The organism is Polaromonas sp. P1_F6 (assembly GCF_056405695.1).
In genome coordinates, this window is record NZ_JBFUBQ010000005.1 from 225,195 (window position 1) to 282,865 (window position 57,671).

43 protein-coding genes and 1 other RNA gene (1 of these 44 only partly in view) are annotated in these 57,671 nt (G+C 63.6%); 17 read left to right on the forward strand and 27 right to left on the reverse strand.

Going from position 1 to position 57,671, the window contains the following annotated elements:
• Window positions 1–128: 128 nt before the first annotated feature.
• From AC1DY9_RS16495 to AC1DY9_RS16505, 3 genes are all read right to left on the reverse strand, one after another.
• Window positions 129–1,298: an MFS transporter gene (locus tag AC1DY9_RS16495; protein WP_457281929.1), complete on the reverse strand. Its 1,170-nt coding sequence runs from the start codon at window positions 1,296–1,298 to the stop codon at window positions 129–131.
• Window positions 1,295–2,059, reverse strand: a complete 765-nt coding sequence (locus tag AC1DY9_RS16500) for a 16S rRNA (uracil(1498)-N(3))-methyltransferase (RefSeq protein WP_457281930.1) — start codon at window positions 2,057–2,059, stop codon at window positions 1,295–1,297. Before AC1DY9_RS16500 ends, AC1DY9_RS16495 begins: the two co-directional genes overlap by 4 nt.
• A 102-nt stretch (window positions 2,060–2,161) precedes the next feature.
• Window positions 2,162–3,343: an aminoglycoside phosphotransferase family protein gene (locus AC1DY9_RS16505; RefSeq protein WP_477667063.1), complete on the reverse strand. Its 1,182-nt coding sequence runs from the start codon at window positions 3,341–3,343 to the stop codon at window positions 2,162–2,164.
• Between the two features lie 117 nt (window positions 3,344–3,460).
• Between AC1DY9_RS16505 and AC1DY9_RS16510 the strand changes: the two genes are divergently transcribed.
• The 4 genes from AC1DY9_RS16510 to AC1DY9_RS16525 all read left to right on the forward strand — a co-directional run bounded on the left by AC1DY9_RS16510 (window position 3,461) and on the right by AC1DY9_RS16525 (window position 8,955).
• The gene (locus tag AC1DY9_RS16510) at window positions 3,461–5,917 is read left to right on the forward strand and encodes an LPS-assembly protein LptD (RefSeq protein ID WP_457281932.1); all 2,457 of its coding nucleotides are present in this window, start codon (window positions 3,461–3,463) and stop codon (window positions 5,915–5,917) included.
• Window positions 5,910–7,328 (forward strand): peptidylprolyl isomerase, encoded by a 1,419-nt coding sequence (locus AC1DY9_RS16515; RefSeq protein ID WP_457282088.1) that lies wholly within the window; start codon window positions 5,910–5,912, stop codon window positions 7,326–7,328. Before AC1DY9_RS16510 ends, AC1DY9_RS16515 begins: the two co-directional genes overlap by 8 nt.
• Before the next feature lie 127 nt (window positions 7,329–7,455).
• Window positions 7,456–8,235, forward strand: coding sequence for a 16S rRNA (adenine(1518)-N(6)/adenine(1519)-N(6))-dimethyltransferase RsmA (gene rsmA / locus AC1DY9_RS16520; protein ID WP_477667064.1), 780 nt, complete (start codon window positions 7,456–7,458; stop codon window positions 8,233–8,235).
• Between the two features lie 18 nt (window positions 8,236–8,253).
• Complete coding sequence (locus AC1DY9_RS16525; RefSeq protein WP_477667065.1) at window positions 8,254–8,955, forward strand: glycosyltransferase family 25 protein; 702 nt, start codon at window positions 8,254–8,256, stop codon at window positions 8,953–8,955.
• A 270-nt stretch (window positions 8,956–9,225) separates the two neighbouring features.
• Here the strand turns inward: AC1DY9_RS16525 and AC1DY9_RS16530 are convergent, their stop codons facing one another.
• The 11 genes from AC1DY9_RS16530 to AC1DY9_RS16580 form a co-directional block, all read right to left on the reverse strand.
• Window positions 9,226–9,675 carry a barstar family protein gene (locus tag AC1DY9_RS16530; RefSeq protein WP_348050784.1) on the reverse strand — a complete coding sequence of 150 codons (450 nt, stop codon included), beginning with the start codon at window positions 9,673–9,675 and terminating at the stop codon, window positions 9,226–9,228.
• A 54-nt stretch (window positions 9,676–9,729) separates the two neighbouring features.
• The gene (locus AC1DY9_RS16535; RefSeq protein ID WP_457282089.1) at window positions 9,730–10,125 is read right to left on the reverse strand and encodes a guanyl-specific ribonuclease; all 396 of its coding nucleotides are present in this window, start codon (window positions 10,123–10,125) and stop codon (window positions 9,730–9,732) included.
• Between the two features lie 178 nt (window positions 10,126–10,303).
• Window positions 10,304–12,634, reverse strand: coding sequence for an NADP-dependent malic enzyme (locus tag AC1DY9_RS16540; RefSeq protein ID WP_457281935.1), 2,331 nt, complete (start codon window positions 12,632–12,634; stop codon window positions 10,304–10,306).
• Window positions 12,635–12,875: 241 nt separating this feature from the next.
• Window positions 12,876–13,592, reverse strand: coding sequence for an ABC transporter ATP-binding protein (locus AC1DY9_RS16545; RefSeq protein WP_477667066.1), 717 nt, complete (start codon window positions 13,590–13,592; stop codon window positions 12,876–12,878).
• A complete protein-coding gene (locus AC1DY9_RS16550) occupies window positions 13,585–14,364 on the reverse strand; it encodes an ABC transporter ATP-binding protein (RefSeq protein ID WP_457281937.1) in 780 nt (259 codons plus the stop codon). The genes AC1DY9_RS16545 and AC1DY9_RS16550 overlap by 8 nt, the downstream gene beginning before the upstream one ends.
• Window positions 14,361–15,329, reverse strand: coding sequence for a branched-chain amino acid ABC transporter permease (locus AC1DY9_RS16555; RefSeq protein ID WP_477667067.1), 969 nt, complete (start codon window positions 15,327–15,329; stop codon window positions 14,361–14,363). The genes AC1DY9_RS16550 and AC1DY9_RS16555 overlap by 4 nt, the downstream gene beginning before the upstream one ends.
• Window positions 15,330–16,202: a branched-chain amino acid ABC transporter permease gene (locus tag AC1DY9_RS16560; protein WP_477667068.1), complete on the reverse strand. Its 873-nt coding sequence runs from the start codon at window positions 16,200–16,202 to the stop codon at window positions 15,330–15,332.
• A gap of 128 nt (window positions 16,203–16,330) precedes the next feature.
• The gene (locus tag AC1DY9_RS16565; RefSeq protein ID WP_477667069.1) at window positions 16,331–17,503 is read right to left on the reverse strand and encodes an ABC transporter substrate-binding protein; all 1,173 of its coding nucleotides are present in this window, start codon (window positions 17,501–17,503) and stop codon (window positions 16,331–16,333) included.
• A 256-nt stretch (window positions 17,504–17,759) separates the two neighbouring features.
• Window positions 17,760–18,746, reverse strand: coding sequence for a PDR/VanB family oxidoreductase (locus AC1DY9_RS16570; protein WP_477667070.1), 987 nt, complete (start codon window positions 18,744–18,746; stop codon window positions 17,760–17,762).
• A gap of 109 nt (window positions 18,747–18,855) precedes the next feature.
• Window positions 18,856–19,650 carry a GntR family transcriptional regulator gene (locus AC1DY9_RS16575; protein ID WP_477667071.1) on the reverse strand — a complete coding sequence of 265 codons (795 nt, stop codon included), beginning with the start codon at window positions 19,648–19,650 and terminating at the stop codon, window positions 18,856–18,858.
• 17 nt (window positions 19,651–19,667) lie between these two features.
• Window positions 19,668–20,762: an aromatic ring-hydroxylating dioxygenase subunit alpha gene (locus AC1DY9_RS16580; protein WP_477667072.1), complete on the reverse strand. Its 1,095-nt coding sequence runs from the start codon at window positions 20,760–20,762 to the stop codon at window positions 19,668–19,670.
• A 144-nt stretch (window positions 20,763–20,906) separates the two neighbouring features.
• Between AC1DY9_RS16580 and AC1DY9_RS16585 the strand changes: the two genes are divergently transcribed.
• The 9 genes from AC1DY9_RS16585 (at window position 20,907) to AC1DY9_RS16625 (ending at window position 42,898) form a co-directional block, all read left to right on the forward strand.
• Window positions 20,907–22,022, forward strand: a complete 1,116-nt coding sequence (locus AC1DY9_RS16585; RefSeq protein ID WP_457281944.1) for a 5-methyltetrahydropteroyltriglutamate--homocysteine S-methyltransferase — start codon at window positions 20,907–20,909, stop codon at window positions 22,020–22,022.
• Between the two features lie 650 nt (window positions 22,023–22,672).
• A complete protein-coding gene (locus AC1DY9_RS16590; protein WP_477667073.1) occupies window positions 22,673–24,412 on the forward strand; it encodes a ShlB/FhaC/HecB family hemolysin secretion/activation protein in 1,740 nt (579 codons plus the stop codon).
• 32 nt (window positions 24,413–24,444) lie between these two features.
• The gene (locus tag AC1DY9_RS16595) at window positions 24,445–36,528 is read left to right on the forward strand and encodes a YDG domain-containing protein (RefSeq protein WP_477667074.1); all 12,084 of its coding nucleotides are present in this window, start codon (window positions 24,445–24,447) and stop codon (window positions 36,526–36,528) included.
• A 64-nt stretch (window positions 36,529–36,592) separates the two neighbouring features.
• On the forward strand, window positions 36,593–37,630 hold the full coding sequence (locus tag AC1DY9_RS16600; RefSeq protein ID WP_457281947.1) for an SPFH domain-containing protein: 1,038 nt from the start codon (window positions 36,593–36,595) through the stop codon (window positions 37,628–37,630).
• A 119-nt stretch (window positions 37,631–37,749) separates the two neighbouring features.
• Window positions 37,750–39,267, forward strand: coding sequence for a DUF4178 domain-containing protein (locus AC1DY9_RS16605; RefSeq protein ID WP_477667075.1), 1,518 nt, complete (start codon window positions 37,750–37,752; stop codon window positions 39,265–39,267).
• Between the two features lie 48 nt (window positions 39,268–39,315).
• On the forward strand, window positions 39,316–39,537 hold the full coding sequence (locus AC1DY9_RS16610; RefSeq protein WP_007871890.1) for a DUF350 domain-containing protein: 222 nt from the start codon (window positions 39,316–39,318) through the stop codon (window positions 39,535–39,537).
• Window positions 39,538–39,590: 53 nt separating this feature from the next.
• Window positions 39,591–39,666: non-coding RNA, sX9 sRNA (locus AC1DY9_RS16615), on the forward strand.
• A gap of 62 nt (window positions 39,667–39,728) precedes the next feature.
• A complete protein-coding gene (locus AC1DY9_RS16620; RefSeq protein ID WP_477667076.1) occupies window positions 39,729–41,279 on the forward strand; it encodes a polyamine aminopropyltransferase in 1,551 nt (516 codons plus the stop codon).
• Window positions 41,258–42,898, forward strand: a complete 1,641-nt coding sequence (locus AC1DY9_RS16625) for an FAD-dependent oxidoreductase (RefSeq protein ID WP_477667077.1) — start codon at window positions 41,258–41,260, stop codon at window positions 42,896–42,898. The genes AC1DY9_RS16620 and AC1DY9_RS16625 overlap by 22 nt, the downstream gene beginning before the upstream one ends.
• A gap of 948 nt (window positions 42,899–43,846) precedes the next feature.
• On the opposite strand, the gene AC1DY9_RS16630 is transcribed toward AC1DY9_RS16625, so the two are convergent.
• From AC1DY9_RS16630 to speD, 3 genes are read right to left on the reverse strand one after another with little or no spacing between them, the layout of a single operon-like run.
• Window positions 43,847–45,250 (reverse strand): aminopeptidase P N-terminal domain-containing protein, encoded by a 1,404-nt coding sequence (locus AC1DY9_RS16630; RefSeq protein ID WP_477667078.1) that lies wholly within the window; start codon window positions 45,248–45,250, stop codon window positions 43,847–43,849.
• 10 nt (window positions 45,251–45,260) lie between these two features.
• A complete protein-coding gene (locus AC1DY9_RS16635; protein WP_477667079.1) occupies window positions 45,261–46,025 on the reverse strand; it encodes a nucleotidyltransferase family protein in 765 nt (254 codons plus the stop codon).
• On the reverse strand, window positions 46,022–46,399 hold the full coding sequence (gene speD, locus AC1DY9_RS16640) for an adenosylmethionine decarboxylase (RefSeq protein WP_477651193.1): 378 nt from the start codon (window positions 46,397–46,399) through the stop codon (window positions 46,022–46,024). Before speD ends, AC1DY9_RS16635 begins: the two co-directional genes overlap by 4 nt.
• A gap of 132 nt (window positions 46,400–46,531) precedes the next feature.
• Here speD and tkt point away from each other — a divergent pair, with 132 nt between their 5' ends.
• The 3 genes from tkt (at window position 46,532) to AC1DY9_RS16655 (ending at window position 49,963) form a co-directional block, all read left to right on the forward strand.
• Window positions 46,532–48,574, forward strand: coding sequence for a transketolase (gene tkt, locus AC1DY9_RS16645; protein ID WP_477667080.1), 2,043 nt, complete (start codon window positions 46,532–46,534; stop codon window positions 48,572–48,574).
• A gap of 64 nt (window positions 48,575–48,638) precedes the next feature.
• Window positions 48,639–49,637, forward strand: a complete 999-nt coding sequence (gap, locus tag AC1DY9_RS16650; protein ID WP_457281959.1) for a type I glyceraldehyde-3-phosphate dehydrogenase — start codon at window positions 48,639–48,641, stop codon at window positions 49,635–49,637.
• Window positions 49,638–49,726: 89 nt separating this feature from the next.
• Window positions 49,727–49,963 carry a hypothetical protein gene (locus AC1DY9_RS16655; RefSeq protein ID WP_477667081.1) on the forward strand — a complete coding sequence of 79 codons (237 nt, stop codon included), beginning with the start codon at window positions 49,727–49,729 and terminating at the stop codon, window positions 49,961–49,963.
• Window positions 49,964–49,971: 8 nt separating this feature from the next.
• Here AC1DY9_RS16655 and AC1DY9_RS16660 read toward each other — a convergent pair whose 3' ends face one another.
• From AC1DY9_RS16660 to AC1DY9_RS16680, 5 genes are all read right to left on the reverse strand, one after another.
• Window positions 49,972–50,418, reverse strand: coding sequence for a hypothetical protein (locus tag AC1DY9_RS16660; protein ID WP_477667082.1), 447 nt, complete (start codon window positions 50,416–50,418; stop codon window positions 49,972–49,974).
• Between the two features lie 198 nt (window positions 50,419–50,616).
• Window positions 50,617–51,687: a pirin family protein gene (locus AC1DY9_RS16665; protein WP_477667083.1), complete on the reverse strand. Its 1,071-nt coding sequence runs from the start codon at window positions 51,685–51,687 to the stop codon at window positions 50,617–50,619.
• Window positions 51,688–51,890: 203 nt separating this feature from the next.
• A complete protein-coding gene (locus AC1DY9_RS16670; RefSeq protein WP_457281963.1) occupies window positions 51,891–52,652 on the reverse strand; it encodes an ABC transporter permease in 762 nt (253 codons plus the stop codon).
• Window positions 52,649–53,599, reverse strand: a complete 951-nt coding sequence (locus tag AC1DY9_RS16675; protein WP_477667084.1) for an ABC transporter ATP-binding protein — start codon at window positions 53,597–53,599, stop codon at window positions 52,649–52,651. Before AC1DY9_RS16675 ends, AC1DY9_RS16670 begins: the two co-directional genes overlap by 4 nt.
• Before the next feature lie 110 nt (window positions 53,600–53,709).
• Entirely contained in the window at window positions 53,710–54,501 is a 792-nt protein-coding gene (locus AC1DY9_RS16680) for an SDR family NAD(P)-dependent oxidoreductase (protein WP_477667085.1), read from the reverse strand.
• A 404-nt stretch (window positions 54,502–54,905) separates the two neighbouring features.
• Here AC1DY9_RS16680 and AC1DY9_RS16685 point away from each other — a divergent pair, with 404 nt between their 5' ends.
• Window positions 54,906–55,247, forward strand: coding sequence for a collagen-like protein (locus tag AC1DY9_RS16685; protein WP_457281966.1), 342 nt, complete (start codon window positions 54,906–54,908; stop codon window positions 55,245–55,247).
• A gap of 76 nt (window positions 55,248–55,323) precedes the next feature.
• Here the strand turns inward: AC1DY9_RS16685 and AC1DY9_RS16690 are convergent, their stop codons facing one another.
• The 5 genes in view from AC1DY9_RS16690 to AC1DY9_RS16710 are tightly spaced (at most 51 nt apart) and all read right to left on the reverse strand, a layout consistent with a single transcriptional unit that may run on beyond the window.
• On the reverse strand, window positions 55,324–55,944 hold the full coding sequence (locus tag AC1DY9_RS16690) for a glutathione S-transferase family protein (RefSeq protein WP_477667086.1): 621 nt from the start codon (window positions 55,942–55,944) through the stop codon (window positions 55,324–55,326).
• Window positions 55,945–55,950: 6 nt separating this feature from the next.
• Window positions 55,951–56,316, reverse strand: coding sequence for a YciI family protein (locus tag AC1DY9_RS16695; protein ID WP_477667087.1), 366 nt, complete (start codon window positions 56,314–56,316; stop codon window positions 55,951–55,953).
• Between the two features lie 12 nt (window positions 56,317–56,328).
• Entirely contained in the window at window positions 56,329–56,760 is a 432-nt protein-coding gene (locus AC1DY9_RS16700) for a VOC family protein (RefSeq protein WP_457281969.1), read from the reverse strand.
• 39 nt (window positions 56,761–56,799) lie between these two features.
• Window positions 56,800–57,204, reverse strand: coding sequence for a VOC family protein (locus tag AC1DY9_RS16705; RefSeq protein ID WP_457282090.1), 405 nt, complete (start codon window positions 57,202–57,204; stop codon window positions 56,800–56,802).
• Between the two features lie 51 nt (window positions 57,205–57,255).
• Window positions 57,256–57,671: the 3' portion of a VOC family protein gene (locus AC1DY9_RS16710; RefSeq protein ID WP_457281970.1), read on the reverse strand. 58 nt of this gene lie beyond the right edge of the window; the window shows 416 of its 474 coding nt (coding positions 59–474); its start codon lies off the right edge, out of view; it ends in the stop codon at window positions 57,256–57,258.

Below are 57,671 nucleotides of genomic sequence, written 5' to 3' on the forward strand. Positions count from 1 at the left end.
TTCGGCTTCGGCCCAATAAGAACGGGCGCAAACAGCTATAAAAACAATAGCAGTAACTGGCGACATCACCGGGTTCCATGCCCAGCCTGACCGCAATGTCGGACACGGTGCGAGGCGTAACCAGGTTCTCAGGCCTTCTGTCCCTTGCGTTGGCCGAGTGCAAGCCAGGCCAGCGCGGCGGCGGTGAGCCCCAGCGGCAGCAGTGACCCCAGGTTCAACAGCGCCCAGCCTTGGGTGGTCACCAGCACGCCGGAGGCCAGCGAGGAAACCGCCAGCACGGCAAAAATACAGAAATTGAGCGCGCCCTGCGCCTTGTCTTTTTCTTCCGGCCGATAGGTCTCAAGCGCCAGGGTGGTGCTGCCGGTGAAAAGAAAATTCCAGCCCAGACCCAGCAAAAAGAGCGCCGCCAGAAATTCCTTGAGCTCCACGCCCGAGAGCGCGATCAGCACGCACACCACGTTGAGCGCCAGACCCACCGCCATGATGGGCAAAGTGCCGAAGCGCCGGATCAGGTGACCGGTGAAAAAACCGGGTGCGAACATGCCGATCACGTGCCACTCCAGCACCAGCGCGACGCTGGAAAACGGCAGGCCGCAAACCTGCATGGCAATTGGCGTGGCCGCCATCAGCAGGTTCATCACGCCAAAGCCCAGGGCACCGGCTGCGGCGGCCACGATGAAGATCGGCTGCCGCATGATTTCGCGAAGTGGCCGGCCACCGCGGCTGGCATGCGCCTCGGGCGGCGGCGGAAACCGGATGAATGCCAGCAGCGCCATCGACAGCAGCGCCACGCCGGCCAGCGCCAGGTAGGCGCCTGCAAAGGGCACGTCGGTCAGCCCCCGCGTAGAGGCCGCCAGGTTGGGCCCGGCGACGGCGCCCAGCAGGCCGCCTGCCATGACCAGGGAAATGGCCTTCTCGCGAAAGGCCGGCAGGGCGAGCTCGGCCGCGGCAAAGCGGTAGAGCTGGGCATTGGCGCTGTAGTAGCCCGCCACCACTGTGGCGGCCACCAGAAGCCAGAAATTTTTGCTGTAAGCCGCATAGCAGCACAGCAGGGCCGAGGCGGCGGCCACCAGCAGGCCCAGCTGGAAGGAAATCTTGCGCCCGAAGCGCATTTGCGTGCGCGCCACCACGGACGTGGACAGCGCGCCACCCACCACATAGCCCATGACGGGCAGTGTCGCCATCCAGCCCAGCGGCGCCAGGTTCAGGCCGACCAGGCCGTTGATGGCGATGAAGGTGACGTTGTTGGTGAGAAAGAGGCCCTGGCAGACGGCCAGCAGCCAGAGATTGCGGTTCATGGCGTGCCGCTTGTCACTGCGAGAAACGACAGGCAGGCGAGCGGTGCGGTTTCGGCCCGAAGCACGCGCGGGCCGAGGGTGACGGCCGCAAAGCCGCAAGCCATGGCCGCAGCCTCTTCAGCCGCGCTGAGGCCGCCCTCGGGACCGCTCAGGAAGGTCAGTGCGCCGGCACCAGCTGCGGCCACCGCTTCGGCCAGCGGCCGGCTGCCGTCTTGTAATGAGAGTAGCAGCCGGGTGCCGCCAGCTGCGCCCTGCCCCGCGCCTTTGAGCCAGTCAGACAGGTTAGCGACGTCGTGAACGGGTGGTATGCGGCTGCGGCCGCATTGCTCGCAGGCCGCGACGGCGACGCCCCGCCAGTGCGCGATTTTTTTGTCGGCTCGCTCACCCTTGATGCGCAGCACGCTGCGCTCGCTCATCAAGGGCTGGATGCTGGCCACGCCCAATTCGGCGGCTTTTTCAATCAGCCAGTCCATGCGGTCATTGGCGGGCATGCCGACGGCCAGGTGAATGGAACGGCTGGCTTCGCGTGCCGTGGCGGTGTAGCCGCCGATAAGGACCTCCACATCGCTGCGGCCCATGCGCTCGACGGTGGCTGCAAATTCCCCTTCGCTGCCGGGCTGGCCGTTGCCTTGGCCGTTGAATATTGTCAGGGCGTCGCCGGGCTGCATCCGCAAGACCTGGACGTGGCGCGCAGTGGATGGCGGCAGGCTGACGATGCTGCCAGACGCCAGCGCGATGTCAGCGAAAAACCGGGCGGTCATGGTGCTGGTGCAGGAAGATGCATTGTTAGGTGCTTGCTGTGAATGCTATAAAAATAATAGCTGCTTGCGCAGAGCCAGTGGGCGCTATGGCCTGATTGTGCATCAGAAGGTGTAGCCCACACGGGTTTCATTGCCCTCAATCTCGTCGAGCAGCACCATCAGCGGCCCGAGCTGCCGGTAGCGCGCAGCGGTGTTGCGGGCGTATTTGATGAAGCGGGGTGTGTCGGCCAGGTATTTGGGCTTGCCGTCACGCAGCGTGAGGCGCGCAAAGATGCCCAGAATCTTGAGGTGGCGCTGCAGGCCCATCCATTCCACGGCCCGGTAAAACTCGCCAAAATCGTCACCGACCGGCAGGCCGGCCTTGCGGGCTTTTTGCCAATAGCGCACGGTGATGTCCAGTACGAAATCTTCTTCCCAGCTCAGGAAGGCGTCGCGCATCAGGCTGGCGATGTCGTAGGTGATGGGGCCGTAGACCGCGTCCTGAAAGTCCAGCACGCCCAAAGGTGGAGCCCCCACGCTTGTCGCTTCGCGTACTGCGCTGCCCCCCGAGGGGGTTAATTTTCCTAGGGGCGGCCCGTCGGAAAATTGCATGCCCCCTGCGTTGCTGGGCCGGGTGATCATCAGGTTGCGGGGCATGAAGTCGCGGTGCACAAACACCCGTGCGCCATTGAGCGAATTCAGGTTGCTGGCCTTGATCTGTTCGAAGATGACGTTCAGCTTGTCCTGAAGGCCGGTGTCCAGCGCCAGCCCGCGATGTCTGGCGACATACCAGTCCGGAAAGAGCGACAGCTCGCGCGACAGGAGTGCATCGTCGTAGGGCGGAAGCACGCCGGGCGTGGAGGCGAGTTGCCAGCGCACCAAGGCCTCCACCGCATCTACATACAGGTCGTAGTGCGCCGGAGTGGGGCTGGCGATAGCATCAACCTCGGCGGGCGGTCTAATCGCTTCCATCATGGTCTGCGCACCCAGGTCGCTTAGCAGCATGAAGCCCATTGGCTCATCCCAGGCCAGTACGCGCGGGGCAATCAAGCCGGCGCCGCTCATCAGGCCGGCGACTTTGACGAAAGGTCTGCAATCTTCCTGCGCAGGTGGTGCGTCCATGACGATGTAACTGCCATCGCCTGTTGCTGCGTCCACCCGGAAGTAGCGGCGAAAACTTGCGTCAGCTGATGCCGGCCTGATGGTGTCGACCCGCAGATTGTGCTGGCGGGCAGCGGCAGTCAGCCAGGCTTCGAAGGTCATGGCACGTGCCGGGTCGGCCCAGGCAATGGAAGGGGTGGTCATGTTTCTGGAGTCCCTGCCAGCCCTGCAATTGGGCGCTGGTTCGACATTGTGGGGACGGGGTGGAGGGTCATGGATAATCAGGCCTGATTTTACAAACGGGTTTATCTCACATAAACGATGCGCCGCGCATCCCCTTCGCCCTTTATTCTTTCCCCGATAGCTCAAGCTGTCTCCACGCTGGTGGTTTGCGCAGCACTGGGGATGACGGGTGCCGGGACGGCGCACGCCCAAACTCCGGCTGCGTCACCTGCTCCTTTTCAGGCCCCTTCCGCTGTTCCCCCCGCGGACCGGCCCGCAGGCGACACCCCGAAACTCAAGTCTTCGCCCCAGCTGGCCGAGCAGGTTTCCAGCGATCCCCAGGACAAGGGCCCCACATTTGTTTTTGGCGACCGGATTTCCGGCCGCCCCGATCTTGAAACCGTGATTGACGGCAATGCGGAATTGCGCCGCGGGTCTACCGCCATCCGCGCGGACCGCATTGAGTACTACCAGCCCGAAGACCAACTCAAAAGCCGCGGCAATGTTCGCATCAACCGGGCGGGCAACAGGTTTGAGGGTCCCGAGCTGGAGATCAAGCTGGACCGGTTTGAAGGCTTTTTCACGACGCCGGCCTACCGCTTCCTCAGCAACAGCGGCAACGGCCAGGCGGAGCGGATCGATTTCATCGATGAAGGCCATTTGACGGCCCAGCGCGCCAGCTACACCACCTGCGAGCGCAATGACGAGGCCAGCTGGGAGCCCTCATGGGTATTGCGCGCCAGAAGCTTCGAGTTTGACCTGGACCGCGAAGTTGGTGTTGCCAATGGAGCCGTTGTGCGTTTCAAGGATGTGCCTATCCTGGCTTTTCCCCGGGTGAGTTTTCCGTTGAGCGACAAGCGCAAGTCGGGTCTTCTGCCGCCCTCCATCGGCATGGGCTCAATCAACGGGTTTGAGTATCGGCAACCTTATTACTTTGATATTGCGCCCAATCGGGACGCGACATTTTCACCGGCGATCATGACCAAACGCGGGGTGGACCTCGCCGGCGAATTCCGCTACCTGGAGCCGAAGTACACAGGCGAACTGCAGGGAAACTTCCTGCCCGGCGACAAGTTGCGCAACCGTGACCGCTGGTCCTACAGTTATCAGCACGTTGGTGCCATCAGCAGCGGCCTGTCATCCGTCGGCGACCTGGGCATCAACCTCAACCTGAACCGGGTGAGTGACAACGATTATTGGCGTGACTTTCCAGCTCTCAAGGGGGCGACCACCCAGCGCCTTCTGCCCCAGGACGCGAGTTTGTCGTGGACCCGCGGGTTCTTTTCTTCGTCCATGCGAACGCTCAAATGGCAGACATTGCAGGATGTCACTTCGCCCATCGTTCCGCCTTACGACCGCCTGCCCCAGTTTGCAGCGGCGTACACCCGTGTGGATGCGCCGGTGGTGGGATTGGGCAATGGCTTTGACTGGTCGGTGGAGGGCGACTTCACCCGTTTTTCCGCAGATCGCCAGCTCACCAACCAGCCCAATAGTGACCGGGCATTCACGCGGCTGCAACTGAGCCGCCCCTGGCTGCTGCCTGCGGGGTACATCACCCCCAAAGTGCAGCTGCATGCCACGAGTTACAAATTTGATTCAGCGTTGCCCAATGGTGCGACAACGGCGTCGCGTGTTGTGCCTACCTTCAGCCTGGACAGCGGCGTGCAGTTTGAACGTAATGCCGGGTTCCTGGGCCGGAACTTTACCCAGACACTGGAGCCCCGGGCGTTTTATGTGCGTACTCCCTATCGCGACCAGAGTCTGCTGCCCAACTACGACTCCGGGTCCAACGACTTCAACTTCGCCACGGTCTTTACCGAAAACGCATTTGTCGGTAATGACCGTATTTCAGACGCTAACCTGCTGACCCTGGGCGTTACCTCGCGTCTGCTGGATCCTGCGACCGGTGCTGAAGCTGTGCGTGTCGGCATTGCGCAGCGCTTTCGTTTTGAGGATCAGAAGGTGACCCTGCCGGGTGTATTGCCGGTCACCGACCGCATCAGCGACTTGCTGGTCGGGGCTTCCGTCAATTGGGTGCCGCAGTGGTCTTTCGACAGTACGGTTCAGTACAACCCGAAGACCAAGCAATCTGAGCGTGCGTCGATTGGCGTGCGCTACAACCCCAGCAATTACCGCGTCATCAGTGCCGCATTCCGGCGCCAGCGCAATGTCAGCGAGCAAATTGACGTGGGCTGGCAGTGGCCCATCAATGATTTGTGGGGCGACAAGGGAAAAGATCTGGGCGCTGGGCAGGGCCAGGGAGGCGGCCGCTACTATGCCGTTGGGCGCCTGAATTACAGCGTGCTGGACAAAAAACTGGTCGACTCGATCATCGGTGTTGAATACGATGGTTGCTGCTGGATAGGGCGCGTGGTTCTGCAGCGCTCTCAAACCGGGACCGGAAGCTCGGATACGAAAATCCTGTTTCAGCTTGAACTTGTGGGGTTTTCGCGCCTCGGTTCCAACCCCCTGGAAACCCTGAAGTCGAATGTTCCACGTTACCAATATCTGCGTGAGAATACCAGCACGCCAAGCCGCTTTACTACTTATGACTAATAACCGCGCCGTCCCAAGATTTTTTTTGAACTCCACTCAAGCCGCCACAACGGCCATGGCATTGTCGATTGTGCTGATGGTGGGTGCTCAGGCGCAGGGGTTGCGGCCATCGGGTACATTGCGCCTGCCCGACGCGGCCACGGGCTCCCGGACTGCGTCGGCGCAAGGAAGCGCGCAGCGGCAGGCTGACTTCATTGTTGCCGTGGTCAACTCCGAACCCATTACCAACAACGAGGTTCGAAGCAAGTTGATTCGGACCGAGCAACAAATGCTTCAGATGGGCGCGACAGTGCCGCCGCGCAGTGAAATGGTCGGACAAATTCTGGAACGCCTGATCAGCGACAAGGCGCAGCTGCAAATGGCGCGCAATTCGGGTCTGCGGGTCGATGACAATGCCGTCGAAGCTGCGGTCCAGACCGTCGCCAGCCAAAACCAGATCACGGTCGACGAGCTGCGCAATCGCCTGAAAGCGGACAGGATTGACTATGCCCAATTCCGCTCGGAATTGAGGGACGAGCTTTTGGTCAGCCGTTTGCGCCAACGCGAGCTGGAGACTCGTGCAACGGTCACGGAGCAGGAAGTCGACCAATTTCTGCGTGACCAGGATGGCGGCACCCCATCGTCTTCGCTGGCGCTCAACCTCGCGGAAATTCTGGTGGCCGTGCCGGAAAATGCCACGCCCGATCAAGTCGCAGCGCTGCAGGCCAAGGCCCAGCAGGTGATGGACCGTGCCCGCAACGGTGCAGACTTCACGGCACTGGCCGCCGAAGTTTCGGCGTCTCCCACGCGCGCTTCAGGGGGCCTGATGGGGTTGCGGACTGCAGACCGCTATCCGGATCTCTTTGTTGAGGCGACAAGCAAATTGCAGGCGGGGGGCCTGGCGGGGCCGGTTCGGAGCGGGGCGGGATTTCACATCCTCAAAGTCATCGAAAAACGGCAAGGCGGCATGCCCAGCATGATGGTGGCACAAACCCATGCCAGGCATATCCTGCTCCGGTTGACGCCACAGCTCAGTGAAGCCGCCGCAGTGGAGAAGCTGGCGGGTTTTAAAAGACGCATCCAGGCCGGGCAGGCTGATTTCGCAGCACTCGCACGTGAGAACAGCGACGATGCCTCCGCAAAGGAAGGCGGTGACCTCGGCTGGGCAAGTACCGGCATGTTTGTGCCTGAGTTCGAGAAAGTCATGAACGGCCTGGCGCCCAATCAGGTCTCGGATCCCTTGGTATCCCGTTTTGGCGTCCATCTTATTCAGGTGCTTGAACGCCGCGAGACCCAGCTATCGCAACGTGAACAGCGGGAGATGGCGCGCGGTGTGCTGCGCGAGAAAAAGCAAAACGAAGCCTATGCACTGTGGATCCAGGAGATTCGGGGCCGCGCCTATGTGGAGTACCGTGACGCACCGCAGCTGTGAAGATCGCCTCAGGCCTTCCTTAAGGTTCCATTCGCGCTGCGTGGGCGGGTCAACTTTCCGGCTGACTTCTCCAAAAAACGGCAGTCTTGTTTGTATGCCAGTCTGGCGGCTTTAGGTCGCCCCCAATGTGAAACATATTCCGCGCAAGCGTTTTGGCCAGCATTTCCTGACGGACCAAGGCGTCATTGAGGGGATTGTGCAGGCGATTGCTCCACGTCCAGGACAGGCCATGGTGGAGATCGGGCCTGGATTGGCTGCGCTGACCCAACCCTTGGTTGAACGGGTGGGGCACTTGACGGTCATTGAGCTGGACCGCGATCTTGCCCGCCAGTTGCGATTGCACCCCCAGCTTGCCGTGGTTGAGTCCGACGTGTTGAAAGTGGATGTCCGCCAGCTGGCGCGAACGGCCTGTGCCGAAGGGCAAAAACTTCGGGTGGTCGGCAATCTCCCCTACAACATTTCCACACCCATCCTGTTTCATTTGCTGGATGCCGTGGAGGTCATAGAAGACCAGCACTTCATGTTGCAAAAAGAAGTGATAGACCGGATGGTGGCGGTGCCAGCTACCAGCGATTACAGCCGGCTCAGCGTGATGCTGCAGTGGCGCTACGCGATGGAAAACGTGCTGTTCGTGCCGCCGCACAGTTTTGATCCGCCGCCGCGGGTCGATAGCGCCGTGGTGCGCATGGTGCCGCATGCAGCGCCTGTGGCGCTGGACGTCAAGCTCCTGAGTGAGCTGGTGCAGGTCGCCTTTAGCCAGCGCCGCAAGTTGCTGCGCCACACCTTGGGAAAGTGGCTGGACAGCCACGGTTTTGGCGGGCAGTTTGATGTCCAGCGGCGCGCTGAAGAAGTCGGGGTGACCGAGTATGTGGCCCTGGCGCGGAGCGTAGCGCAACTGCGCAATTAGCTGTTCGGTACACCTGATATGAAGATATTTGTCATCTCACTTCCCGAGGCGACCACCAGGCGAGCGACTATTGACCGGCAAATGATGGCGCTGGGGCTGCGCTATAGCCTGATTGATGGTGTGCGAGTCGACCCAGAACGGCTGGCCGAGGTAGGCTACAGCGAAAGTGCGCGTCGGATTCGTTATGGTTACAGCATGTCGCCCGGGGAGGTCGGCTGTTTTCTGGCGCATCAGGATGCCTGGAGAGCAGTGCTGGCCGAGGGCGAAAAATGCCTGGTGCTGGAAGATGACGTATTAATTCCAACGCTAAGTACGGCGTTGCTCGCCCAGCTTGAATTGGCACCGTATCCCATGGTCAGGCTCGCAGGCGTCTTTGAGAAACGGCACAAATTCATCGGCGACACACCCTACGCAAAGTACTGGGGTGACCCTTCCGGCGCGGCGGCTTATGTGCTGGGACCGCGAGAGGCCGCGGAGCTGATACGGCGATCAACGCGGTTTTACATGGCCRTTGACGACTTTATGGAGGCGAGGCATTTACACGGTATCAACACCTATGCCTTGTTGCCCTATCCGGTCCGCCAGGCGGGAACCGACACGCAAATCGGCCATCGGGTTCGACCGCGATTGTCCGGCATCGCGCGTCTTCAGCTGATGCTGGTGCGCATCCCGATTGATATCAGCAAATATTTTCACCGCATTCTTTACTACATGTTTTAAGTCGCGGCGCGGTGCTGTCGGATGCGGCCGTTGCCTTAACTTCCGGCCTGGCGAAAAAAAGCCCGCAACAAGCGGGCCTTTTGTGAACCGGACAGCGCGCCTTTTTTCAGGCAGCTGCCAGCCAGTAACCCGCATTAAACGGGCTGCTCATGCGCAACGCCAGTGGCGACACGTCTACCAATTTGTCGGTCGGCATGATTTCTTCGCCTTCCGCGGTTGCTTGCTGGGCCTCATTCGCCCGATCCCCTTGGCCAATGTCTGGGGAGCGGGCTACAGAAAAGAATAGAAACATCTGAACGGTATCTTGCGATCCGCCCAGTAATCAGAGGCATCCCGGAAGATGTCGAGCAACTGCTCGCGCGCTTCCTTGTCAAATTTGGCGTTGGCCGGAATTTGCTCGAGCACGACAATAAAGCCGGGTTGCGGGCCTGACTTGTGGACCAGGTCCGTCATGCAGTCGTACAGTGCGTCGAAGTTTTTGCCGAAATGCGCCGGAAAGGTGTACTGCGCCGCAATCATGTCCAGCACGTCCTGCTTGCTCTGGGCGTTGCCCAGGTTGGCGTACAGGAAATGCTGGTTTAAATGTGTCGCGGCATCCTGCAGGTCTTGCACCCGGAAGGCCCGTATGGATTGAACGATATTGGGACGTACGCCGCGCAAGGGCGTTTCACCGTCCTTGCGCAAAGGCGTTTCGTTGTCCCGACGAAGTGGTGTATCCATCTCCGCTACTCTTTCTCTTAAGTCAAAAACTCAAAATAACGATCACAGTTCAATTTATTGAACGATTTTGCGAAAACTCGCATAGTGATCGTCGGTGTAATAACAGGCATCAGGTGCGACAGGTTTCAAGCCACCACAAACGATGCGCCGGGCTCCCCGGCTGCGCTCACCGGGCGTTCTGACGGTGTATTCGCGGTAGTAACCGCGACTTTGAGCCGGTAGAAGTCGTTCCCGGTTCCCAAACACCACGCCGTCCTTTTCATGCTTGAAAGGCCCGCCCTGGTAGATCAGCACCATCATGTCGCGTCCCTGGGGGGGCAATTGGACGGTCGCTATGGTCCCGATCGGAACCGGGCCCTTTGCCTGCACCATGCTGGGGATTGACCCGGCCAGACCGGTTGCCAAAACCAGCAACATGGCCGTTTTGGCCGCCCACCCATTGCGCAACATGAAAAAAACCTTTTTCTCGAATTCAGAGTTACCCACCGATTTTTCGGGTTAACCCTTAAATTTCAAGAGAGGTAGTTTGCCGCATGTGGCTAAAAAACGCAAGTGGATGCTGAAAATTTAGGCAGTAAAGAGAGAGGTCATTGATGCACTAAGTTAGTGCTAGCTATCTAATTTTGGCTCATCGACTCGCATTGGCATCCGCTACCGTCAGTGCGGTCATGTTGACAATACGGCGCACCGTTGCCGTAGCGGTCAGGATGTGCATGGGCTTGTTTGCCCCCAGCAAAACCGGGCCGATGGCGATATTGCCACCCGCCGCTGTTTTCAGCAGGTTGTAGGAAATGTTCGCTGCATCAATATTGGGCAGTACCAGGAGGTTGGCCTCACCCGTCAGGGTGCTGTTCGGCATGATGAGGGCGCGTGCATCGGCGTCCAGTGCCATGTCGCCATGCATCTCCCCGTCAACCTCAAGCCATGGCGCTTTCTCGCGCAGCAACTCCAGCGTGCGGCGCATTTTCAGGGCGCTGGGCAGGTTGGAAGAGCCAAAATTCGAATGCGACAGCAGAGCCGCCTTGGGCTTGATGCCAAAGCGCATCATTTCCTCGGCCGCCATGGTGGTGATCTCCGCGAGCTGTTCCGCAGTCGGATCGCAGTTGACGTGCGTATCGAGCAGGAACACCTGGCGCCCCGGAAGCAACAAGCCGTTCATGCAGGCATAGGTGTTGACGCCTTCGCGCTTGCCGATGACCTGATCCAGATAGTCCAGATGATGGGCCGTCGTGCCCCAGGTGCCGCAAATCAGCCCGTCCACGTCGCCTTTGTGCAGCAACATGCCGGCGATCAATGTGAGGCGGCGGCGCATTTCGATTTTGGCGATCTGCACCGTCACACCACGGCGTTCCATGAGGCGGTGATAGGTTTGCCAGAAGTCGCGGTAGCGATGATCCTGCTCGACATTGACGACGTCGTAGTCGAGCTCCTCCTTAAGGCGCAGGCCGAATTTTTCGATGCGTTGGGCAATGATGGCGGGCCGGCCGATCAGTGTCGGGCGTGCGAGTCCTTCATCCACCACGATCTGGCAGGCACGCAGCACGCGTTCTTCCTCACCCTCGGCATAGGCCACACGCTTGCGGCTGGCGGCCTTGGCGGCCGCGAAAATCGGTTTCATCACCGTGCCCGAGGCGTAGACAAAGCTTTGCAGCCGCTCGCGGTAAGCGTTCATGTCCTGAATGGGCCGCAGGGCCACCCCGCTGTCGGCCGCCGCCTGCGCGACGGCGGGCGCGATCTTCATCATGAGGCGCGGATCGAAAGGCTTGGGAATCAGGTATTCGGGCCCGAACGCCAGCTTTTCACCCACGTAGGCGGCTGCCACGACTTCACTTTGCTCGGCCTGCGCCAGCTCGGCTATGGCGTGTACAGCCGCGATTTCCATCTCGATGGTGATGGTGGAGGCCCCGGCATCCAGTGCGCCGCGGAAGATGTAGGGAAAGCACAGGACGTTGTTGACCTGATTCGGGTAGTCGGTGCGGCCGGTCGCCATGATGGCGTCGTCGCGCACGGTCCGGACGTCCTCCGGCGTGATCTCGGGATTGGGATTGGCCAGCGCCAGGATGATGGGCTTGGCGGCCATTTTGGCGACCATGTCTTTCTTGAGCACGCCACCGGCGGAAAGGCCCAGGAAGATGTCCGCGCCAGCGATGACGTCGGCAAGCGTGCGTGCATCGGTCTTCTGCGCGAACTGGATCTTGTCTTCGTCCATCAGCTCGGTGCGGCCTTCATAGACCACGCCGGCCAGATCGGTCACGAACACGTTTTCGCGCTGGATGCCCAGCTTGAGCAACAGGTTCAGGCAAGCCAGGGCGGCCGCGCCCGCGCCGGACGTCACGAGCTTGACTTGCCCCGGACCTTTGCCGACAACCTTGAGCGCATTCAGGACGGCCGCACCTACGGTGATGGCGGTACCGTGCTGGTCATCATGGAAGACCGGGATCTTCATGCGCTTGCGCAGCTCACGCTCGATATAAAAACAGTCGGGCGCCTTGATGTCTTCAAGGTTGATGGCGCCGAAGGTCGGCTCCAGCGAAGCAATGATGTCGACCAGCTTGGCCGGGTCTTTTTCGTCGATCTCAATGTCGAACACATCCACGCCGGCGAACTTCTTGAACAGCACGCCCTTGCCTTCCATGACCGGCTTGGAGGCCAAAGGGCCGATGTCGCCCAGGCCCAGCACGGCGGTGCCGTTGGTCACGACAGCCACAAGGTTGCCGCGGCTGGTGTACTTGAAGGCGTTATTCGGGTCCTTGACAATTTCTTCGCAAGGTGCGGCGACGCCTGGCGAATAAGCCAGGGCCAGGTCGCGCTGGTTGGTCAGCTGTTTGGTCGCTGCGATGGCGATCTTGCCCGGGGTCGGAAACTCGTGGTATTCAAGTGCGGCGAGGCGCAATTCGGCGCGTTTTTCTTCGCGATTGGCTTCAGTGCTATTGGGCGTCGCGGTGGGGGGTGTCGGCATCAGCAAGGTCTCCAGCGGAAACGGTCGGGTCGACCGTCAATTTCTTGTAAGGTCTGCGATTGTAGGCCGTCGGAGGGGAAAACCCTAGTAAGTGAATCTACGCAAAAAGGTGTATTGCTTTTGACTTTTCAGCACAGAAAGCCGCTTTGCCGCGGAGCTCATTCACGATGGCGGCGCGTAGCCGTTTTTTGAGCGCTTTAAGCGCGAAATAAAAAAAGCCAGGTTGGCGGGCCTGCGCCGCTCAGCGCGCAACACCCAGCAAATGGTCCAGGCGCTCGGGCTGCTCGCGCAACGCCTGGGCCGTTCCGGTGTGGACTACCATGCCGCGGTCCAGCACCACGGCGCTGTCGGAAATCGCCAGAATGGCTTGCGGGTGCTGCTCCACGATGATGGCGCTCAGGCCCTCTTCGCGTGTGATGCGGCGAATGGCGCGCAGCAGCTCCTCCACGATGATGGGCGCCAGGCCCTCCAGCGGCTCGTCGAGCAGCAGCAGCTTCGGGTTGAGTACCAGCGCCCGGCCCACAGCCAGCATCTGCTGCTCGCCGCCCGACAGCTGCGTGCCCAGGTTGCCCTTGCGCTCGGCCAGGCGCGGGAACATGACGTACACGCCCTCGGGGTTCCATTTGCCCGGGCGCGCCACCGCCGTCAGGTTCTCGTGCACCGTCAGCGACTTGAAGATATTGCGCTCCTGCGGCACCCAGCCTATGCCGGCCGCCGCGCGTTCGTGCGAGGGCAAATGGTGCAACGCGACCATGGATGTGCCCGCCCCGAACGAGATGGCGCCGCCGTGCTGCCGCGTCGCGCCTGCCAGTGTGTTGATCAGCGTGGTTTTGCCGGTGCCGTTGCGGCCCAGCAGCGCGAGCGTCTGTCCCTCGCCCAGCGTGAACGACACCTCGTGCAGCACCACTGCCTCACCGTAGCCGGCGCGCAGTTTGTCGACCTTGAGCAGTTCAGCCATGAGCCACCTCTTCGCCATGGCCCAGATAGACCGCCTTGACCTGAGGGTCGGCCGCGATTTCCTCAGGCGTGCCCTCGGTCAGCAGCGTGCCGTTGACCAGTACCGTCATGGTGGTGGCGAAGCTGAACACCAGGTCCATGTCGTGCTCGATCAGCAGTACCGACACGTCAGCGGGCAGTGCGGCCACGGTCTGCAGCAGTTCTTCGCGCTCGCCGGCCGGCACACCCGCCACGGGTTCGTCGAGCAGCAGCACACGCGGCTCGCAGGCCAGCGCCACGGCGATTTCCAGCAAGCGGCGCTTTCCGTAGGCCAGCATGCGTGTCGGTTGATCCATCACTCCGGTCAGGTGAAACTGCTCCAGCAACTGTTCGCAGCGCTCGGCCACGCGCCGGTTGCGCCCCAGCGCCTGCCACCATTTCGCGCCGAGCCCCGCTTGTTGCGATACGGTCAGTGCCAGCGTTTCCAGCGGCGTGAGCGAATCGAAGAGCTGGTTGATCTGGAAGGTGCGCACCATCCCGCGCTTGACGCGCTGGTGCGGCGCCAGCCGCGTGATGTCTTCGCCGTCGAGGAGGATGCGGCCCTCGGTCGGCTGCAGCACGCCCGTCAGCAGGTTGACCAGCGTGGTCTTGCCCGCACCGTTCGGCCCTATCAGCGCATGGCGCGCGCCGCGACGCAGGTTCAGGCTCACGTTGTTGGTGGCGGCAATGCCACCGAAGCGCATCACCAGCCCTTGCGCGGACAGCACCGCGTCGCTGTGCGGCGCCGCGCTCATGGCTGGCCTCCGCGCTTAGGCAACCATGCCCAGGGCCGGACCAGGCGCTCGCGCCCCACCAGCACCAGCACCACCAGGAAGAGGCCTATCCAGAAGGTCCAGTACTGCGGCGTGATGGACGACAGCGCGTCCTGCATCAGCTTGAACACGATGGCCCCGGCTACGCCGCCATACAGCCAGCCAGCGCCGCCGACCACCAGGATCAGCAGCACATCGGCCGAACGATGAAACTCAAACAAATCCAGCGAGGCAAAGCCGGTGGTTTGCGTCATCAACGCTCCCGCGGCGCCCGCGACGCCGGCCGCCACCGTGTAGACCACGGTCAGCCGTGAAGCGACCGGAATGCCGATGGCCATGGCGCGCAGGCGGTTGTCGCGTATCGCCTTGAGTGTCGCGCCCAGCGGCGAATGCACGAGGCGACGCATCAGCACAAACAAAATGAGCAGCACGGCCAGCGAGTAATAGGCGGCGGTGCGGCCCGACAGGTCAAACTCGAAGCGGCCCAGCAGCGGGCCCATGACCACGCCCTGCAGGCCGTCGGCGCCGCCGGTCAGCCAATCAAGCTTGTTGGCCAGTTCCAGCAGAATCAGCGCCACCCCCAGTGTCACCATGAGCCGTGTCAGGTCGCTGCCGCGCTGGATGGTGAGTGAACACACGGCACCCAGCAGCGTGGCGGTGGCGATGCCCACCGCCAGGCCCACCAGCGGGTCCGGCATGACCAGCTTGGCGAACAGCGCCGCCGCATAGCCGCCTATGCCGAAGAAGGCTGCATGGCCCAGCGAGACGATGCCGGTGTAACCCAGCACCAGATCCAGCGACACCGCGAACAGCGCGACGATGGCGATCTCATTGATGATGGACGCGTGGCTGGGCATCAGCACTGGCGCGGCGAAGGCGGCGAGCCAGAGCACCGGTTCCCAGAGCTTCCAGCGGCTGTTTTTAAGCAGGGACGTTTGAGTGTTCATTTATCTGCCGCCCTTGCGCACAAAGAGGCCCTGCGGCCGCCAGATCAGGATCGCGATCATCAGGCTGTAAACGATGAAGGCCCCCAGCTTGGGGATGTAGTACTTGCCCGCCACGTCGGCAATGCCCAGCAGCAGCGCGGCCAGCAGCGGCCCGGTGATCGACGTGGTGCCGCCCACGGCCACCACGATCAGGAAGTAAATCATGAACTTGAGCGGAAAGCTCGGATCCAGCCCCAGCACTTCGGCGCCCAGCGCGCCGCCCAGGCCGGCCAGTCCCGAGCCGACGGCGAAGGTCGAAAGGAACACGATGTTGACGTTGATGCCCAGGCCGGCCGCCACGCGCTGGTCGTCCACCGAGGCACGCAGGCGGCTGCCGAAGCGTGTGCGAGTCAGCACGTATTGCAGGCCTACCGTCAGCCCAGCGCACACCGCAATGATGAACAGCCGGTAGTGGCCCATGCCCAGCATCCAGGCGCCGCTGCCGATCTCGGTGCGGCCCTTGAGCCATTGGGGCAGCTGCACGATCTGCTGCGTCGAGCCGACGAAGTAGTCCACGCTGGCCACCGCCATGAACACCAGGCCGATCGAAAACAGCACCTGGTCCAGGTGCGGCTTGTTGTACAGCGGCCGGTACAGCGTGCGCTCCAGCACAGCGCCCAGCAGCGCTGAGCCGGCGAAGGCCAGCGGCAGGCACAGCAAAAAAGGCACGCCGAAGTGCTGCATCAGCAACACGGTGATGTAGCCGCCGGCCATCGCGAAAGCACCATGCGCGAGGTTGATGAAATTCATCAGGCCCATGGTCACCGCCAGGCCCACCGCCAGGATGAACAGCAGCATGCCGTAGGCGATTCCGTCAAAAAGAAGGGTCAGCATGCTTTGGCCAGAGGATCAGTGTTTGCTTGAGAGAGGTCCGTGCCAGGAATACCGCGGAACCGGCTTCGCCGGGCCGCTGGTGTTGCCCCCAGCAGGGGGAAGGCGACGCGAAGCGGCGCTTCGGGGGGTTACTTGTTCTTCCCGGGATCCTTGACGTCCTTGATCACATCAAACTCCACGTTGTAGAGTTGCCCGTCCTTCTTCTCGACCTTGCGCAGATAGACATCCTGCACGATGTCGCGCGTCTGTGCGTCGATGAAAATCTTGCCGCGCGGGCTTTCAAACAGCTGGCCCTTCATGGCTTCGAGCAGCGCGTCGCCGCCACCCTGGCCCTTGCTGGTTTTGAGCGCCTCGTAAATTACCCGCATGCCGTCATAGCCACCCACCGCCATGAAGTTGGGGCGCAGGCCCTTGTTGGCTTTGGCAAACGCTTCCACGAATTTTTTGTTCATCGCCGAGGGGTGCGCCGCCGAGTAGTGGTGCGAAGTAACGACGCCAATCGCGCCGTCACCCATGTCGTTGAGCTGGTCGTCGTCCGTCACATCGCCGGTGGCGATCAGCCGAATGCCGGCCTTGTCCAGGCCGCGCTCAAGAAACTGCTTCATCACCGCGGCGCCTGCGCCCGAAGGCACGAAGACGAAGAGCGCATCGGGCTTGTTGTCCCGCACTTTTTGCAGGAAGGGCGCGAAGTCGGGATTGCGCAGCGGCACGCGCAGCGCTTCGGTCACCTGGCCGCCATTAAAGGTCAGGCGGTCCTTGAAGAATTTCTCCGCGTCGATGCCGGGGCCGTAGTCGGACACCAGCGTGACCACCGTCTTGATGCCGTTCTTGGGCGCCCAGTCGGCCAGGGCGACCGAAACCTGCGGCAGCGTGAAGCTGCTGCGCACGATGTAGGGGGAAGCCTGCGTGATGCTGGATGTTGCCGCCGCCATCACCACCATGGGCGTCTTGGATTGCGTCGCAATGGGCGCGGTGGCCAGGGCCGAGGGCGTGATGCCGAAGCCTGCCAGCACGTTGACCTTGTCGTTGACCACCAGCTCTTGCGCCAGGCGCCGTGTGGTGTCCGGCAGTGAGGTGTCGTCCTTCACGATCAGCTGGATTTTCTTGCCCGCCACGCTGTCGCCGTTCTGCGCCATGTAAAGGCGCACGGCCGCCTCGATCTGCCGGCCGGTGGTGGCCTGCTGGCCCGTCATCGGCAGGATCAGGCCGATCTTGAAGGTGTTGTCCTGGGCCAGTGCCGGGGCGGCGGCAAGTGCCGCGGCCGACAGCGCGGCGGCGGTGAGGAAGGTACGTTTTTTCATGCTTGTCTCCTGGGTGGTTTTCAGTTCTTGCTGCTGCGTCAAACGCGGCGGAGTTCAGGTCGCCGGCATCCGGCCGTAAAACGGTGCGAGTCTAGTATGAGTGCGGTATCAGCACAAATGTTCGATATGTGAACACATCGGCCATGCCCTCCATGGCTTCATTGTGTGGGTTGCCGCTCACGGGGTTGCTGTTGGTTCGCGGTCGGTTGCGCGATCATCGCGCGCATGACCCGGTGATCGCACACAAGTTGTCCCCTCACGCGTCGGGCCGGTAGGAAGAATCCAGCGTCACCGAACCGACCACGCGCGAGACACAGGCGCACAAGCGCGTGTTTTGTTGTTTCTCGTGCTCGCTCAGAAAGACGTCGCGGTGGTCGATCTCGCCGTCGACCGCCAGCACGTCCAGTGTGCACAGGCCGCATTCGCCGCGCTTGCAGTCGAAGACGGCCTGCACCCCAGCCTGCTCCAGCGCATCCAGCAGGCTGCAGTCGGCCGGCACAGTGATGTCCAGCGCGTGGCGGGGGATTTGCACCCGAAAAGCCTGCGGTGCGAAGCGCCCGCTGTTGCCGAAGGTTTCATAACGCAGGTCGGCCGCTGGCCGGCCCGAGGCTTCCCAGGCATGGCGCGCCGCGTCCAGCATGGGCACCGGGCCGCAGACATACATTTGCGCGCCGGCCGGTAGCGCTGCGATCTCGCCGGCGAAATCGATGCGCGCGTCGACGGCCGCCTGCAGCCGCTCGCCCAGGCAAGCCCGCAGCATTTCGCCGTAAGCCAGTTCAGATTCACTGCGCACGCCATACAGCATGCGCAGCGGCCGGCCCGACTGCGCACAGCGGTCGGCCAGCGCCAGGGCCATGCCCACCAGCGGCGTGATGCCTATGCCGCCGGCCACCAGCAGGTAAGCCGGGGCATTGAAGTCCAGCGGGAAATGGTTGCGCGGCCCGCTCACCTGCAACCGGTCGCCAGCGGCCAGCTGCCACATCGCGCGCGAACCGCCGCGGCCGTCGTCCAGCCGCTTCACCGCGATGCGATACGTTTGGCCATCGGTCTCGCTGACCAGTGAGTAAGAACGAAGCTGCGGCTTGTCGTCCACCAGCAGCTGTACCTGCAGGTGGCTGCCAGGTTCGTGGCGCTGCACGGTGGCTGCGTCACCCATGGGCCGGATGCGGAACTCGCGCACGGTGGGCGTGAGTTCGTCAAAAGATTCAATGACCGCATCGGTCCAGCTGGAGGTGGCTTTCATTCAGTTTTCCGTGATCTCTTAAATTCGAGGGCCGCCGTGGAACCGGCTTTGCCGGGCCACTGGTGGCGCCCCTTGGGGGGAGGCGGCCGCAGGCCGCTTTGGGGGGACGTCATTTCTTCCGTATGAGCCGCACGCCGGGCATCTGGTCCAGGTTGTGGCTGGCCACGGCAGCGCGCAGGTTGCGCTGGGCCAGGCGTGAGTGCTCGCGCATGATCGCTTCGGCGCGCGAGCCCTCGCGCTGCTCAATGGCGTCGAGCACCTGTCGGTGCTGGTCCTGCGCCACGACCAGCATGTCGCGAGCGCCCGGGGAATTGGCCTGCACCACCACAAAACCCGAAGGCGACGCAAACGGCAGGCTGAACACGCGTTCGAGCTCCTTGGCAATGACGCTGCTACCGGCCATTTCACCCAGCAGTTCATGAAACCGCTCGTTCAGCGCGACGTAGGAAGAGAAAGCCTCATCGTCCAGCGCAGGCTGGCTGAGCACCGCATCGATCTTGCCCAGGCATTCGCGGGCTTCGTTCAGAACCACGGTGGGTGCGCCGCGCTCGGCGGCCAGCCGCGCCGACAGCCCTTCAATGGTGCCGCGCAGTTCGATCGCTTCGGACACATCGCGTTCGGAAAACGTGCGCACGGCGTAGCCGCCGTTGGGCAGCGACTCCAGCAGGCCTTCCTGCTCCAACCGCATCAATGCCGCGCGGATGGGTGTGCGTGAGAAGCCGAGTTTTTCAACGATGGACAGCTCGGCAATGCGTGCTCCGCCGGGCAACTCGCCGGCCAGGATCATCTCGCGAAGCTGAAGCTGCGCCCGCACCTGCGCGCTTTCAAGGCTATTTTGGCCTGTAGCCCTTTCGGAATCCGCGCTGGCAGCTACTGAATTGATAGCATTGATTGTGGTTCGCATAAAAAATGATCCCCGCCTCAGGCCGCCAGCCGGATAGTGATGACAGGCGCCGGTGGTTTTTCTTTCGCGATCAGTCCGTCTATCAGGCGCCGGGCCCACATCGAGCCGGCATCGATGTTGAGGTTGTAGAACTGGTGGTCCGGGTGTTCGTCGATGGCGATTTGCTGGGCCTCCAGCACATGTTCGTCCTCGCGGAAGATGCCGGCCACGCCCTCGCGCAGCTGGTGCGTCAGGCGCTGTTCACCCAGGCAGTAATTGCGTGCGAAAGCCCAGAAGTAGTGGCAGCTGCCGTCTGTTTCCGGCGTCACCGTATTCAGCACAAAACCATTGACGCCCTTGCTGCGGTCGCCCGGCTGGCCGTCTTTGGGTGGCGCACCCGATCCGGCTTCGGCCACGCCGACGTCGATGTTCACAGTGCAGGGCGCTTCGAATTTGATGATTTGCCAGCGGTCCACCTTGCCCCTGTAGCCGCGCGCGTGCTCAATCTGCCCGGCCCAGAACGGCGGTGCGTCGATGTTTTCCATCCAGCGCGTGACGGTGGCCGTACGGTCGCCATGCGTGGCGACAAAGGGCGCCTCGGCCACGGCGCGCTGGCCGATGCTGGAGCCGTGCACAAAGGTTTCGTGGGTCAGGTCCATCAGGTTGTCGACGACCAGGCGGTAGTCGCACTTCACCGTGATCAGCTTGCCGTCGCCGGCCCAGTCTGCGTCGTCGTTCCAATGCATGTCGGGCACCAGCGCCGGGTCGGCCTTGGCCGGGTCGCCGGGCCAGATCCAGACAAAGCGATGCTTTTCCAGTACCGGGAAGGCACGCACGCAGGCCGAAGGGTTCAGCGTTTCCTGGCTGGGCATGTGGGTGCAGCGGCCCTGGGCGTTATAGACCAGGCCGTGGTAACCGCAGGTCACCTCGTCGCCGTTCAGCGCGCCCATGGACAGCGGCAGCAGCCGGTGCCAGCAGGCGTCTTCCAGTACGGCGACCTGGCCGTCGGTGCGGCGGAACATCACCACCTTCTGTTTGCAAATCGTGCGCGCCAGCAGCGTGCGGCCCACCTCTACGTCATAAGCGGCGGCATACCAGGCGTTCAGGGGGAAAGTCGATTTCTGGGCATTCATGGATACGCAATGTATACATAAATTGCCATAAAGCCAAGAAAAATAGGGAAATTCAGGGAAAATACGGAATTTCTGTATTCAATAAGGGGTGATTTTGCTGGAATACCATGGGGGTTTGTGCCTGCAACCGATGGAGACTTTCCCATGACCGCCAAGCTACCCGCCCGTTATGACCATGTCGGCAGCTTTCTGCGCCCGCAGTACCTGCTGGAAGCCCGCGAGCAAAAGGCCAAGGGCCAGATCACGCCCGAACAACTGCGCAAGGTCGAAGACCAGGCCATCACCGAAATCGTGAAGTTCCAGGAAGACGTGGGCCTCAAAAGCATCACTGACGGCGAATTCCGCCGCACCTACTTCCACATCGACTTCCTCGAGCAGATCGGCGGCGTGAAGACCGATATCCCGGTCACCATCCAGCGGCCCGACGGCAGCATGGAACTGGCGCCGCCGGTGATGCGGGTGATCGACAAGGTGCGCCACGTCAAGGACATCCAGCTCGCCGACTTCCAGTACCTCAAAAGCCAGGTCAGTGCGGGCAACACGCCCAAGGTCACCATTCCCTCGCCAACGATGCTGCACTTTCGCGGCGGCCGCGCCGGCATCAGCAAAGAGGCCTATCCCGAACTCGACCCGGCTTTTTACGACGACGTAGCCAAGGCCTATGGCGACGAACTGCGCAGCCTGGCCGCGGCCGGCTGTACCTATGTGCAGATGGACGACACCAACCTGGCCTACCTGTGCGACGAGAAAATGCGTGAAGCGGCGCGCCAGCGCGGAGACGATCCCAACGAGCTGCCGCACCGCTACGCCAAATTCATCAACAAGGTGGTCGCGCAAAAGCCCGCCGGCATGACGCTGGCCATGCATTTGTGCCGCGGCAACTTCAAGAGCACCCACGCCGCGGCCGGCAACTACGAGCCGGTGGCCGAGGCGCTGCTCAAGGAGATGGACCTGGACGCCTATTTCCTCGAGTACGACGACAGCCGCAGCGGCGACTTCAAACCCCTGCGCTACCTGCCCAAGGGCAAGACCGTGGTGCTGGGCCTGGTCACTACCAAGTTCGGTGAAATGGAAAGCAAGGACGACCTGAAGCGCCGCATTGAAGACGCTGCGAAATACGCGCCGCTGGAGCAGCTCGCGCTGTCACCGCAGTGCGGCTTCAGCAGCACCGTGCACGGCAACAACATCGCCGTGGAAGCGCAACGCAACAAGCTGCGCCTGGTGGTCGAAACCGCACGCGAGGTGTGGGGCACAGCCTGAGCTGACCCCGGGACTGGCACTCATCCTCCCCTTCTCGTATCCCCTTCTCGTATCTTTAGCGAGGGGGCCTGGCTGACTCCAGCCTGTTTTTTTGGGGGCCGTTAACCGGCGCCTTCTGCTGCGTCGGTAGTTTCGCTGTGGCTTGGTGGCTCCCGGTTGGCGGCGATCCCGTGGGCAACCCCGGCCAACGGGTCGGTGCCACGATTGGGCATCAAACGGCTCACCATTCCCACTGGACGTGCGCAAGCAGCTCTCAAAAAGATAGCAAGCATGGCCTGGGCATGCCGCCCGCAGGCTTCTGGCGCAGCCCTCGCCAGTACGGGCGCTGCCGGCCGGCGCGTACCCCATGAGTGCCGCCCCTCTTCTTTGCCTCCTCTTCTTATCCCTATTGACCGGTGCTCCTTCGTGCGGACGACGACCACTTCTGTCTGCCTGTCGGTGGGAATAGGGCAATGAACATTTACTTACATTTGGCAAAGAGCCATCGGCGTGCCGGCTTATTTTTCCAGGATCTTTAAATAACTGTGCAAAAACAAACACTTACAGCGAAAATAGGAGGTGTTTTAACAAAAAATATTGGACAGCGTAAGAGCAAAGCGCTACAACCGATAAAACATTTTGTTGCATTTGTACGCCGAAAGGGTCGCTTCTTGAGCAGTTCAGTCTTTCTGGCATCCAGGCTTGTCGCCTGGGGAGTTCTGGGCGTATGCATCGCCCTGCACGTCCCTGCGCTGGCGCAGGTCCGGGCAGACGTGCGGCCCGATGCCGGAACGCTGCTGGAGCCGCAAGGTTCGTTACCGTTGCTGCCCTTGCGTAGCGGGCCACTGCCCGAACTGGCACCGCCCCGGGTTGCGGAGCCAGCGGCGGGAACTGCGCGCATTACGCCAGCGGCGTTCAGCTTTTCCGGCAACAGCGTTTTCTCCAGTGAAGCACTTGCGGCTTTGCTGTCGAGCCGGCTCCACCGGCCCACGGATCTGGCCGGCCTCACAGATGCCGCCAATGCCATCAGCGCGCTTTACCGGCAGAACGGCTATCTGCTCACGCAGGCGTACCTGCCCGAGCAGGCGTTTCCCGCAGAGGGCGGGACTGTCGCCATCACCATCATTGAAGCGCGGGTCGGCCGCGTCTCTGTGCGTGTCGACGGCGCCGGCATCTCAAAGGCGTTCGCGGAAGAACTGGTGGGCAGCCAGCTGCGGTCCGGTGACGCCGTTACCGAATACGCACTCGACAAGCCCGTGTTGCTGTTGCGCGACCTGGCGGGATATGACGCCGGCGCTACGGTTGAGCCTGGAGATCGCCTGGGCCTGGCGGATGTCCTGATCACCGTGCAGGGCAAAGGGCCGCGCGCCGACGGCTCGGTCAGCGTAGACAACCATGGCGCGCGCGCCGCTGGTGCCGCGCGTGTCACTTTAAGTGCCAATCTCAACAACCTGCTGGGGCGCGGTGACGTGCTGGCCTTGAGCACCCAGCAAAGCGACCAGGCTGGCTCGACCCTGTACCGCGCCGGCTACACCGTGCCGGTCGGCGCTTACGGCACGCGGGTGGGTGTCAGCGCGGTGCGCCTGGATTACGCGCTGGGCAAGCAATTCGAGCCTCTGGGGGCCAGCGGCCGGGCCGACATTCTCGGCCTCAACCTGTCCCACCCCCTGCTGCGCGGGCGCGCCAACAATTTGTACGGCCTCATCAGTGCAGAGCAAAAAAAGCTCGTTGACGAAACGCGCACACCCGCACTCAAAAGCGAGCGCGACATCGCCGCGCTCAGGCTGGGGCTGGCGGGTAACTTCATCGACGAACTGGCGGGCGGCAGCAGCCTGAACAACTATGCCGTGAACGCCACCTTCGGCCGCCTCACGTTGAATGCGGCCGATCAGGCGCTTGACGATGGCCTCGGCGGCCTGCGCACAGCGGGCGGTTTCAGCAAGCTGAACCTGGAATTCCAGCGCTCCCAGTTTTTTGATGCCGCTTACAGCTTTCACGTCGCGGCACAGGCCCAGCTGGCGTCGAAAAACCTCAGCTCGGCCGAAAAAATGGTTCTGGGCGGGCCCAATGGCGTGCGCGGCTACCCGGTGGGGGAAGGCGTCGGCGACGCCGGTTTCCTGTTGAACCTGGAGTCGCGTTACCAGCTCGCGCCAACGGTCTGGGGTGAGCCTTTGACTCTGCTGGCTTTCTATGACCATGGGCGCATTCGCTTCAACCAGAACGGCCCCACTGTGCCGGGCAATGCCAACACRCTGAGCCTCGGTTCCGTCGGTGTGGGCGCCACGCTGGGCCAGCCCGGCAAATTCCTGGTCAAGACCTACCTGGCATGGCGCACGACGACGGCGCCGCCGTCCACCGGCGACCCGGACCGTGCGCCGCGCGCCTGGCTGTCGGTCCAAGCCTGGTTCTAGCCCGGCCCCACTCCCTGCTCTGCATACCCATCATGACCGCCCCCACTTCTTCCCCTCGCGCCGCCTATCGCCCCTGGTCCGTGCGCACGGTGGTGGTCCGCCTGTCGCGCAAGCTCTCGGCCACTTACCGCATCCGCAGCGACCGCAGGCTGTCGCGCCTGCTTGCAACCCTGCTGGCGGCTGTCTCGCCCTGGGCCACCGCCTTGCCTGAAGGCGCGCAGTTGGTGGGAGGCCAGGCCAGCGTCAGCACGCCGTCGGCCAACGCCATGGTGGTCAACCAGACCAGCGACAAGGCGGTGCTGAACTGGCAAAGCTTCAACATCGGCGTGGGCCAATCGATGCAGTTCGTGCAGCCCGGCGCTTCGTCCGTCGCGCTGAACCGCGTCATCGGCAACGGTGCCTCATCCATCTTCGGTTCGCTGAGCGCCAACGGCCAGGTCTTCCTGATCAACCCGGCCGGTGTGATGTTCGCTCCTGGGGCGCAAGTCAATGTGGGCGGGCTCGTCGCCTCCAGTCTCGACATCGGCAACGGCGACTTCATGGCAGGCCGCTACACCTTCAGCGGCAACGCCTCCGGCCGCGTGGACAACCACGGCAGCATCAACGTCGCGCGCGGCGGCTACGTGCTGCTGGCCGCACCCCAGGTCAGCAATACCGGCGCCATCAGCGCCGAAGCCGGCTCCGTCGGCCTGCTCGCGGGCTCGCGTGTGTCGGTCGACACCTCGGGTGTGGGCCTGGTGCGCTTCTCGGTGGACGCCGCGGCCGCGCAGGCCGCGATCACCAACAGCGGCAGTATCACGGCCACGGGCGGCCGGGTTGCCGTGCTGGCCAGTGCCATGGGCGATGCCATGGCGACCGTCATCAACCAGTCCGGCGTCATCCGCGCCAACTCAGCCGTGGAGCGCAACGGCACGATTGTGCTGAGCGGCGGTGGCACAGGTGTTGTCCAGGTCTCCGGCACACTCGATGCCAGCGGCACCGCCCCGGGCCAGAGCGGCGGCACGGTGCAGGTGCTGGGCGACAAGGTGGCGCTGGACACCGGTGCTGCCATTGACGTCTCCGGCGCAGCCGGCGGCGGCACCGCGCTGGTGGGCGGCGATTACCAGGGCGGCAATGCGGCCGTCCAGAATGCTTCACGCACTTATGTGGCCGCAGGCGCATCGATACGGGCCGACGCGACAGACAGCGGCAAAGGCGGAAAAGTGGTGGTCTGGGCCGACGGTGACACGCGCCACAGCGGCGCCATCAGCGCGCGCGGCGGCGCCAACGGTGGTGACGGCGGCTTTGTCGAGGTTTCGGGCAAGCAGCAGCTGGACCTGCGCGGCAGTATCGACGTGGCCGCGCCGGCCGGCACTGGCGGAAGGGTGCTGCTGGATCCGCAGGACATCGACATCAACACCACCATACAGTCCTCACCGCCCAACAATGCCGATGGCACGCCCGACGTGGCCCTCTTCGATCCACCGAGCCCGACGGGCACGTACACCATCCAGATCGCCGACATTACCGGCTATAGCGAGCTGTACCTCCAGGCCTCGCGCAACATCACGCTGGCCAGCGCACTGGCCATGACGGCGGGCAACAAGGTCCGCTTTGAAGCTGGCAACACGATTGCCCTCAATGCCGCACTAACGGCTTCCGGCGGCGTGAATCTTTCGGCGGCCAATATCACCAGCACCGCGGCCGGTAGCATCACCACCACAGGCGCCGGCAATACCAATGCCGGCAACGTCACCCTCAACGCTACGGGCACTGTCAACCTGCTCGGGGCCATCAACGCCATCGGAGGCCCTGCCACAACCGGCAACCCAGGCCGTAGCGGTGGGGCCGTCAGCATCTCGGGCGCCGGTGTCACCACCGCCGCCATCACCGCCAGCGGTTCCGCCGGGCTGGGGGCTGGACAGGCCGGTGGTACGGGCGGCAGTATCAACATTACCTCCACCGGCGGCATCTCCAGCACAGGCACCCTCACGGCCAGCGGCGGTGCCGCTGGCACGACGGGCATCGCGGCCGGGGGCAACGCGGGCAGCATCATCCTGGCTAACAGCGGCAACGGTAACGTCGCTGTGAGCGGGTTGACCGCCAGCACCGGCAATGCGGTCACCACCGGCGCCGGCGGCACGGCCGGCAGCATCTCCGTGACCAACAGCGTGGCCAGCGCCAGCCTGGGCACCGGCAACATCACCACCCAGGGCGGCAACAACGGCGACGGCGGCGCCATCACGCTCAATTCCGCCGGTGCACTGAGCGCGGGCACCGTCACCAGCACCGGCGGCACGGCACTGGCCAACACTGCAGGCCGCAATGCCGGTGCAATCAACATCACGGCGGCCGGCGCCATCACCGCGCTGGGCGCTGTAACGGCCAGCGGCACGGCCGGCAACACGGCCGGCAACGGCGGCAACGCGGGCGCAGTCTCCATAGTCGCCGCGGGCGGCATCGCAGGCGCAGCCATGACCGCCAGTGGCGGGGCCGGTGTGGGCGCCAATGCGTCGGGCGGCAATGCAGGAACCATCACGGTTACCAACAGCGGTACCGGCAACATCACTGCCGCCGCGCTGGCCGCACAGACCGGCACGGCCACGGGCACCGGTACCGGCGGTGCGGCCGGCAGCATTTCGGTGACGAATACGGCTGCCGCGGGCAACCTGACGACCGCGGGAGTCACCACGACGGGCGGAGCCAAAGGCGACGGCGGCGCCGTGAACCTGAGTGCGCTGGGCGCTTTGTCCACCGGCGCTGCTGGCACCATCAACACGGCCGGTGGCGTCACGCTGGCAGGCTATGCCGGCCGCAATGCTGGCGCCGTCACACTCTCGGGTGCAAGCGTAAGCACTGGCACGGGCAACATCACCGCCAACGGCACGCCGGGTATAGGCGCTGGCCAAAATGGCGGCAATGGCGCCAATGTGCAAGTCACCGCCACGGGCGCCATCACAGCCGGTGCCGTCAATACAACGGGCGGTGCGGGCATTGCCACCCTGGCCAGCGGCGGCAATGCGGGCACGATCACCGTCATCAACAACTCGGCGACGGTGGGCGCCATCTCACTGGGAGGGCTGAGCTCCAGCAGCGGAGCGGCCTTCGGGACCGGCGCTGGCGGCACGGCCGGTGCCGTGCAGGTGACCAACAATGCGGCCGGGCAAGGCCTCACCACGGGGGCCATCACGGCCAACGGCGGCACCAACAGCGCCGGTGCCGATGTCACCCTGAGCTCACAAGGTGCCCTTACCGTCAGCGGGCTGATCACCACCAGCGGCGGCGCGTTGGGTACCGGTATGACCGCAGCAGGCAAGAACGCCGGCAACGTCACGATCACGGGCGTCAACCGCGCCGTCACCGGTGCCATCACCGCCAGCGGCGGTGCAGGGATGGGTACCAACCAGGCCGGTGGCAATGCCGGCGTGGTGAGCATCACCGGCAGCGGCAGCCTGGGCACGAACAACATCGCAGCACAAACCGGTGCAGCGACGGGCACCGGCGCGGGCGGCACAGCAGGCAGCATCATGTTGGACGGCACGGCAGTGACCACTGGTACCCTGACGACCACGGGCGGCGCCAACGGCAACGGCGGCACTGTCAGCGCCACCTCGACGGCCGGCGTTTTGACGACAGGCGCGATCGTTTCCAGCGGCGGCACAGCCAATGCGGGAACGGCCGGGCGCAATGCCGGAACGGTGACGCTGCAGGCCACGGGTGGTCTGTTGACCGGCGCCACCATGACCGCCAGCGGCACGAACGGCACTCTGACGGGCGACCAGGCCGGCGGCAACGGTGCGGTGATCTCCATTACCGGCAACAGTGGCATCAGCGTCACCAATCTCGCGGCCAGCGGCGGCGCGGGTGTGGGCACCAATGCTGCCGGCGGAAATGCCGGCAGTATCACGGTCAACAACAGCGGCAGCGGAAACATCACCACCGGAACCCTGGCGGCCCAAACCGGCAATGCAATCGGCACGGGCGCAGGGGGCACCGCGGCCAGCGTCGCCGTCACGAATACGGCAGCGGCCGGCAATGTCACGACGGCAGGCATCACCACCACCGGCGGCACCAAAGGCGACGGCGGTGCCGTCACCCTGAGTGCCCAGGGTGCGCTGTCCACTGGTGCTGCAGGCGCGATCAATACGGCCGGCGGCGTCACCTTGACGGGCAATGCAGGCCGCAATGCCGGCACCGTCACGCTCTCAGGCGCAAGCGTGAGCACCGGTACCGGAAACATCACGGCCAACGGCACGCCAGGCATAGGCGCCGGCCAAAGCGGCGGCAACGGCGCCAATGTGCAAATCACGGCTGCCGCGGGCGGCATCACCGCCGGCGCCATCAACACCACGGGCGGTGCGGGCATTGCCACGCCGGCCAACGGCGGCAGCGCGGGCAGCATCACCGTCATCAACAATTCGGCCACCACTGGCGCCATCTTGCTGGGAGCACTGAGCTCCAACAGCGGGGCTGCTTTCGGCGCCGGCACGGGCGGCACCGCCGGCGCTGTGCAGGTGACCAACAGCGCGGCCGGGCAAGCCCTCTCCATCGCAGGGGCTGTGACGGCCAATGGCGGCACCAACGGCGCCGGCGCCGACGTCGTCCTGAGTTCGCAGGGCGCTCTCACGGTCGGCGGAACGATCAACACCAGCGGCGGTGCTATCGGCGCCGGGGTGACCGCCGCAGGAAAAAATGCCGGCAACATTACCCTGAGCGGCGTCAACCGCTCGGTCACGGGCCTGATCACCGCCAGCGGCGGCGCGGGGCTGGGTGCCAACCAGGCGGGTGGCAACGCCGGCGCGGTGAGCATCACCGGCAGCGGCACACTTGGCGCGGTCGGCATCACGTCCCAAACAGGTGCCGCAACAGGAACGGGCGCCGGCGGCAACGCCGGCAGCATCACGCTGACGGGCAGCGCCGTCACAGCTGGCGCGCTGACGACCACAGGCACCGCCAACGGCGACGGCGGCGCCGTCAGTGTCACGTCCACGGCGGGCGTTTTGACGGCCGGCGTCATCAATACCAGCGGTGGCGCGGCCAATGCCGGCACGGCGGGTCGCAACGCAGCAGCGGTCACCTTGCAGGCCACGGGCGGCCTGCTCACCGGCACGACCATTACGGCCAGCGGTACCAACGGCGCACTGGCGGGCGACCAGGCCGGCGGCAATGGCGCGGCGATTTCCCTTGCCGGCACCGGCGGCATCACGGTGACCAACCTCACGGCCAGCGGCGGCGCAGGCGTGGGTACCAATGCGGCCGGCGGCAATGCCGGCAGCATCACGGTCAACAACAGCGGCAGCGGCAATATCGCCACTGGAACGCTGACGGCGCAAACCGGCAATGCGGTGGGCACAGGTGCAGGCGGCACGGCCGGCAGCGTCAGCGTGGCCAACGCGGCGGCCGGCGGTACCTTGTCCACCGCGGCCATTCTCACCAGCGGCGGTGTCAAGGGCAACGGCGGCAATGTCAATCTGTCGGCACTGGGCCAGGTGTCCATCGTCAACAACAACATCACCACCAGCGGCGGCACTGCGGTCAGCGGCCAGGCCGGCCGTAACGCCGGCACCGTCACCATCAGCGGCGGCGGCCTCAATATGGGAACGGGCACCATCACGGCCAGCGGTGGCGCGGCAGCTGCCACGTCGAACCTGAAAGGCGGCAGCGGCGCGGCCGTCAGCATCACGACCACCGATGCCGTGACCACCGGCGCTCTCACCGCCAACGGCGGCGCGGGTGGCACCACCAACGGTGACGGTGGTGATGCCGGCAGCATCACCGTGCAGAACAATTCCACAACGGCAGGCGCGATTGCGTTGGGTGGGCTCGCGGCACGTACGGGCGCGGCAGTGGGTACCGGCGCCGGTGGCGCGGCCGGCAGCATCAGCGTGACCAACAACGCGGCAGGCGCCAACATCGGGACCGGTGCGATAGACAGCAGCGGCGCGGCAGGCGGCAACGGCGGCTCGGTCGCACTGGCCTCGCAGGGCGGCGTGACGGTCACCGGCACGCTGAACACCAGCGGCACGGCGCTGGCCGGTGGCACCGGCGCTGGCCGCAATGCGGGCAATATCACGGTGACGGGCGTCAACCGCTCGGTCACGGGTCTGGTCAGCGCCAGTGGCAGCGCGGGCCTGGGCACCAACCAGGCCGGCGGCAATGCCGGTGTGGTGAGCATCACGGGCAGCGGCACGTTGGGCACCGCGGCAGTGACGGCCTCAACGGGTGGCGCCACCGGAACGGGCGCCGGCGGCACGGCCGGCAGTATCACGCTGAACGGAACGGCGCTGACAGTCGGTGCGCTTACCACCACGGGTGGCGCCAACGGCAACGGCGGCAACATCAGCGTCACCTCGACGGCCGGCGTTTTGACGACAGGCGCGGTTGTTTCCAGCGGCGGCACCGCCAACGCGGGCACGGCGGGACGCAACGCAGGTTCCGTCACGCTGCAGGCCACAGGAGGCCTGCTGACCGGCACCACCGTGACCGCCAGCGGCACGAATGGCACGCTGACGGGTGACCAGGCCGGCGGTAACGGTGCGGCGATTTCCATTACCGGCAACAACGGCCTCACGCTCACCAATCTCACGGCGAGCGGCGGCGCAGCGGTCGGCACCAATGCGGCCGGTGGCAATGCCGGCAGCATCACGGTCAACAACAGCGGCAGTGGCAATATCACCACCGGAACGCTGACGGCACAAACCGGTAACGCGCTGGGCACCGGTGCGGGCGGCACGGCCGGCGGTGTTTCCGTGAGCAACACCGCCGCAGCGGGAACACTCTCCACCGGGGCCGTCACCACCACCGGTGGTGTCAAGGGCAACGGCGGCAACGTCAGCCTTTCTGCTGCCGGCCAGGTGTCAGTGCTCAACAACAACATCATCGCCAGCGGCGGCACCACGGTCAGCGGTCTGGCAGGCCGTGATGCCGGCACGGTCACCATCAGCGGCGCCGGCCTCAACATGGGCACCGGCACCATCACCGCCAGCGGCGGCGCGGCGGCGGCCACGTCCAGTCAAAAGGGCGGCAGCGGCGGCGCCGTCAGCATCACCTCCACGGGGGCGGTCACTACCGCAGGCATGACGGCCAGCGGGGGTGCGGGCGGAACCACCAACGGCGACGGCGGCAATGCGGGCAGCATCGGCGTGGCTAACACCGTTGCGGGTGCTGTCACGGTGGGTGCACTGGCTGCGCAAAGCGGCAATGCAGCCGGCACGGGCGCAGGCGGCTCGGCAGGCAGCATTACCCTAAGCAACACGGCTGGCAACCTCACGGCAGGTACGCTGACCACTACGGGCGGCACTTCGGGCCATGGCGGCAACATCAGCGTTAGCGGATCCGGCGGCGCAGTGGCGGTTGGCGCCATAGTCACCAGCGGCGGCACGACTGCCGGCCCGGCCAACGGACGCAATGCCGGCACGGTAGACATTTCCGGCGCGGGCGTCACCACGGCGGCCATCACGGCCAACGGCACCAACGGCAGCACCGTCGGCTCGGGTGGCAATGGTGGCGCGGTCACCGTCAATTCCACGGGGGCCATCAGCAGCACCGGTGCAATCAGCGCCGTTGGCGGCAACGGTGCGGGCGGCAACCAGGCCGGCGGTCAGGGCGCCGCGGTGTCGATGGCTTCCACCGGCGGCAATGTATCGGTCGCCGCCATCACCACCACCGGCGGCAACGGCGGCACAGGCGTGGCGGCGGGCGGTAACGCAGGCGCCATCACACTCGACGCAGCGGGCGCCACGCCCACCATCACCCTTGCCGGCGGGCTTACTGCGCTGGGTGGCAACCAGGTCGGCGGCGCGGTCTCCGGTGCTGGCGGCGTTGTCCGTATCAAGGATGACGCACTGCTCAATACGGCCAGCATCACTGTGGACTCACGCGGCGGCAATGCCGGCGCGGGTGCCGGCGCCAATATCCAGTTCGACGGAGCGGTCAACAGCCAGGCCTCGGGCCGTACGCTGATCCTGCAGGCAGGCAACGGCGACGTGAGCATTGCCGGCACCACGGGCGCCAGCCTGGCCTTGTCGGCGCTGGCCGTGACCGCCAACGACATCGCCGTGGGCGCCATGGGCGGTGCCTCGGTGGGCGTTACCGGTTCCACCTCGCTGACGGCCACCACCGCCGGCGCCGACACTGGCGACATCAGTCTCAATGGCGCGCTCAACGTCAGTGCGTTGGCCCTGACGGCCGGAAGCGCACTCACGCAAACCAGCGCCATCAAGGCGACCACCGCCACTCTGGCGGCCGGCGCCGGCAACAACGTCACGCTGACCAACGCCGGCAACGATTTCACGGGGGCGGTGGCTGTCACCACGGGCAATAACGTCAGCATCACCGACAGCAATGCGCTGGTGATGGGGACCTCAGTGGTGTCGGGCTCTCTGGCGCTGAATACGGCCGGCGCCATCACACAGACCGGCGCGGTGACGGTCACAGGCGCCACCACGCTGGCCGCCGGCGCAGCCAACGACATCACGCTGGCCAATGCGGCCAACAACTTCTCCAGCGTGGCCGTCACCAGCGGCAACAACGTCTCGCTGCGCGATGCCAATGCCGTGGTGCTGGGTACCTCCGTTGCCAATAGCAGCCTGACAGTGGTGGCCGGCGCGACCATCACCCAGACAGGTGCCATTACCGCACCCACGCTGGTGGCCAAAACGCTGTCCGCCGGCACGGCGAACATCACATTGAACAATGCCGCCAACGAGGTCGCCACGGTCGATCTGCGTGCCCGCAACGCCGCCGACACGGCCAATGCCAATGGCGCGGTCAGCTATCGCGACGCCACCGGCTTCGACGTGGCCGCTGTCAACACCACAGGGGCATTGACGCTGCAATCCGGCGGCAACATCACGCAGTCGGGCGCTGTGACGGCGGCCTCGCTGGCAGTGGCCGGCACGGGTGCAGGCTCGCTGAACCTCGGCACTCAGGCCAACAACATCGCCACCCTCAATGCCATCACGGCGGCGGGCGGCTTCACGCTGAATAACGGCAACAACAGCACAACGGTGGCTGGCAATATCAGCACCGTCAACAACGCTGTCGCCATAGACACCGGCACCGGCACGTACACGCAGAACAACGTCGACGTGGTTGCCGGCAGCGGGCCCATCACGATCACGGCCGACACGGTCGCCATCGCCGCGAACACAGGCAACAACGCGCTGGCGACCAGTGGCGCATTGACGCTCAAGGCCAAAACCGCGAGCCGCACCATGTCCCTGTCGGGCGCTTCGGGCTTTGACCTCACGGCCGCGGAAGTCAGCGCCTTCGCCACGGGCGCCACCGGCCCCATCGTCATCGGCGATACGGCCAGCACTGGCGCCATGACCATAGGCGGCGCGGTCGGCCTGGCCGGCAAGACCCTGACGCTCAATGCCGGCTCCATCACCGATGTGGGCGTGCAAACCATCACCGCGCAGAACCTCACCCTCAATGCCAACGGCCAGATCGGCACCGACGCCAGCAACGGCATCGACGTGGCGGCCGGCAACCTGAGCGTCAACACCACCGGCAATGCCAACGCCTTCGTGCGCAGCGCGGGCGCCGTCAACCTGGGTGTGGGCAGCACGGCCTCAAACCTCGGCAGCGGCACACTGAACCTGACGGCACTGGGCGCGGTCACCCAGACGGCCGGTACCGGCAACATCACGGCCGGCACGCTGCAGGTCAAAACGCTGGTCAACGCCGGCGGTGGCATCACGCTCAACAACAGCGGCAACACCAGCACCGCCATCAACCTGCAGGCCCGCAATGCCGCAGACACGGCCAATGCGGCGGGGGCCATCCAGTACAGCAGCGCGGCCGGATTCGACGTGGCTGCCGTTGCGACAACCGGCAATGCCACCCTGTCTGCAGGCGGGGCTGTCAGCCAGTCTGGCGCCATCCWGGCTTCAGGGCTCGCGCTGACGGGGGGAACGGGTGCTTATACCCTGGCAAACGCGGGCAATGCCGTCACCACGCTCGCCGCCAGCACCGGCAGCGTGGACTACAGGCAGGCCGGCGCACTGGTTGTGGGCACGGTCGGCGCGACAGCAGGCGTAACGGCCACCGGCGCGGTCAAAATTGAAACCACCGGCGCGGCGTCAAATCTCACGTTGAACAATGCCGTGAATTCTTCCGCCACCGGCGATGCCGTCGTCCTCAAGGCCGGCAGCGCCAATGCAGCCGGCGTCAGCACCGGCGGCCAGCTCGTCAACAATGTGGGCGCGGGCGGCATCGTGGCCGCATCTGGCCGCTACCTGGTCTACAGCGGCGACCCCGGCACCACGCTTGAGGGCGTTGCCGGCTACAGCAAGCGCTACAACAGCGACGCCAGCTATGTACCGGCCGGCAGCGCAAATACTTTCCTCTACCGCGTCGCGCCGACCTTGACGGTTACGGCCGACAACAAGACCAAGGTGTATGGCGACACCAACCCGCTGCTGACCGGGGTGGTAAGCGGGCTGATCGACAGCGACACCATCGCCAGCCTGGGCGTGAACTACACCACCACAGCCGTTGACCGGACGGCCGTGGCGGCCGGACCGGTGGCTATCACTGCCGGCGTAGGTACCAACAGCGAAAACTACACCCTGGCCTTGACCAATGGCGCGCTGACCATCACGCAGCGCGCGTTGACGGTCAGCGCCGCCGGCCAGAACCGTGTCTATGACGGCGGCGTTGCGGCCACCGTCGCGCTGACCGACAACCGCCTCAGCGGCGATGTGCTGACCGCCACGAATACCGCCGCGAGCTTTATCGACAAGAACGTCGGCACCGGCAAGACCGTGAACGTCAGCGGCATTGCCCTCACCGGCGCCGATGCGGGCAACTACAGCGCCAACACCACGGCAGCCACCACTGCCAACATCACGCAGCGCGCGCTCACGGTCGGCGCAACCGGCCAGAACCGTGTGTATGACGGCGGAACCGTTGCCACCGTGACGCTTGCCGACAACCGGATCGCCGGCGATGTGCTCACGGCTACCAACACGGCTGCCAGCCTTGGCGACAAGAATGTGGGTACAGGCAAGGCGGTGAGCGTCAGCGGCATTGCCGTGACCGGCTCCGACGCCGGGAACTACACGTACAACACCACGGCCGCCACCACGGCCGACATCACGCAGCGAGCCCTCACGGTCAGCGCCACAGGCCAAAACCGTGTCTATGACGGCGGAACCGCCGCCACCGTGACGCTTGCCGACAACCGTGTTGCCGGCGACGTGCTCGCCACCACCAACACGGCTGCCAGCTTTGGCGACAAGAATGTGGGCACCGGCAAGACGGTGAACGTCAGCGGCATAGCCGTCACCGGCACCGACGCCGGAAACTACACGTTTAACACCACGGCCGCCACCACCGCCAACATCACGCAACGCGCCCTGACGGTGGGTGCCACGGCCCAAAACAAGGTGTACGACGGCGGCACTGCCGCAACCGTGACACTGGCCGACAACCGGGTCGCCGGCGATGTACTCACGGCCAGCAACACCTCGGCCAGCTTTGCCGACAAGAATGCGGGCGTGGGTAAAACCGTCAACGTCGGCGGTATTGCCATCACCGGCACCGATGCGGTCAACTACAGCGTCAACAGCACGGCCGCCACCACGGCCAATATCACGCCGGCTTCGATTGCGAATGTCAGCGGCATCACCGCCGCGAACAAGGTGCAGGACGGCACCACATCAGCTACGCTGGCAACGGGCGGTGCTGCGTTTACCGGGCGCATAGGCGCGGACGTTCTCACCGTGGGGGCGGCTACCGGAAACTTCGATTCGCCTGCCGTCGGCAATGGCAAGCCCGTCAGCATTACCGGCATCACCCTGTCAGGTGCCGACGCCGGCAATTACACCTTGCAGAATGCGACGGCCGCCACGACAGCCAATATCACGCCGGCCCCTGCCAGTACCGCGGAGCGTACCGGTGACGCGCGCATTGTGAACGGTACGGCGCTGCCAGTCCTGGAAGGCGATGAGCGCCGTCAGCAGTCCCTGCGCGCCGCCGGCATCAAGGATGCCGAAGGCGGCGTTGCGGCCGATGTGCCGACTTTCCGCCTGGCTGGGTTCCCTGATCCGCGCAGTGCCGGGCTGGTCCTGCAGGACTGCGCGGAGCAGGGCCGCGGCCTGAACTGCGCTGGAGGCGGTCAGGGCCAGTAAATAACGTAAAAACGTCGTTATCGGCGGGTATCATGTGGCCGACAACCACTCAAGGGAGCGCGCTATGGCCTTAATGGACTTCATCAAGAAACAGTTCATCGACATCATCCAGTGGACCGAGGACGACGACGGCACACTGGCCTGGCGTTTCCCGATGGCCGACATGGAGATCCAGTACGGCGCCTCGCTCACCGTGCGCGAATCGCAAATGGCGGTCTTCGTCAACGAGGGCAAGATCGCCGATGTGTTCGGTCCCGGCATGTACAAGCTGACGACGCAGACCATTCCGGTGCTGACCTACCTCAAGAACTGGGACAAGCTGTTTGAGTCTCCCTTCAAGAGCGACGTCTACTTCTTCAGCACCCGCCAGCAGATCGACCAGAAGTGGGGCACGCCCCAGCCCATCACCATTCGCGACAAGGACTTCGGTGCTGTCCGGCTGCGCGCCTTCGGCAACTACAACTTCCGTGTTGCCGACCCCAAGCTTTTCCACACCGAAATTTCAGGCACACGCGACCGCTACACCACGGCCGACCTTGACGGACAGCTGCGGGGCCTGGTGCTGCAGAATATTTCCGCCGCCATTGCAGCCAGCGACATTGCCTTCCTCGACCTGGCCGCGAACCAGCTCGTGTTTGCCCAGGCGCTGGCGGCGCAGCTTGTGCCCGAATTTGCCAAGATCGGCCTGAAGCTCGAGGGCATGACGGTGCAGAACCTCTCGCTGCCCGAAGAGCTGCAAAAAATCCTCGACCAGAAAATCGGCATGGGCATGGTCGGCAACGACATGGGCAAGTTCATGCAGTACCAGACGGCGCAGGCCATCCCGAAGTTCGCCGAAGGCGGCGGGGGCGGCAGCGGTATTGCCGGTGACGCCATGGGCCTGGGTGCCGGTGTGGCGCTGGGCCAGGTGCTGGCGCAAAACCTGCAGCAGGGCTTGCAGGGCAACACAGCCCAGGCGGCTTCGGCCGCAGCGGCTGCGGCGGTTAAGCCAGACGATGTCATGGCCACGCTCGAGAAGCTCGGAGAACTCAAGGCCAAGGGCATCCTCACACAGGAAGAGTTCGACGCCAAGAAGGCCGAGCTGCTCAAAAAGTTAGTTTAAGTATGTGGCCCCCACGCTTGTCACTTCGTGTACTGCGCTGCCCCCCGAGGGGGCCGTCGCTTGCTCGGGGCGGCCCTTCGCTGCGCGTGCCTTCTGTCCGGCACTGAGCTTCATCTGCTGTGACTGACGTCACCCAGCAACGCGCCTACCGCGCGCCGTGTCCCGGCTGCGGTGCGCCTGTTGAATTCCGCAGCGCGCAGTCCACCCATGCGGTGTGCGGCTACTGCCAGAGCACTGTCGTGCGCGATGGTGACACGCTGTCGCGCATCGGCAAAATGGCTGAACTGTTCAACGACTTCAGCCCCCTGCAGCTGCAGGCCTCCGGGGTCTGGCAGGGCCGCAATTTCACACTGGTCGGCCGGCTGCAATACAGGTACGCCCAGGGAACCTGGACCGAGTGGTACGCCATCCTGGACGACGGCGGCGCGGCCTTCCTGAGCGAGGACAACGGCGCTTATGTTTTCAGCCGGCCCACCAGCCTGCAGCGCGCCGTACCGCCCGCAGAAAACTTTCGCATCGGCGCCACCACGGCGATCAATGCCAAGCCCTTCAGTGTGGCCTCCAACGAGAGCGTTGTGCTGCTGTCGGCACAGGGCGAGCTGCCGCGCCTGCCAGCGCTGGGCATGCCTTTTGCCGTGGTTGAATTGCGCAGCACGGATGGCGATGTACTCAGCGTCGACTACGGCACGGCATCCGGTGGCGGCGCGCCGGCGCTGTCGGTGGGCCGCTCGGTACTGCTTGACGAGTTGAAGCTGGTTGGCCTGAAGGACGAGTCTGCCAAGGAAGAAAGCGGCAGGCAATTCAGCTGCCCCAACTGCGGAGCGACGGTGGCGGTTACGCTGGCTGCCAGCAAAAGCATCACCTGCAGTTCCTGCAACAGCCTCATCGACCTGAGCCAGGGCACAGGCGCCGCGCTTCAGCATGCGATCCAGGACGAACCGGTGGCCCCGCTGATCGCGCTGGGAAGTACAGGCCAGTTGCTGGGCACGCAATGGCAGGTCGTCGGGTTCCAGCACCGCATGGGGTACGAGCCCGACGACCCGGACGAGCACTTCGGCTGGGATGAATACCTGCTCTACAACCGCAAGCGCGGCTTTACCTTTCTGGTGGACGCCACCGACGGCTGGAGCGTGGTCAAGCCCCTGACCGGCGCGCCCACCTTCAAGACGGGTGGCGACAGCGCCACCTACCTCAAGACCACCTACCGCCTGCAAAGCAGCTACCGCGCCGAGACGACGTATGCTGCCGGCGAGTTCTACTGGCAGGTTCAGCGCGGGCAAAAAACCTTTAACCGCGATTTCGCCAGCGGCAGCGCGCTGCTGTCCCAGGAAGAGGCGCCGAACGAAGTCACCTGGTCCAGCGGCAGCAAGCTGGACGGCGAACTGATCGCCAGGGCTTTCAAGCTTGAAGGCAAGAAAGACCTCTTCAAGCGCGCGGATGCCAAGCCCCTGAGCAGTGCGTCGGGCATGGGTTGCGGCACCATTGTTGTGGTGGTGCTGGTGATACTGGTGGTTCTGTTGCTGGTCACACGCTGCTCGCGCTGCGACCCGAATGTCGAGAACTGTTCTTCGTCCAGCAGCTCGCGCAGTTCAGGCGGCTCATTCGGTGGATTTTCCGGCGGAGGCGGCCATAAATGAAGCCGGCCCCTTTCTATTCAACCTGGCAGATTTTTTCTGGAGAACATCATGGGACTTGAATGGCTTAAACCCGCCGCATTCCTCGGCTCGATTTTGTTCGCGCTGATCGGCGTGATCATCTTCTGGCTGAGCTTTGTGATCATTGACAAAATGACACCGTACGACCTGTGGCTGGAGATTGTCGAGAAGCAGAACGTGGCGCTGGCGCTGGTGGTTGCCGCGATGGCGCTGGGCATCTGCGTAATAGTAGCCGCCGCCATCCACGGGTAGTTCCCGGCTACTGCGCGAACTGGGGGCGGCGTTGGCCGGTGCTCGGAATCCTCATGTACCCGCAGGTACATTCCGGTTCCTGCGCGCCGTCCGCCTTGCCCGCAGCTCGCTCGCTACGCCCTTGACGCCGTCGTGATACCGGCTCGCTTCGCATCGCAGTTCTGCATATCCCATCCATCGGCACCCTCGTTTTGAACACTAAACCCCCCTCCACCGTTGCCACACCGCGCCCTCTTGAAGTCGCGCTGCTGGCCAGCGTCTTTGTGGTCGCGGCGTGCGGGCTGGTGTATGAGCTGGCGGCAGGGGCTTTGGCTTCTTATCTGCTGGGCGACTCAGTGCTGCAGTTCTCCACCATCATCGGCAGCTACCTGTTTGCCATGGGCATTGGCTCGTGGCTGTCGCGGTTTTTCGAGCGGCAGTTACCGGCCCATTTTTTGCGCATTGAATTGATGGTGGCGCTGGTGGGCGGTGCGCTGCCGGCCACGCTGTTTCTGGCGAATGCCTATGTGCCCGGCGCTTTCCGTTTTCTGCTGTACGCCATGGTGCTGCTGGTGGGCACGCTGGTGGGGCTGGAGATTCCGCTGGTCATGCGCATCCTGCGGCGCAACGTTGCACTCAAGGAGCTGGTGTCGCAGGTGCTCACCTTCGACTACCTGGGCGCATTGGCCGTGTCGCTGGCATTTCCGCTGGTGCTGGTGCCGCATCTGGGCCTGATCCGCACCGGCCTGCTGTTTGGCCTCATGAACGCGGCTGTCGCGGTGTGGGCGCTGTGGCTGTTCCGCCATGAGCTGCGGCACGTCAAGTCGCATGCCCTGGCTTGCCTGGGGGTCTTGAGCGTGCTGGGCGCCGGCTTTGTGGGTGCGAACCAGATCACCACACTGGCCGAAGACCATTTCTACCAGGACCGTGTGATCTTCACCGCCACCACGCCCTACCAGCGCATCGTGGTGACGAACGGCCGCGCCGGCCACCGCCTGTTCCTCAACGGCAACCTGCAGTTTGCCGAGCGTGACGAATACCGCTATCACGAAGCGCTGGTGCACCCCGTGATGAGCGCACACGGTGCGCCGAAGACGGTAGCGGTTTTGGGCGGCGGCGACGGCATGGCGGTGCGCGAAGTCCTGAAATACCCCAGTGTGGAAAGCGTCACGCTGGTAGAGCTGGACCCGGCCATGACGCAGCTCTTCAGCCAGCAGCCCGCCTTGAAACGTCTGAACGGCGACGCGCTGCTGTCACCCAAGGTGCGCGTCGTGAATGCCGACGCTTTCCAGTGGCTGGACAAAAACGCCGGCATGTTCGACATCATCATTGTGGACTTCCCCGACCCGACCAATTTTTCCATCGGCAAGCTCTACACCAACTCGTTTTATGCGCTGCTCGACCAGCACCTTTCGGCCAGCGGGTATGCCGTCATCCAGACCACGTCTCCCCTGGTGGCGCGGCGCAGCTACTGGACGGTGGTGAGTACGCTGGAGTCCGTCGGGCTCAAGGCCGCCCCCTACCACGCCAATGTGCCCAGTTTTGGCGAATGGGGTTTTGTGGTCGCCAGCCGGCGGCCTTTCAGCCCCACGACGCAAATGGGCACCCTGCCTGCCGGCCTGCGTTTTCTGGACCCGCAGACCCTGCCCTTGCTGTTTGATTTCCCTGTGGACATGGCACGCGTGCCGGCGCCCGTGAACCGGCTCTCCAGCCAGGAACTGGTGCACAGCTACGAGCAGGAATGGGGCAAGGTGCTGCATTGAAGCGCCGGGATTTCCTGGCCGCCTCTGCGCTACCGCTGTTGGGCTGCAAGGAGGCCACGCACGTTGAAGGCGTTTTTGTGGGTGCGAACCATGAGCGCGGCCATCTGCTTCGGCCTGACGAGACCGGCAGGGCCCGTGCCTGGCCGGCCCCGTCCGTCACCCGGCGTACCCGCGTATTGATTGCCGGTGGCGGTGTGGCCGGCCTGGCGGCGGCGCGTGCGCTGCGCCTGCGCGGCATGCAGGACTTCGCGCTGCTGGAGCTGGAAGACCAGGCCGGCGGCAACAGCCGCGCGGGCCTGGTCAACGGCGTACCCTGCCCGCTGGGCGCGCATTACCTGCCGGTGCCCGGGGATGCGGCGCGTGACGTGCAGGATTTACTCGAAGAACTTTCACTGCGCCAGCGTGTGGCCGGCCGCTGGGTGTACGACGAACGCCATCTGTGCCACAGCCCGCAGGAGCGGCTGTTCATCAACGGCCAGTGGCAGGAAGGGCTGCTGCCGCTGCAGGATGTGGACGCTGGCGTGTTGGCTGAATACCGGCGTTTTGCGGCGCTGGTGCAGCAGGCCTCGTCTGTGGCCGCATTCCAGATTCCTGTTGCCGGAGTACCCCTGGCACCGCAACACCGCGCGCTGGATGCCGTGACGTTCAAGGCATGGCTGGACCAGCAGCAACTCACCAGTACGCCACTGCGCTGGTACCTCGACTATTGCTGCCGCGACGATTACGGCGCGGGCCTGGACACCGTATCGGCCTGGGCCGGCATCCATTACTTCGCCAGCCGGCATGGCTTTCAGGCGCCCGGCGACGCAGCTTCTGCGGAGCGCGAAGCGGGTGTGCTCACCTGGCCCGAGGGCAATGGCTGGCTCACCCGCCAATTGGCCGCACCACTCGGTGAACGCCTGTACGCCGGCCGGATCGTGGTTCGTGTGGCTGCGGGCCGGCATGGTGTAGAGGTCGATGCCTTCAATGCGGCCACCCAGACCGTCGAGCGCTGGCAGGCTGACCAGTGCATCCTGGCGATGCCGCTGTTTGTGGCGGCGCGTGTGGTGGAAAGCCCGCCGCCCGCATTGCGCGAAGCCGCCGGCCAGCTGCGTCACGCACCCTGGCTGGTCGCCAACCTGCACATCAAGGCCGCGCTGCACGACCGGCCCGGTGCCGCACCCAGCTGGGACAACGTGATCTACGGCGGGGATGCATCAGACAGCGCTGCGCAGGCAGGCCTGGGTTACGTCGACGCCATGCATCAGAGCCTGCAGGCCGTGCCCGACGCCACGGTACTCACGTATTACCGCGCCTTCGGCATTGAACCGGCAGGCCGCAAAACCTTGTACGAGAAACCCTGGACGCACTGGCGCGACAGCGTGCTGGCCGAGCTGTCGGTGCCGCATCCTGATCTGCCCGGCAAGGTCACGCGCATGGAAGTCATGCGTTATGGCCATGCGATGAGCACGCCGGTGCCGGGTGTGCGCAGCAGTGCGGCTCTGCGGGCGCTGCAGGGGCGTTTGCAGGCGCCCTGGCAGCGGCTGCATTTTGCGCACGGTGACTTATCGGGGTATTCGGTGTTTGAAGAGGCGTTTACGCAGGGGCATTTGCGGGGGATGGGTTTGGGTTTGGTTTGAGTTTTGTTTTGGCTGGGTTTGTTCCGGCTGTGTGCTTTTTGCCGAGTGTTGCTGGCCGGGGGTTGCCCGGCATGCAACTCACTTTCTTTTGCTTCGCCAAAAGAAAGTAAGCAAAGAAAAGGCGACCCTGGTTCCTGCGTCCCTTCGCTGCGCTACGGGCAACCTGCGGTGCTCGGTCCAGCCGGGGTCAAAAACAACTCGCTGCGCTCAAACAAGTTTTTGCCCTGATCCGTCTGGACCTCCGCTCCTCGGCGCATACACAAGGGGGTGGAGACAGGAATACCAAACAGCCGAAGACAGGGCCCTGAATACCAGAAGAAACAAGGACACGCCATGGCGTGTCCTTGTTGGTATTGGAGTTGGTATTTGTCTTCAGTCCCCGCTCCCGATTAGCCCTTCTGTATGCGCCGAGGAGCACAGGTTCAGGCGGATCAGGGATCGCGATTGTCTGAGCCGAAGGCGAGTTCGAGCGAGACCCCGCCTGAACCGAGCACCGCAGGTTGCCCCGGAGCGAAGCGCAGGGGTCGCAGACAGCAGGGTCGCCTTTTCTTTGGTGACTTTCTTTTGGCGACGCAAAAGAAAGTTACTTGCCGCCGGGCAACCCCCGGCCAGCAGTCCTCAGCAGAGTGAGCCCAAGCTGGAACAAGAACCACCTTTAAGCGAGTTCAATTCGAACACAACAAGAAACACGGCGCTATCAATTAAATAGCTGCTTGCGCTCGTCCCTATTGGATCCAACGCGCTTTCGATGCCTGAAACAAGGCCTGCTGACCCCCCCAAAATGCGCTCGGAGGCAGTTTTTGACGCCCCAAAATGAAAATGGGCCTGTTTCTGGCCCATTTTCAGGAGATATTTGGCCTCTAGCCCAATGGGCATATGCGCCAGCAGCTATCAAATACATAGCATCGAGGCGCCCGTCCGGCCCTGCGGCAAACCGCAGCGTCCCCATCACCCCTTCATCAACGCCTCAATCTCATCCCCATCCACCGGCACCCCCCGCGTCATCAACTCACACCCCTTGGCCGTCACCAGCGCATCGTCCTCAATCCGGATGCCGATGTTCCAGAACTCCTTGGGCACGTTCTTGCCGGGCCGCACATAAATGCCGGGCTCGATGGTCAGCACCATGCCGGGCCGCAGGATGCGTGAGGGCTTGCGCATCACGGTCTGGCCCAGGGCGTCTTTTTCTTCGCGCGGCTTGCTGCCAGGCTCGGTGTAGTCGCCGCAGTCATGCACGTCCATGCCCATCCAGTGGCCGGTGCGGTGCATGTAGAACTGGCGGTAGGCGCCGGATTCGAGCACGTCGTCGACCTTGCCGTGCTTCTTTTTGTCGAGCAGGCCGGTGTCCAGCATGCCTTCCACCAGTACGCGCGTCGCCGCGTCATGCGGGTCCAGAAAGCGTTTGCCGGGCTTGGTTACTTTCACCGCGGCGTCTTGCGCGGCCAGCACGATGTCGTACAGCGTGCGCTGGGCCGGCGTGAATTTGCCGTCTGCCGGGAAGGTGCGGGTGATGTCGCTGGCGTAGCCGTCCAGCTCGCAACCGGCGTCAATCAGGCACAGCTGGCCGGGCTTGAGTTCGGTGTCGCCCGCGCGGTAGTGCAGGATGCAGGCGTTGGCGCCGGCCGCGACGATGCTGCCATAAGCCGGGAACTGCGAACCATGGCGGCGGAACTCGTGCAGCAGCTCGGCTTCGAGGTGGTATTCACGCAGGCCGCCCTTTAGTTTCCCGTTGGCACCGTCACGCAACATGGCAGCCGAGGTCTGCATGGCGCGCACGTGGGCACCGGCCGAAATCTTGCCGGCGCGCTTGAGGATCGCGACTTCATGGCTGTCCTTCACCAGCCGCATTTCGTCAAGCAGCTTGCACAAGTCGTGCTGGCTTTGCGGGCATTCGGCGCCGTAACGCACGCGGGCGCGCACCTTGTTCAGCCAGTCGTCCACCTGTGTTTCCAGGCCTTTGTGCGTGGCAAACGGAAACCACACGGCGCTCTGGTTGGCCAGCAGCTGCGGCATTTTTTCGTCCAGCGCTTCCACGCTGAAGGCAGCGTCCACACCCAGCGCGGCGGGCGCGGCCTTGGGGCCCAAACGAATGCCGTCCCAGATCTCGCGCTCCAGGTCCTTGGGCCGGCAAAACAGCGTGGTCTTGCCGCTGGCCTCAATCACCAGCCAGCTGTCGGGTTCGCTGAAGCCGGTCAGGTAATAAAAGTAGCTGTCGTGGCGATAGGGGAAGTCGCTGTCGCGGTTGCGCGGGTATTCGGGCGCGGTGGGCAGCAGGGCGATGCCGCCGCCGGCCGCCTTCAGGGCGCGGGCAATGGCGGCGCGGCGTTTTTCGTAGATCGTGGTGGTGCTCATGTGTTCTGCTTCAAGTCGTGGTGGTTTGGTTCAGCTCATCCAGCCGCGCCGGTGTGCCAACGTCGGTCCAGGCGCCTTCATACAGCTCGGCGCTCACGGCCTGATTGTCCATCGCCGTACGCAAAAGCGGTGCCAGTGGGGCTTTCAGGCCTTGCGGGTTGCCGAAGGGCAGGCTGTCGAACAATTCGCGCCGGTACAGGCCGATGGTGCTGTAGGTGAATTTGGGCTGCGGGCTGTCCTTGGGCAGGTTCAGCGCCAGTCCATCAGGGCCAAGGCCAAAGTCGCCTTTCGAGTTGTGTGCGGGGTTGGGCACCAGCCAGAGGTGGGCCAGCTTGTTGTCAGCGGCAAACCGCGTGACGGCGGCCTGGGTGAACTCAAAGCCGGGCACAAACACATCGCCCGCCAGTACCCAGAAAATGTCACCCAGTAGCGGCAGCGCACGCGCAATGCCCCCGGCGGTTTCCAGTGCACCGCCAAAATCCACGCCTTCGTGTGAGTATGAAATTGATAGCTGCTTGCGCGCGTCCTGATTGGGCTGCAGCCCGAAATGGCTTGAAGAAAGTGTAGAAAAATGGGCCGGAACCTGCTCGCCCAGCCAGGCCGTGTTGATGACCAGGTCGGTGAAGCCGCCGCGCACCAGCGCTTCGGCCTGCCAGTCAATCAGCGGCTTGCCGCGCACCGGCAGCAGGGGCTTGGGCGTGGTGTCGGTCAGCGGCCGCATGCGCTCGCCGCGGCCGGCGGCCATGATCATGGCCTTGATGGGTGCGCCGGTCATTGCGTATCGCCCCGGTCCAGCGACCGCTGCTCGGTCCATTCGGGGTTAAAGCGGCGCACCAGCGCATCCATCAGGCCGCGTGCCCGGGCGGAGTGGTCGCCGCCGAAGTTGCACACATAGACGTCCAGCGTCACGGCTTTCTGTTCAGGCCAGGTGTGCACGCACACATGCGACTCGGCCAGCAGCACGGTGGCCGTGATGCCGCCTGGGCCGTGCACGGTGTCGGGAAAAGTGTGAAACAGCTGGTTAACGGCCTGCAGGCCGGCTGCCTGCACCGCCTGCACGCACCAGTCGCCCAGTCGGGTAGCGTCGGTCAGCCAGGCCGGGTCGCAGCGGCATTTGTAAAGGTCGGCGGTCAGGTGAAGGCCTTGCATGCCCCGACTTTAGTGCATGGCGGGGTGCCGGCCGGCCAAATCGGGGCCAAACCCCCGCCAAACCGGTGGGGAGGGCCCAAACGGTAAAATACCGGGTTACCCCTGATCTTTCCCCCTCCCGGAGCTGCCTACATGGCCAATACGCAAATGATGGCGAATGCGATACGCGCACTCGCAATGGACGCCGTTCAACAAGCCAATTCCGGACATCCCGGCGCCCCCATGGGCATGGCCGACATGGCAGTCGCCCTCTGGGGCAGCCACCTCAAGCACAGCCCGCACAACCCCAACTGGTTCGACCGCGACCGTTTTGTGCTGTCCAACGGCCACGGCTCCATGCTGATTTATGCCGTGCTGCACCTCACCGGCTACAAACTGCCCATTGGCGAACTCAAGAACTTCCGCCAGCTCCACAGCAAAACCCCCGGCCACCCCGAATACGGCTACACCCCCGGCGTTGAAACCACCACCGGCCCGCTGGGCCAGGGCCTGACCAATGCGGTCGGCATGGCGCTGGCTGAAAAGCTGCTCGCCAAAGAGTTCAATCGCGAAGGCCACACCGTCGTCGACCACAACACCTATGTGTTCATGGGCGACGGCTGCCTGATGGAAGGCATCAGCCACGAAGCGGCCGCGCTCGCCGGCGCGTGGAAGCTCAACAAGCTGGTCGCGCTGTATGACGACAACGGCATCTCGATTGACGGCCAGGTCGCTCCCTGGTTCATCGACAACACCGCCGTGCGTTTCGCCGCTTACGGCTGGAACGTGCTGGGCCCCATCGACGGCCACGACGCCGAGCTGGTCTCGCAGGCCATTGAAGGCGCCAAAAAATCCAGCGACAAGCCCACGCTGATCATTTGCAAGACGCACATCGGCAAGGGTTCACCGAATCGCGCCAACACCGCCAAGGCCCACGGCGAGCCGCTGGGCGCTGAAGAAATCAAGCTCACGCGCGAAGCCCTCAACTGGCCTTATGCACCATTTGAAGTGCCGAAGGAAACCTACGACGCGTGGGACGCCAAGGCCAAGGGCTTGGCCGCTGAAGCCGCCTGGGACGCGAAATTTGCCGCCTACAAAGCTGCGCACCCCGCGCTCGCCGCCGAACTCACCCGCCGCATGAAGGGCGACCTGCCCAAGAGTTTCTCGCAGCTGGCTGTCGACACTGTCATCGGCGCGCACACCAAGGCCGAAACCGTGGCCTCCCGCAAGGCTTCGCAGCTCGCACTCGAAGCCTTCACCGCCGGCCTGCCAGAGTTGCTGGGCGGCTCGGCCGATTTGACCGGCTCCAACCTCACCAACACCAAGTCCACGCCCAACCTGCGTTTTGACATGAACGGCGAAGTCGTGCTGACGGCCAATGCCGAAGGCGTGAGCGCGGGCGGGCGCCACATCAACTACGGCGTGCGCGAATTCGGCATGGCCGCGATCATGAACGGCATCGCGCTGCACGGTGGCTTCATTCCCTACGGCGGCACCTTCCTGACCTTCAGCGACTACAGCCGCAACGCCATCCGCATGGCCGCGCTGATGAAGATCCGCGTCATCCACGTCTTCACGCACGACTCCATCGGCCTCGGCGAAGACGGCCCGACGCACCAGTCCATCGAGCACGCGGCCAGCCTGCGCCTCATTCCCAACCTCGACGTCTGGCGCCCGGGCGACACGGCCGAAACCGCCGTCGCATGGGCCGTCGCGCTCGAAAACAAGAACAAACCGACGGCATTGCTGCTGAGCCGCCAGAACCTGCCTTACGCACCGAAGAACGACCTCGGTGAAATCAGCAAGGGCGCTTATGTGCTGGCCGAGCCCGCCGAAGTGGGCCTGAACAAAAAGGCCCAGGCCGTCATCATTGCCACCGGCTCTGAAGTGCAACTCGCGCTCAAGGCGCAAGAGCTGCTGGCTGCCCACAAGATCGCCGTGCGTGTGGTCTCCATGCCCAGCAACACGACGTTTGACAAGCAAAAAACGGCGTACAAATCCGAAGTGCTGCCAGAAGGCATCCCCCGCATCGCGGTGGAAATGGGCGTGACGGACGGCTGGTGGAAATACGGCTGCGCCGCCGTGGTGGGCATCGACAGCTACGGTGAATCGGCGCCCGCGCCAGTGCTGTTCAAGCACTTCGGCTTTACCGCCGAGAACGTGGCCGACACCGTGCGCAAGGTGCTGCGCAAGTAAACACGCGGATAACGGACACGGCCGCCCAATTCAACAAGATTTCAACTTCCAGGAGCAACAGCAGATGACTATCAAACTTGGCATTAATGGTTTTGGCCGTATCGGCCGCAACGTGTTTCGCTCGGCCATCAAAAGCTTTGGCGACATTGAAATCGTCGGCATCAATGATTTGCTCGAGCCTGAGTACCTGGCCTACATGCTGAAGTACGACTCGGTGCACGGCCGCTTCGAAGGCGACGTGTCCGTTGAGGGCAACACGCTGATCGTCAACGGCAAGAAGATCCGCCTGACGCAGGAACGTGACCCCGCCAACCTCAAGTGGGGCGATATCGGCGCCACCGTGGTGCTGGAGTCCACGGGCCTCTTCCTCGACAAGGCTTCCGGTGAGAAGCACCTGGCCGCCGGCGCGAAGAAGGTCATCTTCTCGGCACCGTCGAAAGACGACACCCCGATGTTCGTTTTCGGCGTCAACGACAAGACCTACAAGGGCGAGGCCATCATTTCCAACGCCAGCTGCACCACCAACTGCCTGGCGCCTATCGCCAAGGTGCTGAACGACAAGTGGGGCATCAAGCGCGGCCTGATGACGACCGTGCACGCGGCCACTGCCACGCAGAAAACCGTGGACGGCCCGTCGAACAAAGACTGGCGCGGCGGCCGCGGCATCCTGGAAAACATCATTCCCTCCAGCACCGGCGCTGCCAAGGCTGTGGGCGTGGTGATCCCCGAGCTCAACAAGAAGCTGACCGGCATGTCCTTCCGCGTGCCCACCTCCGACGTGTCGGTGGTTGACCTGACCTGCGAGCTCAACAAGGAAGCCACGCTCAAGGAAATCTGCGCCGAAATGAAAGCGCAAAGCGAAGGCGCACTCAAGGGCATCCTGGGCTACACCGAAGACAAGGTCGTTGCCACCGACTTCCGCGGCGAGACCTGCACCAGCGTGTTTGACGCCGATGCGTCCATCGCGCTCGACGGCACCTTCATCAAGGTCGTCGCCTGGTACGACAACGAATGGGGCTACTCCAACAAGTGCCTCGAAATGGTCCGCGTGGTGGCGAAGTAATTCACTTCAACATCGCCAATAAAAAAGCGCCTCCGGGCGCTTTTTTATTGTCAGTGCAATACTCGGCGACCAGTCGCCCTGAAAGGTTCATGCTGATGCCCCTGACGTTCAAAAAACTCAACGAACAAGTGGTGAGTGTTCATCTGAGCAGCGGCGAGCTGGTGGGCCAGCTCAAACTGATTGGCGGCGTGTGGAAGTTCAAGGCCATTGGCTACACCGCAGACGGCCATGTAGTGCCCGGCGGTGGGCCGCTGACGGATCGCCACAACATGACTTTCGCCGCGCTGGACGAGGTGGTGGTCAATGCGGGGCTGATGCCTCCCTGAGTGGCAGGTCAATCAGGCAAGTGCAGGCCGGGCCGTTCATCGTCCCAGGCCATCGCGCTCATCTTCCAGCCTTCAGGCGTTTTGACGAACTGCGTCGAGATCATGCCGCGCGCCTCGAATGCCTCGCCGTTCATCGTGCCGGCCTTGCCGTAAGCGCTGTAGCGATGGGCAATGTTGCCGAAGATTTGTGTGGTTTCCGACAGCTCCCATTCCCTGAAGCGCGTGAGGCCGCCGCTGTCCACCATGGCCTGCCGCGGCGCGATGAATTCGCGCACGCTGGAAATCTCGGGTGCGGTTCCTGTGTTCTTGATCAGGAGGCCTGCGTCGATGAAGAGCGCGTGAATGTCATCGTAAGGCGGCACGCTGCCCGGCTCAAACGAGACGGCGCGAAAGAACGCCTGCGCCAGCGCATTCAGTTCGTTTTTGACCGCTTGGGAGTTGGGCTCCTGGCTCATGGCATCTCCTTGTGTTGGCGGGAGTGTAGGCGTCTGCTGCCGCACCCCACAGGCGGCGTTTGCGAAACCCGATATTGCCTGGGGGTACTGCGGGGAAGTTGACTGGTAATGCCGGAGTTATGCGAAAAGTGCCCCGGAGCAGCTAAGAACAAGCGCGGACAGCTATTAAAAATATAGCAGCGAGGCGCTGCTCGGCCGTCAGTCGCCCGTCGGCCGCTCTTCGCGTCCGCCCGGGTGCCGCGCAAAGCGCGCCGGCTCCCGCCCATGCACCGGCGCGTCATCGCCAAACGACCAGCCACCAAACTGCGTGCGCTGGTAGTCCGCCATGGTCTGTGCAATTTCGGCTTGCGTGTTCATGACAAACGGGCCGTACTGCACCACCGGCTCACCAATGGGCTTGCCTTGCAGCATCAGGAATTCGGCTTCCTCGCCGCCGTTGATGATCTCCGCATCCACGCCGGCCCGCAGCTCGATGGCGCTGTCCACGTTCACCGCCTGGCCGCCCAGCGTCGCAGACTGCCCCTTGAAAAAATACAGGTGGCGGCGCGTGCCTTCGCTCGTTGCGGCGGGCAGCGTCCAGCGGGCGCCGGGCACCATGCGAATCGTCCAGATCGCCACGTCGGCCTCGGCTTGCGAAGCCCACGAATCCGGCGGCGGCGCCAGCGGCGCGGCCTGGGTATTTTGAATACGGCCGGCAATCACGGCCACTTCGGTGCCGCGCCCTTCGGCATCCTTGATGTCCAGGCGCGGAATGTCCTGCGACCAGAACATGGTGAAGTGCGGCTCGCTCATCTTGCCGGCCGCCGGCAGGTTCAGCCAGATCTGGAACAGCTCCAGTGGATTGGGATTTTGCGGGTCCAGCAACGGGAACATCTCGGAATGGACCACGCCCTTGCCGGCCGTCAGCCACTGCACGTCGCCGCGGCCAAAGCGCGCTGTCGCGCCCAGGGAGTCGGAATGGTCGATCAGGCCCTTGCGCACGATGGTCACGGTTTCAAAGCCGCGGTGCGGGTGCGCGGGAAAGCCCGGCACCGTGCTGCCGTGGTACATGTTCCAGCCGTCCTTGCGGGCAAAGTCCTGGCCGATATTGCGCCCCGCGAGCGAGGCATCCGGGCCCATCTGCGCATTGCCGCGAGGGTAGGCGTCGTCGTGGTACACGCAAAAGAGGAACGGGTCGAGCGTTGCCCACGGAAAGCCGAGTGGCTTGACCTGGAGGACTGGATGGGCGGCGGAGTGAGCGACAGAACTTGCGGTGGGGTCGGCAGGCATGAAGAGGCCTTTCTGGCGTGAAACTTTCAAAGAACACATATAAGGTTGGCCGCTGTCCTTTCAAGCTGCATCGCCAGCCCACCTGGCCGGCCCGGCCTTGGCGGTTTAAGGGAAATATGCTTGTGGACCTTATGTAGAAAGCGCAAGCAGCTATAAAATCAATAGCATCTATAGGGCGTTGTCATCAATCGCCTGTCCCTTCCTCAGGCCTTCAGCTTCCAGCCCGTACGGAAGATCCACCACACCGCGCCGAGGCACAGCCCCAGAAAGCCCATGATGGCCGCCACGCTGATGCCTACGTTGACATCGGCCACGCCGTAAAAACTCCAGCGGAATCCGCTGATCAGGTAGACCACCGGGTTGAACAGGGCGACCTTCTGCCACAACGGCGGCAGCATGTTGATCGAGTAAAACGCGCCACCGAGGAAAGTCAGCGGCGTCACCACCATCAGCGGCACAATCTGCAGCTTCTGGAAGTTGTCGGCCCATAGCCCGATGATGAAACCGAACAGGCTGAAGGTCAGCGCGGTCAGCAGCAGGAAGCACAGCATCCAGAAAGGGTGCGCGATCTCATAGGGCACGAAGAGGCGCGCCGTTGCCAGAATCAGTAGCCCCAGCATGACGGACTTGCTCGCCGCAGCGCCCACGTAGCCCATCACCACTTCCATGGACGACACCGGCGCCGACAGCAGTTCGTAAATTGTCCCCGACCATTTCGGCATGTAGATGCCGAAGGCGGCGTTCGAGATGCTCTCGTTGAGCAGCGACAGCATGACGAGGCCGGGGATGATGAAGGCACCGTAGCGGATGCCGTCGATGTCACCCATGCGTGAGCCGATGGCCGCGCCGAAGACCACGAAGTACAGCGAGGTCGAGATCACCGGCGAGGCGATGGATTGCATCAGCGTGCGGAAGGTGCGCGCCATTTCAAAGCGGTAAATAGCGCGGATGGCGTGCCAGTTCATGCGGCCTCCTTCTGGGCGCCCGGTTTGTCGGCATGCACCAGGCTCACGAAGATGTCTTCGAGCGAACTCTCGCTTGAATGCAGGTCCTTGAAGTCAATGCCGAGTTCGGCCAGCTGCTTGAGCAACGCCGCGATACCCGTCTCCTCGGTTTGTGTGTCGAAGGTGTAGACCAGGGTGTGGCCCTCTTTCGTCAGCTCAAGCGGCAGCCCTGCCAACGCACCCGGAATGGTTTGCAGCGGCGTTTGCAGTTGCAGGCTCAGTTGCTTTTTGCCCAGCTTGCGCATCAGCACCGTTTTGTCTTCGACAAGAATCAGCTCGCCCTTGTTGATGACGCCAATGCGGTCGGCCATTTCCTCGGCTTCCTCAATATAGTGTGTGGTCAGGATGATGGTGACGCCGTTGTCGCGCAGCTCCCGCACCATTTGCCACATGCCCTTGCGCAGCTCGACGTCGACGCCCGCGCTGGGCTCATCGAGGAACAGGATGGTGGGTTCGTGCGACAACGCCTTGGCAATCAATACCCGGCGCTTCATGCCACCGGAGAGCGCCATGATCTTGCTGTCCTTCTTGTCCCACAGCGAAAGGTCGCGCAGCACTTTCTCAATGTAGGCCGGGTTGGGCGGCTTGCCGAACAGGCCCCGGCTGAAGCTCACGGTGGACCAGACGGTTTCAAACGCATCGGTCGAAAGCTCCTGAGGCACCAGCCCGATTTTGGCGCGAGCGGCGCGGTAATCCCGAACGACGTCATGTCCATCAGCCGTCACGCTGCCCGAGCTCGGATTGACAATGCCGCAGACGATGCTGATCAAGGTGGTCTTGCCTGCGCCGTTGGGTCCGAGCAGGGCGAAGATTTCGCCGCGCTGGATGTCCAGGTCCACCGACTTGAGTGCATGAAAGCCCGAAGCGTAAGTTTTGCTGAGTTTCTGAAGGGAAATAATGGGTTGCACGCGGCATCCTGACAAGAAAGCGGCGCCAGAATGTGACGCCAGAAGAGACCCGAATCATTCTATAGAGCAAGGCTGAAAAAGCCGGGAGCAGGGTTTTCAAGATGGCGTGCTCAGGCCCCCTGGTTTTTTCTCAGCGTCGGCAAGCCGACACCGGCAGACTCAAAGCCACCGTCTACAGCCAGCACCTGGCCATTGACATAGCTGGCTGCCGGGCTGCACAAAAAGCCCACGGCCGATGCGATTTCTTCCACGGTGCCGTAACGCCCCAGCGGAATCACGTCGTGGTAGTCCGAGCGGATCGCCACGCTGTGAACCAGCTTGGCCATTTCCGTGTCCACCGGCCCGGGCGCGATCACGTTGGCCCGGATGCCGATGGTGCCCAATTCAACCGCCTGCTGTTTGGTCAGCTGGATAAGCGCGGCCTTGCTGGTGCCGTACGCCACGCGAAGCGTGCTCGCGCGCAGGCCCGAGATCGACGCGATGTTGACAATGCTGCCGCCGCCCGTGCGCTTCATGATGGGCGCGCAGGCCTGGCTGCACAAAAATGCGCCGTCCAGGTTGACGCCCAAAACCCGGCGCCATTCTTCAAAGGTTGTCTCACCGATAGGCTTGAACACCGCGATGCCGGCGTTGTTGACCAGCGCATCAATACGGCCGAAGCGGGCATCCACCTTCGCCATGGCCGATTTCACCTGCGCCGGGTCGGCCACGTCGCAATGCACCGCCAGTATGCGGCCTGCATCCTGAATGGCGGCAGCGGCGGGGAGCAGCGTGTCGCTGTCGATATCCAGAAGTGCCACACGGTAACCATTGGCCAGAAACCATTGCCCGATGGCAAGGCCAATGCCGCGTGCACCCCCTGTTACGACGGCCACGGGGCTGGTTGAAGAAGCTGCAGTCATGGATGTCCTTGCCTTGTTGTCGGGTGTGAATGAAGAATGGGTTTTGGCATTGGTCGCGGCTTTGGCGAAAGTTCAGCTTGAAGTTTGCACTACTGGACGTGGTTGCGCGCGTTGGCGATGCTGCCGATTCGGGACACGCTGTCGTGGGCCCGTCCTACAGCATGCGCGCTTGCCAATGGGTACCTTGAGCACTCATCCTGTTGTCTGCATCAGAAATGATTCTTTCAAGATGGCCAGGCATGCGACAACCGCTTGCGGTTCTCGAATGTGTGTCTCTCGGCAAAGTGTTGTGGCTGGTATCGGTTTCATGCACATGATCCGTAAAAAAAACAGTTCACGGTCAAGGCAGGAACGAACTGTTGGCGCACATTTTTCCGTGCGAATTTTCTCACCAGAGGATCTCTATGAAATACCCACTGCTTTTAGCCGCACTTGCCGGCACCCTGGCCCTGAGCGCTTGTGAAAGAACGGTTGTCGCGCCGCCTGCGGCTGTGGTCACGGTTCCCGGTCCCGCCGGCCCTGCTGGCGCCACGGGTGCCCCCGGCACCGACGGCGCCAAAGGAGCCACAGGCGCGGGAGTCGGCATTCCCGGCCCGACCGGCGCCACCGGTGCTACGGGAGCAACAGGCTCCACCGGCTACGAAGGCGCTGCCGGTGCTACCGGCGCCACAGGCGACACCGGAAAGACCGGCAGAACCGGTGCCACAGGCGATACGGTCGTGATCGTTCCCGCGCCCGCACGGTAAGGTTTTCGGTTGCACCGGCCGGCGAACGCGTGAGTGCTCGCCGGCCTTTTTGTTTTCAGCGGCGGGTACAAGGCATTTAACCGCCCTGTAATTCCGGAAAGGGCTCACGCCAGGCGGCCAACTGATTGAGGCGGTCGTGCCAGCGCCGGATTTCCGGGAAATTGTCCAGCGGCAAGCGGGCCTTTTCGGCGTACGGCAAGGGGATAGCTGCCGCGAAGTCGGCCACAGTCAGCGCGTCGCCGACGAGGTATTCGCGCCCCTTGAGGTGCGCTTCGAGCACCCCGGCGTAGCGCTCGAAGACCGGCGTCACCCGCGCAATCTCGGCCGGGTCGGCCTGGCTTTGACGGAAGCGCGGCTTGATGATGTGTTCGAAATAGAAGGTTCTGGCGGTTGGCGCGAACTCGGTGGCATCCCACATCAGCCAGCGGATCACCTCGGTCTGGCGCTTGTCGCTCGGCCACAGGTCGGAGCCGGCTTTCTCCGCCAGGTGGCACATGATGGCATTCGACTCCCACAAGGTCGTGGTGCCGTCCACCAGCACGGGCACCTTGGCATTGGGATTCATTGCGCGGAACTGTGGCGTACGGTGCTCGCCTTTTTCCAGCGCCACGTAGATGAACTCCACCGGCAGCTTCAAGTGCCTGGCGACGGCGCAGGCTTTTCGCGGATTCAGCGTGTCCGAGTAATAAAGCTTCATGTTGACTCATTTCGTCGTTGATTTTCGGGCCGCCATGCGCGGCAGGTCGGACCACACCGGCCTGACCTCTATGGTCGCGGCCCTGGCCATGGGATGGCCGGCTGCGATGTCGATCGCCTCCTGCATGCCGGCGCATTCAATCAGCCCGTAGGCCGCCATTTTTTCCGCGCTATCGGTGAAGGGGCCACTGGTTACCGCGCGCTTGCCGCTGCGCACCCGCACCGTCATCGCGTCGTCGGGGGGGCGCAGCGGGTTGCCGTGCTTGAGGATGCCGCGGCTCCCCATGTCCTTTACCCAGGCGCCAATGTCGGCCACCAGCGTCGGCGTGGGCGCGAAGGCCGCGTCGTGGCAAATGATCAGCAGGAATTGCATATGCTTTCCCCATCAGGGCATGGGCAGCGGCTTGATGACCATCCACGACACGCCGAAGCGATCTTCCACCATGCCGAAAGACGAAGCGTAAAAGGTCTTCATGATGGGCATCTCTACCTTGCCGCCGTCGCTCAATGCCTTGAACAGGCGCTGCGCTTCGGCATCGCTGGCCGCAGTCAACGAGAGCGAGAAGCCCTTGAATTCCGGCTTGCCGTTGCCCATGCCGTCAGAGGCCATCACTTCCGTTTCGCCGATCCTGAAGCTGGCATGCATGATGTTCTCACCCGGGATGGCACCGCCGTCCGGCCCGCAGCCTTCGGTCATGGGTTCCGGGTTCTCCTTGAAGCGCATCATCATCTTCACTTCGGCGCCAAGCGCCTTGCGGTAAAACTCGATGGCCTCTTCGCAGCGGCCGTTAAAAAAGAGGTAAGACTGGATCAGCATGATTGACTCCTTCGTGGGTTGATAAGGCTGGGGGATTTTTCAGGCACTCATTTGCGCAGCGTGGGCTTCAACGTTCATCCAGGCGAGCTCCCAGAGATGACCATCCAGGTCTTCGAAGCCGTGCTGGTACATGAATCCGTGGTCTTGTGGCTTGTTGGGCGTGGTCGCGCCGCCAGCCACAGCCTTGCTGACCATCTCGTCGACTTCCTGGCGGCTGTCACAGGAAAGGCAGATCAGCACCTCGGTGCTTTTGCGTGCGTCGCTCACCGGCTTGGGGGTGAAGGTCTTGAAATAGTTCTCGACCAGCAGCATGACGAAGCTTTCCTCGCTCACGATCATGCAGGTGGCGTTTTCATCGGTGAATTGCGGGTTGAATTTGAAGCCCAGCGCGGTGAAAAACTTCACCGATTGGTTCAGGTTTTTCACGGGCAGGTTCACAAACATCTTGGTCGTCACGGGTCTCTCCTTGAATAAATTGAATGAGGAGGTGCTTCCTCAGGCCCTGTCATAGGCTTCCTGGAGGTCCTTGATATTGATCTTGCGCATCTTCAGCATGGCGCTCATGGCGGCGCCGGCCTTGGCCGGGTTCTTGTCGCCCAGCATGTTGCCGAGCGCGGTGGGGATGATCTGCCACGACAGGCCGAATTTGTCCTGGACCCAGCCGCACTGGTTGGGTGCCCCGCCCGCCGAGAGCTTGTCCCAGAGCTCGTCCACCTCTTCCTGCGTCTTGCAGTCCACGAACAGCGAAATCGCCGGCGTGAAGCTGAAGTGCGGGCCGCCGTTGAGTGCCATGAATTCCTGGCCTTCAAGCTGGAAACTGCCGGTCATGACCGAGCCCTCGGGTCCCGGGCCTTCCTTGCCGTAGCGCCTGAGCATGGTGATCTTCGAGTTCTTGAAGATCGAAACATAAA

Coding starts and splice junctions, on each gene's coding strand:
- AC1DY9_RS16505 (WP_477667063.1), bottom strand. CDS start 3,343: ATGACCACCCCTTCCATTGCCTGGGCCGACCCGGCACGTGCCATGACC.
- AC1DY9_RS16630 (WP_477667078.1), bottom strand. CDS start 45,250: ATGAGCACCACCACGATCTACGAAAAACGCCGCGCCGCCATTGCCCGC.
- AC1DY9_RS16635 (WP_477667079.1), bottom strand. CDS start 46,025: ATGACCGGCGCACCCATCAAGGCCATGATCATGGCCGCCGGCCGCGGC.
- AC1DY9_RS16515 (WP_457282088.1), top strand. CDS start 5,910: ATGACTAATAACCGCGCCGTCCCAAGATTTTTTTTGAACTCCACTCAA.
- AC1DY9_RS16655 (WP_477667081.1), top strand. CDS start 49,727: ATGCTGATGCCCCTGACGTTCAAAAAACTCAACGAACAAGTGGTGAGT.
- speD (WP_477651193.1), bottom strand. CDS start 46,399: ATGCAAGGCCTTCACCTGACCGCCGACCTTTACAAATGCCGCTGCGAC.
- AC1DY9_RS16700 (WP_457281969.1), bottom strand. CDS start 56,760: ATGCTGATCCAGTCTTACCTCTTTTTTAACGGCCGCTGCGAAGAGGCC.
- AC1DY9_RS16510 (WP_457281932.1), top strand. CDS start 3,461: ATGCGCCGCGCATCCCCTTCGCCCTTTATTCTTTCCCCGATAGCTCAA.
- AC1DY9_RS16600 (WP_457281947.1), top strand. CDS start 36,593: ATGGCCTTAATGGACTTCATCAAGAAACAGTTCATCGACATCATCCAG.
- AC1DY9_RS16565 (WP_477667069.1), bottom strand. CDS start 17,503: ATGAAAAAACGTACCTTCCTCACCGCCGCCGCGCTGTCGGCCGCGGCA.
- AC1DY9_RS16495 (WP_457281929.1), bottom strand. CDS start 1,298: ATGAACCGCAATCTCTGGCTGCTGGCCGTCTGCCAGGGCCTCTTTCTC.
- AC1DY9_RS16545 (WP_477667066.1), bottom strand. CDS start 13,592: ATGGCTGAACTGCTCAAGGTCGACAAACTGCGCGCCGGCTACGGTGAG.
- AC1DY9_RS16610 (WP_007871890.1), top strand. CDS start 39,316: ATGGGACTTGAATGGCTTAAACCCGCCGCATTCCTCGGCTCGATTTTG.
- AC1DY9_RS16665 (WP_477667083.1), bottom strand. CDS start 51,687: ATGCCTGCCGACCCCACCGCAAGTTCTGTCGCTCACTCCGCCGCCCAT.
- AC1DY9_RS16560 (WP_477667068.1), bottom strand. CDS start 16,202: ATGCTGACCCTTCTTTTTGACGGAATCGCCTACGGCATGCTGCTGTTC.
- AC1DY9_RS16500 (WP_457281930.1), bottom strand. CDS start 2,059: ATGACCGCCCGGTTTTTCGCTGACATCGCGCTGGCGTCTGGCAGCATC.
- AC1DY9_RS16570 (WP_477667070.1), bottom strand. CDS start 18,746: ATGAAAGCCACCTCCAGCTGGACCGATGCGGTCATTGAATCTTTTGAC.
- AC1DY9_RS16575 (WP_477667071.1), bottom strand. CDS start 19,650: ATGCGAACCACAATCAATGCTATCAATTCAGTAGCTGCCAGCGCGGAT.
- AC1DY9_RS16625 (WP_477667077.1), top strand. CDS start 41,258: ATGGGGCAAGGTGCTGCATTGAAGCGCCGGGATTTCCTGGCCGCCTCT.
- AC1DY9_RS16695 (WP_477667087.1), bottom strand. CDS start 56,316: ATGCAATTCCTGCTGATCATTTGCCACGACGCGGCCTTCGCGCCCACG.
- AC1DY9_RS16550 (WP_457281937.1), bottom strand. CDS start 14,364: ATGAGCGCGGCGCCGCACAGCGACGCGGTGCTGTCCGCGCAAGGGCTG.
- AC1DY9_RS16670 (WP_457281963.1), bottom strand. CDS start 52,652: ATGAACTGGCACGCCATCCGCGCTATTTACCGCTTTGAAATGGCGCGC.
- AC1DY9_RS16585 (WP_457281944.1), top strand. CDS start 20,907: ATGACCGCCAAGCTACCCGCCCGTTATGACCATGTCGGCAGCTTTCTG.
- AC1DY9_RS16555 (WP_477667067.1), bottom strand. CDS start 15,329: ATGAACACTCAAACGTCCCTGCTTAAAAACAGCCGCTGGAAGCTCTGG.
- AC1DY9_RS16705 (WP_457282090.1), bottom strand. CDS start 57,204: ATGTTTGTGAACCTGCCCGTGAAAAACCTGAACCAATCGGTGAAGTTT.
- AC1DY9_RS16680 (WP_477667085.1), bottom strand. CDS start 54,501: ATGACTGCAGCTTCTTCAACCAGCCCCGTGGCCGTCGTAACAGGGGGT.
- AC1DY9_RS16580 (WP_477667072.1), bottom strand. CDS start 20,762: ATGAATGCCCAGAAATCGACTTTCCCCCTGAACGCCTGGTATGCCGCC.
- AC1DY9_RS16540 (WP_457281935.1), bottom strand. CDS start 12,634: ATGCCGACACCCCCCACCGCGACGCCCAATAGCACTGAAGCCAATCGC.
- AC1DY9_RS16660 (WP_477667082.1), bottom strand. CDS start 50,418: ATGAGCCAGGAGCCCAACTCCCAAGCGGTCAAAAACGAACTGAATGCG.
- gap (WP_457281959.1), top strand. CDS start 48,639: ATGACTATCAAACTTGGCATTAATGGTTTTGGCCGTATCGGCCGCAAC.
- tkt (WP_477667080.1), top strand. CDS start 46,532: ATGGCCAATACGCAAATGATGGCGAATGCGATACGCGCACTCGCAATG.
- AC1DY9_RS16690 (WP_477667086.1), bottom strand. CDS start 55,944: ATGAAGCTTTATTACTCGGACACGCTGAATCCGCGAAAAGCCTGCGCC.
- AC1DY9_RS16535 (WP_457282089.1), bottom strand. CDS start 10,125: ATGTTGCGCAATGGGTGGGCGGCCAAAACGGCCATGTTGCTGGTTTTG.
- AC1DY9_RS16685 (WP_457281966.1), top strand. CDS start 54,906: ATGAAATACCCACTGCTTTTAGCCGCACTTGCCGGCACCCTGGCCCTG.
- AC1DY9_RS16530 (WP_348050784.1), bottom strand. CDS start 9,675: ATGGATACACCACTTCGTCGGGACAACGAAACGCCTTTGCGCAAGGAC.